This is a genomic window from Pustulibacterium marinum (genome assembly GCF_900116665.1).
In the GTDB taxonomy this organism is placed as follows: domain Bacteria; phylum Bacteroidota; class Bacteroidia; order Flavobacteriales; family Flavobacteriaceae; genus Pustulibacterium; species Pustulibacterium marinum.
Window position 1 is genome coordinate 757454 of sequence record NZ_FPBK01000001.1, and the last position, 56966, is coordinate 814419.

A 56966-nucleotide genomic window follows, 5' to 3' on the forward strand; every position below is an offset into this window, starting at 1 on the left:
AAGAAGCTTACAAAGCATTGCGCATAAATAATTATCAGTACGAAATTGGAAAACTTTCAGCAGTTCATGGTATAGAAGTACATACCGGAATTGAATCATTAGAAAGTTATATTTCAAATTATAAAAACACCGATAGTTACCCTCTGGAATGGGCGTATTTACGACTAGCGCAACTGAACAGATTTCAAAATCATAAGCAAGAAGCATTAGATTGGATTGATAAATCAATTGCCATGAATAATGACTTCCAACTTGCAAAAAAAGAACGATCTAAGATTTTAAAATTATAACCATGCAAATTCATTTTATAGCCATTGGCGGTGCCGCCATGCACAATTTGGCTTTGGCATTACATCATAAAGGATACATTATAAGCGGTAGCGATGATGCTATTTTTGAACCATCAAAATCGCGTTTACAAAAGGCAGGTCTACTACCCGAAGCATTTGGTTGGTTTCCAGAAAAAATAACGACTGACTTGGATGCTGTTATTTTAGGAATGCATGCAAAACCTGATAATCCTGAGTTGTTAAAAGCACAAGAATTAGGTGTGAAGATTTATTCATATCCTGAATTTTTATATGAGCAATCTAAGGATAAAACACGTGTTGTTATTGGTGGAAGTCATGGGAAAACTACTATCACTTCTATGATTTTACACGTGTTGAATTATCACGAAAAAGAGGTTGATTATATGGTTGGTGCGCAATTGGAAGGTTTTGATACCATGGTGCATTTAACGGATGAAAATGATTTTATTGTTTTAGAGGGAGATGAATATTTGAGTTCGCCTATAGATCGTCGTCCAAAATTTCATTTGTACCAACCAAATATAGCGTTGTTAAGTGGAATTGCTTGGGATCACATCAATGTATTTCCAACCTATGAAAATTATGTAGAACAGTTTAAGATTTTTGTAGATTCCATCGTGAATGGAGGCATTTTGGTGTACAATGAAGAAGATACTGAACTTAAAAAAGTAGTAGAAGCTTCAGAAAATCCTATTAGAAAAAATCCATATACTACACCAGTGTATGAAGTTGAAGATGGAGAAACGTTACTAGAAACACCCGAAGGACCAATGCCTATTGAAATCTTTGGAAAACACAATCTAAGTAATTTGGCGGGTGCAAAATGGGTTTGTCAACATATGGGAATTGATGAAGAAGATTTCTACGAAGCAATTAGTACATTTTCCGGAGCTAGTAAACGATTAGAGAAAATTGCTGAAAATAATGATAGCGTTGCTTATAAAGATTTTGCGCATTCACCCAGTAAAGTGAAAGCAACCACCCAAGCAGTAAAAGAGCAGTATAGTGATAAGCATTTGTTAGCATGTTTAGAATTACACACCTATAGTAGCTTGAATGCAGAATTTTTAAAAGAATATGAAGGAGCTTTGGATGCTGCAGACGAAGCGGTGGTTTTCTATTCGCCAGATGCGGTGAAGATAAAACAGTTAGATGAAGTAACTGAAAGTCAGATTGCAGAAGCTTTTAAAAGAAAAGATTTGAAAATTTTTACAAATCCAGAAGCGTTTAGAGGTTTCTTGTTTACAAAGGAAATTAAAAATACAGCTTTACTGCTGATGAGCAGCGGTAATTATGGAGGGCTTAATTTTGAAGGAGTACAAGAACTCTTTTAAAAAATAGATGCGAATACATAGAAAGCGTCACTTGAATGTGACGCTTTTTTTTATGTTTTTAAACTCCAAATTGAGTAAGGTGATGATCTAAATGCTTGTAGGATGCTTTGCCCCATTGTTCATGCGTGAATTTCCCAAAATAGGGGTGAACAGGAAAAGTTTCAGAGCTGTCTTTTCGTTCATGCATTTGCTTAATTAAAGAAACTAATTTTTCTTTTTCCGATAGAAAATCTTTTACATCAACAATCACAAATTCTTTTGCTGTAGGTAAGCCTTGTTTCCATGGTTTGTCATTATACAAAGAACTGCTCATTTGTTTCAACATAAATCCCATTAAAAAGTTGGGTTTTTTAAGTTGAATTTTTCCCAGAGCTAATTCCAAAGGTTTTTGGCAATGCACTATCATTTGCGAAACATTCATTTTGCCCCACTGTGCTACACTTTCGGGAGTTAGTTTTTCAAGTCTATCCAGTATTTCTTGGTAGCTTTCGTTTTCAAATATTGATTTCATGTTAGTTAGGTTTTTCTTTTCTGGAAAAATACAATTTTTTATCTTTAAAAGATGCAAGAAAAATCTACCTCATTTTCTATAAAAAATTGGTCCGAAGATGACAGACCAAGAGAGAAGCTTTTACAAAAAGGTAAAAGTGCCTTGACCGATGCCGAACTTATAGCAATACTCATTGGGAGTGGAAGTAGAAATGAAAGCGCGGTAGATCTATCAAAAAGAATACTTCATTCTGTGGATAATTCCTTGAATAAATTAGGGAAATTGACAGTTCAAGAACTTATGAAGTTTAAGGGAATAGGAGAAGCCAAGGCTATTACCATAGTAGCTGCAGCAGAATTGGGTAGAAGAAGAAAGAGTGAAGAACAGCCGCAACAAGTTAAAATTACCAGTAGCCGAATTGCCTATGGAATTTTTCAACCCATCATTGGAGAATTACCACATGAAGAATTTTGGATTGCTTATTTGAATAATTCGAACAAGGTAATCAGTACTTTTCAATTGAGTAAAGGAGGTATAACAGGTACGCTGGTAGATGTACGTTTGGTATTTAAGCAAGCGCTTTCTTTGGGAGCTACAGCTCTAATTTTAGCGCACAATCATCCTTCAGGAACTCTACAACCAAGCGAAGCCGATAAACAAATTACAAGAAAACTCAAAACGGGAGCAGAGAGCTTAGATATTAAAGTTCTAGATCATCTTATTGTGACTGAAAAAACGTATTTTAGCTTTGCAGATGAGGGAGTTTTATAATTTATGTTTTTAGTTTATACCCACAAAATAACACCACGTTTTACCTATGTCATGAAGCATGTTTTTGTGCAAATGCTTCAGGTTGAGGTGAAGTTTAGTACCAAAGTGGAAGATTTTATAGCGCACAATGGTCCTAAAATAACGTACTGCAAACAACCGTTGCAGAATGAGTTCCACATAAGAAGTAATGATTTGCTCTTTGAGCAAGGTTTTGATGATATCGAAATAAAAATACATGATTGGGAAGAAACTCCTTGTTTTTTTCCGGCAGGAGAAAAAAGTGCTTTGCCATTTGATGTTTTTGCGGCAGCATTTTATTTGATGAGTAGATATGAAGAGTACGTGCCACACGTAAAAGATGAACACGGGCGTTTTCCTGCAACAGAAAGTTTAGCATATAAGCATCATTTTTTAGATGTTCCGGTTGTGGATATTTGGATTAAAAGATTGAAACAAGCTTTGCTAAGACGATTTCCAGATACCGTTTTTCCAGATAGGAAACCTCAGGTTTTGTCTATAATTGATGTGGCGTGTGCATATACCTTTAAGAAAAAGGGTTTTGTGCGCAGTTTAGGCGGTAGTCTTACAGATCTTTTCAATTTGAAAGTGGGGAGAGTTATAGAACGGTATAAAGTACTTTTAGGATTAACTCCAGATCCTTCCGATAATTTTGATAAGCTTACTTGGTTCAAAAATAAATATGGAATCAATACAATATTTTTCTTCATGGTGGGCGAATATGGTACTTATGACAAGAATATTTCTTTAAATAATAAGTCGTTCAGAGAGTTGATGAAATCTGTAGCCGATTACCATATCGTTTCGTTAATGGCTTCCTATCAGTCTTTTAAAAACATTCCGAAATTAAGAGAGGAACGAAAAAAACTTACAGAAATCATTAATCGCCCTATAAAACGGGTTCGCTTGCGTTTGGATAGATTAGATCTTCCTGATACATATAAAGATCTCATTGAAGCTGAATTTACCGAAGATTACACCATGGGGTATCCTAAAAATGTTGGTTTTAGAGCTGGAACCTGTACTCCTTTTAAATTTTATGATCTGAGTTTAGAAATGCAAACTATTTTAAAAGTACATCCGGTTTGCTTACAGGATTTGGCTCTTAAAAAAATGAATCCGTCCAAGGCAGAAGAAACTTTCTTTGAACTTTATCAGCAAGTTAAAGATGTGAATGGCTGTTTTGCTGCAGTTTTTTCCAATGAAAGCATGGGAAACTACGGGAATGAAAAAGGATTTCGAAAATTTTATCAAAAAGTATACAAGAAAATATGTTCAGAGAACAGATAACCGATGTTTTTTTTGATTTGGATCACACTTTGTGGGACTTTGAAAAGAACTCAGCACTTACTTACCAGAAAATATTTAAAGAAAACCAGTTAGAAGTAGATATACAGCAATTTTTAAAATTGTATGTGCCTATTAATGCAGCGCATTGGAAACTGTTTAGAGAGGAAAAAATAGGAAAGGAAGAGCTTCGTTTTTCCAGATTGAACACAACATTTACGCAAATGAATGTTACGGTTGCTGATGATATGATTTATCAATTGGCAGATGACTATATAACACATCTTTCCACTTTCAATCATTTGTTTGATGGTGTTCATGAAGTATTGACTTATTTGAAACCGAATTATAAATTACATATCATTACCAATGGTTTTCAAGAGGTTCAGAATTATAAATTAAAAAATTCAAGAATTGCAGATTATTTTGACTGCGTTATAGATTCTGAAATGGTTGGCGTAAAGAAACCAAATCCATTAATTTTCGAGTATTCCTTGAAAAAAGCGTCGGTAGAAGCAACAAAATCTTTAATGATAGGAGACAATGCAGAAGCAGATATTTTAGGGGCAAAAAATGTAGGAATGCATACCATTCATTTCAATTCGAATGAAGAAGACGAGTTGGATGAGGGAATCACTATTTATAAATTAGAAGAATTAAAAAAATACTTGTAGAATGAAGAAGTTAATAATTGTATCATTTTTTTTATTAGGAATGATCACCGTGAGCGCTCAAAAGAGTGTAAATAATTTTAAATATGTTATAGTTCCAAATCAGTTTGAATTTCAGGATGAACCCGGGCAATATCAAATCAATGGACTTACCAAGTTTTTATTTGAAAAGTATGGGTTTGAAGCGTATCTGGAAGGAGAAGTTCCAGAAGAATTGCTAAATAGACCTTGCGATGGATTAAAAACTAATATTTTAAATGAATCTGGAATGCTTACCACAAAGGTGAAAGTAACTTTGGTTGACTGCAGAAATAATGTTGTTTTTGAATCTGAAGAGGGGAAAAGCAAGGAGAAAGAATATAGCAAATCATTCAACTTAGCAACAAGAGATGCTTTTAAGGATATTGAAGCATTGCATTATAGTTACGAGCCTTTAGAATCTGATGTAGCGGCAGTAGAATCAACAACAAAAATGAAGAAACCAAAGGTTGAAAAGGAAGTTGTTGAACTTCAAAAGAAGTCGGAAGAAGTTGTTGTAAAGGATGAAAAATCAGCGAAGATAGAGGAAGGTGTTTTATTAGCTAAGAGCTTTGGAGGTGTAAATTATAAAATATACAATGCTAAAGAAGAATTAGTAATGACATTATTATTTACTCCGTCCAAAGATGTGTATATAGTGAAAGATGAAGATGCTATCGTTTACAAAAATGAAGAAGGTGTTTGGATACACTTCGTCTCCGACGGAACCAGCATGACGGCAAAAGCGTTGACCATAAAATGGTAAACATAAAAGAAAAACGGAATCAAATTGATTCCGTTTTTTGTTATTCATAATTGTATCGATCTTTCCATCGGTTTTTCAGAAATTCTCGAATACTCTTTTCTCTATTATTATCACCGGGTTCAAAAAATTTGGTACCCGTTAATTCATCCGGTAGGAAATTCTGATCTACAAAACTATTTTGGTAGTCATGAGCATATTTATAATCTTCTCCGTAGCCTAGATCCTTCATTAATTTTGTAGGCGCATTGCGCAAATGCATTGGAACAGATAAATCACCTGTAGCTTTTACTGCTTGTTGGGCTTTTCCAATAGCCATATAGGAAGCATTACTTTTTGGTGACGTTGCTAAATAAACAGCGCATTGACTGAGGATAATTCTACTTTCTGGATAACCAATGGTTGTTACAGCTTGGAAAGTGTTGTTTGCCATAATCAGAGCTGTTGGGTTTGCATTTCCTATGTCTTCACTTGCCGAAATAAGCATTCTACGCGCAATGAATTTTACATCTTCACCACCTTCAATCATGCGAGCTAACCAATAAACAGCTCCGTTGGGATCGCTTCCTCTTATAGATTTTATAAATGCTGAAATAATGTCATAGTGTTGCTCTCCGGTTTTGTCATACCGTACCGTGTTCTTTTGTATTTTCTGAGTAACAAGATCATTTGTAATGATAATAGAATCATCACTTTCGGAATTAATGATAAGCTCAAAAATATTTAGTAGTTTTCTACCGTCGCCACCTGAAATTTTGAGTAAAGCCTCTGTTTCTTTTAAATCAATTTTTTTCTTTTGAAGCAGGTTGTCGGTCTTAATTGCTCTTTCCAGTAAGGCTTCTAAATCTTCTTTTCCAAAGGCCTCCAAAACATAGACTTGACAGCGGGAAAGTAGTGCAGGGATAACTTCAAAACTTGGGTTTTCTGTAGTAGCGCCAACAAGCGTAACCCATCCTTTTTCCACAGCTGCCAATAATGAATCTTGCTGAGATTTGCTAAAACGGTGAATCTCATCAATAAATAAAATGGGATTCTTTGCTGTAAATAATCCTCCGCTTTGTTTCGCTTTGTCTATTACTTCTCTTACATCTTTCACGCCACTGTTTATGGCGCTTAAAGTGTAAAATGGTCTGTTGCTTTCGTTGGCTATGATGTTTGCCAGGGTAGTTTTTCCGGTCCCCGGAGGTCCCCATAAAATCAAAGATGGAATTAGTCCTTTTTTTATTTGAGTGGTTAAAGATCCGTTTGGGCCAACTAAATGTAGTTGACTTACATAATCTTCTAATTTTTTAGGACGAATTCTTTCTGCTAATGGTTCATTCATAACACAAAGGTATTAGATTTATATGACAATTTATCGGATGCTTTTGAATGGTTCTTTTTTTGATATCAATCAATTATGAAAAATAATTCCTCAGAAGATTTCAAATTTTATAATGGCGTGATTATTTACCCATTTTTAATGATATTGATTATTTGGTCAGTATTTTATGCTGAGGTGAATTTTCATTGGGATGCCGTTGTTTTTGGTGTGTATCCCAGAACTTTTCCCGGACTTATAGGTGTTATTACGAGTCCTTTTGTTCATGGTTCGCTTTCGCATTTGTATAACAATACATTACCGTTATTAATATTGGGATCGGCTTTATTTTATTTCTATCCAAAATTGAGTTGGAAAGTAGTAGTTCTTGGATGGATTGGAACCGGATTTCTTACATGGCTTATTGGAAGAAGTTCATATCATATTGGAGCTAGTGGACTTATTTATTTATTGACGAGCTTTTTATTTTTTAAAGGAATTCTAACCAAATATTTTAGGTTAGTAGCGGTGTCACTTATTGTTGTTTTTGTATATGGAAGTACTATTTGGTATTTGTTTCCAATAGAAGATACCGTTTCTTGGGAAGGCCATTTAGCCGGATTCATTACTGGATTAATTTTGGCATTTATACTGAAAGCAAATCGATTTAAAAATATAAAAAGATTTGATTGGGAACATCCGGAATACAATGAGGAAGATGATGTGTTTATGAGGCATTTTGATAGTGAAGGTAACTTTGTTCCTGAAAGCGAGTGGAACCGTAGAGCAGAGGAGGAGGAAGTGGAGGAAATAGATTATATCTACATATATAAAAAATCGTCTGAAAACCATGATAAGTCTTCAGACGATGATTAATATTTATATGGGATTAATAGCTTTGTCTAACTGCTTCATACAGGAAAACAGCACAAGCTACCGATACATTTAAAGAACCAATACTTCCAAACATTGGGAGTTTCGCCTTTTTATCAACAGCTTTTAAAATTGATGGAGAAATACCCACATCTTCCGCTCCCATAATGATAGCAGATGGAATTGTAAAATCTACATCATAAATGGTGTCTTCTGTTTTTTCTGTGGCAGCTACTACTTGAATCCCGCTCCCTTGTAAATAGAACACTGCGTCTTTTAGATGGTCTACTTTACATATAGGAACATTGAAAACCGCTCCAGCCGAAGTTTTTACAGTGTCTGCATTAATAGGGGCAGCACCAGATTTCTGAATAATGATAGCTGTAACTCCTGTACATTCGGCTGTTCTGATAATAGCTCCAAAGTTTCTAACATCCGAAACTTGGTCTAGAAGTAAGAATTTAGGAGTGTTGCCACTTTCCGTTGCTTGCATAACAATTTCTTCAAAATCTTGAAATTCTACAGGAGAAATATTGGCAATAACACCTTGGTGATTTTTTTTAGAAAGACGGTTAAGTTTTTCAATAGGAACAAAGGATTTACTTATTTGTTGTTCACGTAAAAGTTGGTCTAACTCTTTGAAAAGTTCACCTTGCAATCCTTTCTGGATAAAAACTTTGTCTATACTTTTTCCTGCGTTAATAGCTTCAATAACAGCACGAATTCCAAAAATTTGATAATCGTTTTTCATTTGGCAAATGTAAAGAAAAAAAGGTTGCCAAATTTGGCAACCTTTTTTCAAATAATTCTATTAAAAATGATTTTATTGATTCCACCACACGGAGGAACTGTTTAAATCAGTAGCAGGACTAAGTCCGCTTACGCCAACATCATAATTAGCTGTATTAACAGAAGAAGATTCTGTTGGGTAAACTAATCTTTCTGGAATAGTACCATTGTTAAAGGGAGCGGAAGAAGGAGTTAATTCTGGATATCCTGTTCTTCTTTGTTCCGCCCAAGCATCGAATCCTGATAAGAAAAGTGAAATCCATTTTTCTTCTCCAATTACTTGTTCAATTCCTACGGTAGTGGCATCAACTATACGTGCAGCAATATAATCATCAGCATTTAACTCGATAACATCTTCACTAGAGAAGGTGTCATCATTATCCACGGCCACTTGCTGGTAATCTTCCCAATAATCAAAAGATGCTTGAATTCCTGCAGATAGCATCGCCTCTGCATCCTCAGATGTCCATCCTAAAGCGGCAGCTTCTGCTCTGTTTAAGTAGGTGTATGATGATGTGTAAATAGGAGCGGGTGAGTAACCAAGTCTTATCCAATTTTGAATATGGCTTGCATCTGTATAGCTAGAATAAGTAGCGTAGCCATAAGGAAGTCCGTCACCAGATGGAGTGTCTGAGAAGATATACAATCTTTCATCTAATGTTCTGTTACTTGTAGGGTTTAATGAAGAATCATCATTTCCCTTTAGTGCATCTGTCAATTCTTGAGATAATCTGTAATCTGCAACTCTTAATTGACTATAAGGATTAACAACACCTCCTGATACATCTGGTGTAAATACAGCGTCTTCGGATGTAGATTCCAAAACACCATATGGGTTATTCAGTGCTGCTGAAAATTCAGTAGCAGCATAGCCACCAGCTGACGGATATTGATTTGATAATTGAATAGTTAATCCAAGAATTAAAGAGTTTGCAAATTTTCTCCACATATCGATGTCTCCGTCATAGATAATATCGGTACTTGGATCAAGTGTAAAAGAAGTGCTACTTTCCGTAAACATATCACGTGCAGCTTTTGCTCTTTCAATTAGATCTGTGTAAATCTCTTCTTGTGGGGTGAATGCAGGATTTAAAATTGCGGGTGTTTGTAAAGCTTCGAAGTATGGGATATCTCCAAAGGTGTCTGTAACTCTTTTCCAAACTAGTACCGACAGGATTTCTGCTGTAGCATTCATGTTTTCTGTAGTTCCTCTAAGGTCCTCAGTCGTGTTAGCTACCTGTTTTAAAGATTCTAGCGTAAGGGTGTAATAGCTTGACCAATCAGCTGGAGCTTCGTTATATCTTTGTTCATCTGTGTATTGTGTTTGTGATAAATACTGAACGTATAACGTAGGTCTTGTTAAATAATCTCTACCTGTTGCGTCAAAATAATTGACAATAGCTCCTCGTAGTAACGCGTCTGGTTCACCAGTTTGAGCTGCGTATGGGTTGACGTTAGTATCTCCATAATCTACATCGCTACAAGCAGAAGTAGCAAGAATAAGAGATAAAAATAACGTTACTTTTAATTTTATATTTTTCATTTTATATTCTTGTTTTTGTTAGAATGTAAATTTAACGTTGAAACCATAAGATCTTGTTCCTGGTAATTGTCCGTTTTCTCCATATACCTGAGAAAGTTCAGAAGGATCCCAGTTGTGTACATTGTCTTTAGATAGTGCTAATAGTGCTACATTTCTAGCAACAAAACCAATTGATGCACTTTCCATGAATTCACCAATTAAATTTTTTGGTAATGTGTATGATAGGCTTAGTTCATTCAGTTTTAAATAACTAGCATCATGGACAAATGGTTCTGCTAATCTATTACTGTAATATTGACCAAACCAATTGTATGCAGGGTAATATTGATCAACAGTATTGCCATCAACATCAACACCTACAGAATGCACACCACCACCTGAGGCTACATCATCACGAACATTGTTTCCTAAATCATTTGTTGCGGCAGTTTCTTCAAGTAAGCCCGAATAAGCACCCCAAGATTCTGATAAAGAGAAGAATTTACCACCTTTCTGGAATGTTAGTGTTCCTGCTAGTGTTAATCCTTTGTAAGAAAAACTATTGAAAATACCACCATTGAAATCGGGTAATATACTACCATAATTATGGCCTGCTTCAGATACATAAGTACCGTTGGAGTTTAAAATTGGTGTTCCATTTTCATCTCGTGCAATAGCCGCGCCAACAAGTTGTCCCCATTCTTCGCCAACAACATTTGTTAATGTAACATAGCTGTATGTGCTAGAGGCGATAGCGTAGGCATCTAGTCCTTCAAGTTCCTTTACCATGGTCTTATTGGTTGAGAAATTGATGTTCATATCCCAAGTGAAATCTGTAGTTTTCACTGGAGTTAATCCCAATGTTATTTCTAGACCTTCTCTATTGATCAAACCTCCATTTGTTACAATGGAACTGTATCCTGTAGAGGTAGGTAGGTCTAGATTAAGAATTTCTCTTTCTCTGTCTTCATTATAGTAAGTAGCATTTAATCTAACTCTATTCTGAAAGAAAGCAGTATTGATACCAACCTCTAATGAACCTGAAGTAGCTGGCTCAATTCCTGAACCAATTGCAGAACTAGGAGCGTACATTAATGGATTGCTGCCGTATGTGTTACTAGATAATCTATATGGAGGATTTACTTGGTAAGCATCAATCTCCTTACCTACTTCGGCATAACTTACAAATAGTTTACCGAAATCAAAGAAATCTGCATTGTCAATCAATTCTGAAAATACAAAACTAGCTCCTATGGATCCAAATGTAAATCTATTGGAATCATTTTGACGATCTCCTGAGTTGAATACATCATATCTAGAATCATAATCAGACCTTAAATCTCCACTCAAAGTCAAGAAATTTTTATAAGAGAAGTTTACACGTCCAAACATAGAGTTAACTCTATATTTTTGCATTTCATATGTTGGATTTACACGTTCTCTTGAATTGGTGAATTGGTATAGATCTGGGATTACCAATCCAACAAAATCACCGCCTCCTGGATAACCATTTTGGGTCATTTGCGAAGAGGTATTGGTGTATTTGTTTACTCGAAAAAGTCCACCGACAACACCATCCAATGAAAAATCTTCGCTTAAGTCAAAATCAAAATCAATAGTAGGTTTGATGATATTTTCTTCCGAAGTATATTTTCTTGTTCCAAATGAGTTTACGTAATCATTGTAAGCAGCAGGTGCACTAGAATATTCAACTTCGTAAGGGATTTTCCATACTCGGTCATAATTTCTTGACGTTCTTGAAGCTAATAGGTTAACGTTAATGTTGTCTGTTAACTTGTAGCTTGCGTGTATGTCTCCAACTAATCGAGTATTTCTATCTTCTGGTTTGTATTGCTCTGCCCAGTAGTAGGGATTAAACCAGAATACAGCCTTTTTGTAGGCGTTGTCTCCACTGGTTCCAGGAAAGTAATCAGGCCCCCACCAGTTCCATGAAGTTGCATAGCCAGTTCCGTCTTGACCACTTCGTAACCAAGAAAGTTCTTTAAGCTTATCCATTTCTAAATCTCTGGCAAACCATGAATTAAACGATCCTGAGAAATTGTTACTATAGCCATCAGCAAAATCACCTACTACTTTGTCATTAGAATAGTTTAGGTTCATTCCAATAGTTAGTCTATCATTAAGATCAACATCAAAGCTAGCGTTAATTAAGTTTTTTGCATATGTGGAGTTTGGGATTATACCGTTTTGATCTTGACGGGTGTAATTTAATCTACCTGTGAAATTTTCACCACCACCGCTAAGGGTGAACCCATTTTTTAACGTAACGCCAGTGTCATAAAAGTCTTTAACATTGTCTTCCTGGCTTACCCAAGGTTGTGCTTGTCCGAAATACGGAGAATCTGGAAACCAAGTATACCATGGATAATAATCTTGACCATCAAATCTTGGTCCCCATGACTCATCTGCGTTACTTTCAGTATTGAAACGTCCGCCATCAAAGGAAGCCCAGTAATCTGGATGAAACCCCGCTTCGTACTGAAAGGTTCCGAAAGAGTCCTGACCATTGTATCCTTGACCATATTGATTTTGATATTCAGGTAAATAAGCTACTTTGTCAAAAGTAGTAGAATTAAAAACTTCAATTTTTAAACTGTTTGTGGTCCCTTTTTTAGTAGTAATTACCAGTACTCCCGAGTTCCCACGTAGACCATATAGTGCGGTTGCGTTAGGGCCTTTTAAAACATTGATGGAAGCAATGTTCTCAGGATCTATCTGTTCTGGTGATGTAACAACACCATCAACTACGTACAAAGGATTTTCTGTTCCTGTTGCGGAGATAGCTCCTCTTAACCGAATAGCTCCAGATTGTCCAAGTTTAGAACCGGCCTGTGAGGCCACTGTAACACCAGCAATTTTACCTGCAATAGCGGCATTTACGTTGTTGTTCTGTGTAACGTTTAATTCTTCTTCTTTCACGTCTTGGGCGGCATACGTAAGTTTTCTTACTTCTTGCTTAATACCTAGTGCTGTCACTACTACGTCGTCCAGTTCCGTGGCGTTGACTTTCATAGTTACATCAATTGTTGAACTTTCCCCTACAGTTTTTTCCACTGTTGTCATACCAACATAGGAATAAACTAGAACAGATCCTTCGGGGGCGGTTATGGAATAATTACCATCAAAATCTGTTTGAGTACCGGTAGTTGCAACTTTGATTTGGATGGTTACTCCGGGAAGGGGGACGCCATCACTATCTTTTACAGTACCAGTGATTGTTTTGTCTTGTGCATACGTAATATGCACGACCAACACTAAGAGTAGTGTTAGTAGTCCACTAAACTTTGTTTTCATCTTTTAAATTATTTGAATTAGCTAAAAACAAATTTTAAAAAATGAAAGTACTTTAGCAAAAAATCGTTATTAATTTTTAATATTATCTTAATGTTTTATTTTTATTGAAGTGTTAGGGGTTTTAATTTGTTATTTATTTAATTTATTGTGAAAATAATGTGATTTTTTGATAATTTATAATGTTTAGAAATAAAAAAAGAGCCTTTAAAGGCTCTTTTTTTATATGAAAAGTATGATTTGTCTATTTTTTGACAATTTTGGTAGTGTAATTATAAGAGTTTGTAGAAACTTTTACTAAATACATTCCACGGCTAAGTGATGTAAGTGGAATATGATACTCCTGAATGGAATTTTGGATTCCTGATGTAAATACTCTTTTGCCATAAATGTCATAAAGTTCAAATTGAACATCGTCAAAAGTTTCATTTAAAGATACCGTAACAAAGTCTGAAGCTGGGTTAGGATATACATTGATATTTTTAAATGAAAGAGAATTATCGGTATTCATTGTTAAATTAGATCCTGTGATGATTAAGGCATAATCTTGAGCGTCGTTTGCTAGGGTGTCTTTATGGGAAACGGTGATTTCAAAAGTAGTAGATGTACTTTCTATATTTTCTACTTTTTCTACGTTGTCCACTAAGTTATCACCCGTAGTAGCTAAAGCTGAAGGGTTAGTAGCATCTAATTTCCAAGGGTAAAATGTATTGTTTTCATCAGAAATTCTTAAATCAAGGTCATTTACTAATGCGGGTACGGAACTGTTTAATTCACCAGATTGGTCTTCGCCTGCGGGATCTGTCCAGCAAATTGTTGCTTTTAGTGATGAAGGATCATCCGTGGTTACAGTAATTGTAAATGATTCTCCTTCGTTTAGCGTGTTTTCACTTATCATCGCCTCGTTGATTGAAGATTCAGTGATAGTTTCAGCTGCCGTTTTGGTGTCTAATAATCCCCATCCGAACATAGGATCTGGACCAGCTTTTTGCTCATCATCATTTGCTGTATGACATACAAGTGCTTTTAATGTTGATGATTTCATATAGGAGCTATAAGTGTTGTTGTAGTATTCTTGTAGTAAGAGGAGACTACCTGCCACGTTTGGAGAAGCCATTGATGTACCGGTAGAAGGATCATAAGAGCTATTTGATTCATTTGATGTAGAATAAACTTGTGTTCCTTCACCAGCTATATCGGGTTTAATTCTACCATCATCTGAGGGTCCTTGGCTGCTAGAACTATTTATAACAAAAGATTGTAACCCAAATAATGGATGTACTGTTGCATTGGCATTTGCAATTACTAGATTGTTTTTGGAGTTTTTGTTACCGTTTAGCTTGTCGAATGGAGCAAATAATTGACCTTCGTAACTCTCACTTCCATCGTTTCCAGCGGAGACAACCATTAAGTAGTAAGGAGTATTATAAGCTAGTTGATCCCATTGTTGTGCTGCGGTGTTATAACATCCCATGTACCACGTAGGAACATTCATTTCACCATTTGAATAGATAGGAGCTCCATAAGAGTGGTTTGATATTAGTAAACCAGAGGAGGCTTCGTTGGTTACTTCTAAAATATCATTAGTCCAGTTATATGAATATAAATTTGCATGAGTGGCCATTCCGCGTGCAGATTGTGTAATTCCTTGAGCTCCAATTGTGCCAGTTACGTGAGTTGCGTGGAATGCACTTGTAGGATTAGCAGATCCTGTATCTGGAAATGTTACTCTAGATGTCTGAGTCCCGTTATTGGTAAATTCATTATGGGTTGCAAGTGCATAACCTTGATCCCATATACCAATGTTCATGTTTTCGCCAGTAAGATCTAGGTTTAGAGACCCATTAACTTGTAGTGCGTCTGTTTGTGTAGCTCGTGCACTACTGTAGTTATCTGTGCATATGTATATTGGTTTATCCTCTATGATGTTAACAAGGCGGTATCCAATTCCATTTTGGGTATACTCAAGTTGAAAGCTTGGATGAGATTCTAAAAAGCTATTTATCTTTTTCGAGATGCTCTTATTTACTTGGTTGAATTGCTTTTCAAGAGTTGATAGTTTGCTAATATTATAGTTTTTGGTAATTTGTTTTTGTTCATCTTTAGTTTGAGCGCTTATTAGGCCTATTGAAAGAAGTGCAAAGGTAAGTATTGTTCTTTTCATGTTAATTGTTGAATGTATTTTCAGGTTCCAAATATATTCATTTATAATGGTTTGGAATAATATTTGCTTATTTTTTGAAATAAAAAAACCGATGCTTTAGCATCGGTTTTTCTTATTGTTTATAATTTAATTATGGTAAATCAAAATAAACTAGGTTGTAATCAGAAAACGAACCATTGTTTGGGTCATTTTCTATATCTTCAACTGTATTGCCATCGGTATCTACAAGTGTAAGAGTGAAATAGCCTTCACCGTAACCAGCGTTCATACCATCTTGGTAAGCGTCATAAATAACGAAAATATAGCTTCCGTCTTCCATACAAAGAGTTGTAGATTCTTGTAAATATTCTCCTGCTCCATCTTGATCTTCATAAGGCCCTCCAGTATACAGTGGAGTAGAAGTGTCGTCCTGACTGTAGATTTCCCATGTAGTTTCAGACCCATATGCATCGGTATAAATCTCAACTAAAAGAGGGTTCGCAGAACAAATTTGTTCTGCTGTAATAATCAAACGCTCACTTACAACTTCATATCCATCTTCCCCGTAGTTACCATAGTATTCTTTGGTAACATCAATTTCTGGAGTATCTACTAATTCAATTACAATATCAGAACCTGAACCTAAATCCATACCGGTAATGCTTACTTCAAAAGTAGCCATTTTTGAACCTGCTGGGATTGTTACGGATGCTGGTACTGTGAAATATTCTGGGTTTGCAGTAGTTACAGGGATTGTAGTATCTTCATTTTCTGTGTTGTATGGCGAAGCATAGACAACATTTAAACCAATAACGCGGTCAGCGCTTGAGGTTGAAGATGCGTATACAGTTCCTTCTACTGATACCGTTTCACCTTCAGGTATTGAGATGGTTTCTGTAAATAGCCCAAAAGAAACATGATCTGCAATAACTGCATTTTCTGTAGCCACATCATCTTCACAACTTACAAAGGTACCTGAAAAAACCATTGCAGCCATACATAGATAAGGAGCTAATTTATTTTTAATTTTCATGATATTAACTTTAAATAAAGGGTTTTAGTTTTGAGTACTTATTAATGAATTATTATTTATTTCAGATTGAGGAATCTGGAATGATAATTCATCAGAGTTATAATTGAAAGATTCTCCTGCACGGAATACGTGATTTGTACCTCTTGTTACAGTGGCTTCATTTCTTTTCATTGCCAAATATGATTTACCTTCACCCCAAAGCTCAATTTTTGTTTGAAGATAAATAGCATCAATTAGACTTTGACCAGAAAGTGGAGTGATATAATCACTAGCAGCATCGGCACCTAAGCGATCTGTTAGAAGTTCTATCATGGTAGCTTTTGCACTAGATTCATTTCCAGTTTTAGCATCGCACTCAGCGCTTAACAAATAAAACTCATCAGAACGCATAAAGATTAAATCTGTAGTAATGGCTTGTTGACCTGCAATAGATCTTGCTGGTGCGTAGAATTTATTTACAGGCATTAAATAATAATCAGTAGAGAATTGAGTTTTTCTAATGTCATTATCATCAATTGAAGCATAAAGGCTATTGTCAATAGATTTTCTGTCTCCAGCCCAAGCATAACTATAGGTGAACAGGTCTATTTGTCCCCACCAGTCGACTAATTGGTGCCCCATATCCTCAGTTAAATCATAACCCCAAATCCAAGATGCTGTGTCTAAATTGTTAAATCCAGATCCAGTACCTGGATATGCAAGTTCAGCTTCTGAAGTAAGTGGGTATCCTGCATTGATTACGTCGTCTGCATACTGACCAGCAGAGGTGTAATCTCCCATAGCTGCATATGTGTAAGCTAAAATCCCAGAAGCTACTGTGGCATCAATTTGATGCTTATATGTTCTAGAATAGTCGCTCATTAAATCAATGGCATTTAAAAGATCAGATTCGATTAGAGCGTATATCTGGGAAGCTGGAACTTTTGCCTGGTTGTCATTTTCCCCGTCATAGTAAGGTAGAATTTCCTGAGATGGATCATAAGACCTTTGGAATATTTGGGTTAAATAGAAATAGGCGTAAGCTCTATAAGCTTTTGCTTGTCCTACGATTCTACGTTCATCAGGATCTTCAGGGATTACATCATTTCCTCCGTAATTCCCAATTACTAAGTTAGCTTGATTTATTATTCTGTAGTAGAATGCCCAGATAGTGTAGTTTTCACCATAAGTAAAATCTACAGTTGATACCAAGTTAGCTGTATTTTGGTACCATCCATAAGAGTTTGCAGATAGTGCCATATCTCCTGAAACGATATCTAACCAGATATCTACACCTTTTTGACCAAAGTCATTGTGTTGATTTGCGTCAGTGCCATTTACGCCCATAGGTTCAATAGTGAAACTACCAACACCGTCTAATACCCCGAGTATTAATTCAGGATTTACTTGGGAATAATCTGAAATTTCGTCACTGGTTATTACGCCTGTATTACGCTCGTCAGGATTTATAAAATCTTCACTACATCCAACGAAAAGTGTGGAGGCTAGAGCGATTGAATAGATTAAATTTCTTTTTTTCATCATTATTGCTTTTTTTAAAATTGAACTTTCGCACCAAAACTAAATGTAGTCATAGGCATATAGATACCTGAATTAGAAGCGCTAAACATAGTTTGTGGGTTAAAACCATCTCTTCTACTTAGCATCATTAGGTTGTCACCAGAAACGTAAAGATTTAATTTAGAAAGTTTTAATTTATCAGTTATTTCTTTAGAAAATGTATATCCTAAATTTACATTATTCAAGGCTAAATAATCGGCTTTTGTTAAGAAGCGGGTGGATCTAGAGCTGTATTGAACATCTGTATCCAATCCTGAAGTAAGTCTTGGAACGTTAGTAACATCTCCTGGCTCTTTCCAAGCATTTGAAATATCTTTATGCCAGTTGTTTGAGCCAATAAGATCTCCATTGTCCATTAACTGAGCATATCCGTTGTCGTACATGTATCCTCCTAAACTATAGTTGAATTGAGCAGTTAGGTTGAAGTTTTTGTAACCAGCATTTAAACGGAAACCTCCTCTTACTGTTGGTATAGCTGATTTACCTACATATTTAGTAGTTGCGTCAGAATAAGTAGTAGTAGTAGTTTTTTGAACGTTTGCTCCTGGGTTTTCATTTTGATAAAGTGTCATACTTTGGATAGCCTCGTCACTACTGTCAAAAACACCATTACCATTCATGTCATTATAGTACATGTTCCACATACCAGCACCAGTTGCAGGATCTACACCAGCCCACTCACGCATGTAGAAATCGTATAATGAATGTCCTTCTGAATATTGTCCATCAAGTACTTTTGTTTCTCCGGTGTAATAATCACCAGGCATTTCTGTGATTTCGTTACTTAAAAATTCACCGTTAATACCTAGGCCTAAGGTGAAGTTTTGTTCTTGAATTACTTTAGCATAAATATCAAATTCTAAACCACTATTTCTTAACTGCCCATCGTTGAATTGCATCGATGAGTATCCTGTTGATACCGGTAGAGTTTGAACGAAAAATAGATTGTCAGTATTTTTGATGTAATAATCAATGTTAACATCTAAAATGTTCTTAAATAATGTGCTTTCTACACCTACTTGTGCGATTTTTGAAGTTTCCCAAGTTAAATCTGGGTTGGCAAATGTAGAACTAACAGAAAAAGAATAGTCTCCAGTAGATGTTTGGTTGATGCTCCAAAGCTGCCATCCGTACTGTAAGCTAGTTCCTTGATCTCCAATGATACCATAACTAGCTTTCAATTTTAGATAATCTAAGAAGCTAGCATTGCTTAAGAAGTCTTCTTTAGACATAACCCAACCAAGTCCTACAGATCCAAAAGTACCCCATTTGTCATTCTTGAAACGAGAAGATCCATCGCGTCTTACAGAACCTGTTAAGAAGTATTTTTGTTGGTAATCATAATTTAATTGACCAAAGTAACTGTCAATAGACCATGTTTGCGTATATGAACTAGCTCTACCGTAAGCGGTTGTATATTGAGCTAAATCCGTACTTAATGGAGTGATAGCCTTAGTGGCTGATGCACTCATTAATTTGTATTTATTTTCTGTAGATTCATGAGCTACAAAAGCTTCAATACTGTGTTCTCCAAATGATTTATTGAAACGCAACATTTGAAGAAAGTTTTGATTGATATTTTTACTGCTAGATCTGTAAAGATATCCACCAGCTTCAGCCCATCCTCCGTAGAATTGGTTTGCTGCACTAGCATATTCTGAAGTTTGTAACTGTCCGCTATATCTTACGCTAGCAGTTAACCAGTCTGTAATATCTGCGCTAATGTTGAAGTTACCTAGTACTGTAGCAACATCTGTTCTTGCAAGGTCATAGTTAGAGTCTGCAATACCGTTGGTACTTGTCCATGCTCTACGACCAGTTTCAGCACCATAATCAAATTGATTTCCTCCGAAGATTGGGTCTTCTACCAAGTTTCCATCAGCATCTCTCAAGTATACATCGTAAATTGCTGGAGTAGTGTTTGTCAATGCAAAAATGTTGGCAGATGATCCTGAAGAACCTTCTGAATCGGAAGAGTTAATGTATTTAGAACCTGTGAAAGCCATGTTACCTCCAACGGTTAACCAATCTTTAGGTTTGTGCTCTAAGTTTAATCTTGTTGTGTAACGTGTATAGTTAGAGTTAATTGCGTAACCGTCATCGTTAAGATATCCAAATGATGTTGCATATTTAGTTTTGTCTGATGCTCCACTAAATTGAATGTTAGCTTCAGATCTGTATCCAGTTCCAAAGGCAGCGTCAGACCAGCTAGTTGGAGTGTATTTTCTTTGAACACCATTAGCAACTTTACCTGTTGTAGGGTCAATTAGCTGAGATCCTTCAACATTCCAAATGTTGTAGAAAGAATTGATTCCTTCTCCAGTACCATCACCATACAAATTGGCGCTAGCCCATGCTGCTGGGTCAGATTGACCTGTTACAAGTGCTTTAGTTTTTAAAGAACTCCATGCAGTTTCAATGTATTGTTCAGGAGAAGTGATTACATCATATTGTGGTAACATTAACGTGTTAACACTAGTTTTGTAATCTACAGAAATTACAGATTTACCTTTTTTACCTTGCTTTGTTGTGATTACGATTACCCCATTCGCACCTCTAGATCCATAGATAGAAGTAGCTGCTGCGTCTTTTAGTACAGTCATGCTTGCGATGTCAGCAGGGTTAATAGATGAAATATCACTAGCGTAAGGAGCGCCATCTACTACGTAAAGAGGAGCTCTGTTACCATTAACAGAACCAAAACCACGAATACGGATAGTTGCGTCAGAACCTGGAGCACCAGAACCAGTAACTACGTTAACACCTGCAACTTCACCTCTAAGTGCCTGAGAAACGTTAGAAACAGTTTTTGCTTCAATATTTTCAGTTTCAATTTTAGTTGCTGTACCTGTGTATGCTTCTTTTGTTGTAGTACCATACCCAACTACAATCACTTCGTCTATTGCCTGAACATCTGATTCAAGAGTCAAACTTAAAGTTGATTGATTTCCAACAGATACTTCTGTTGTTTTAAATCCTAGGAAGGAGATTACTAGAACATCTCCAGTTGCTGCTTGGATAGAATAATTTCCATCGAAGTCAGTTTGAGTTCCAGTACTTGTCCCTTTAATCTGTACGGTAGCTCCCGGTAACGGAAGGCCGTCAGAATCGGTAATAGTACCGGTGATAGTTTTTTGTTGAGCAAATGTAATTTGCACAATAAACACTAGTACTAGTGTTAAAAGTCCACTAAACTTTGTTCTCATTTTTAAAATTATTTGAATTAGCTAGCGCCAAAAATCTTAATTCTATGTTAATAATCCAATATTTTATTCTTAATTTTTTTGATTCTTATGTAATTCTTGGAAAAAACGAGAATTTTTTTAGAAAAATGTAGTGTAACTTATGTGTATTTTAGAATTAATTAAATTTTGAGCAGTTTGGCTAGTAAATCCCACAGCGTAATTAAGCTTAAATAGGTTGTTGTCACCGACCAAGCCTATTCCAAAACCTAGGCTGTATAGTTTGTTGATTTCGTTTGTGTTATAGGTGTTGTGGTATCCGAAATCTGTGATGCTATTTAAGTATAGTTTTTTCGTTAAAATCTTTTGATATTCTAAGTTGAATATGCTGTAGTTATTTGTGGAAATACTGTTTTCATTAAAGCCTCTTATTGAGTTTATTCCTCCGATGAAAAATAATTCATTGAATAAGTAATTTTTTGAAAATAAAATTTCGGTGGTGTTGTGTAAAAATATCTTATCTGTAGGTTTTATCTTAAAAATGTATGTTCCTTGGAATGATAAAAGATTCTGGTTTGTCTCTTGAGAATAGGATTTTCTTTTCCCTGTAGATATTGCTATTGTAAAACATGATTCGGGGTTTAAAAGGTTTGTTTGGTTGTAGTTAAATTGATAATTTATTCCAAAGAGATTTTTTGAAAATTCTATTGAATTATCGGAAGTGTTTAGAGTGGTTGAAGTTAGGTTTGAGTAAGTGATTCCTAAATTGTGTTTTGGGGCTAATTGATAATAGGTATTGGTGAAAATAGAAGTATTGTTATAGGTGCTATCTTGTTTTAGAATATTAATTCCAGCTTCGGTTGTGATTGGGGTGTTGGCTAAATAGGGTATAGTTGCTTTTGATTGAAAAGTACTTTGATTGTCTCCGTTGTTTTTCCAGTATATTTTTAAAGATTCACCTTTGTTTAAATTATTCATTAGGTTTATATCAACCGTGCCGTTTAATTTAAAATTGTTTGTTTCTTCGTTATTTCCAAAACCTATATATCCATCCAAATAATTGTTGTTTGTCTTTTTTAAATACAAAAATAGGGTTGTAGAATCTCTAGTGAACAATGTCTCTGGTTGTTTTGACTGAGAAATAAAATTTAGGTTACTAAGTTTTTTTGCTTTTGTTTTAATGTTGGAAATGTTGAATAATTGTCCTTTTTGAATTTTTGCGTAATGCTTTAGAAATTTTTGAGGAAAATTAGGGTATCCTTTTATTTCTATTGAATCAAGAATTCTAGTTTCGCTTTTGTGGAATATAATTTGAGTCAATAGTTTATTTCCTATTATTTCTTGATTTATCAGTTTTACTTGTTCAAATGGTTTTCCAATTGCTTTGAGTGAATCAGATTTAAATAAAATGTATTGATTGAATTCTTCTATATTAATTTTTTTGACTGAATGGTTTTCTGATATGTATACGGAATCAATTTTATGGCCAATTGAAATTTTGGAGATAATTTTTTTTTGTTGAATTTCCGTTTTTGGTGTGCTATGGTTGAAATATCCAAGAGTTTCAAGTTGGGATATGAATTGTGTTAATTCTGTTTGGGCGGATGAGAAGTCCTGATGATTTTTTTTATAAGCAATTCCTGATTTTAAATTGACGCTGTCGTTTATATGTATAGAAAGTTCAATGTCTTGTCCATATATATAATTATTAAAAGCTGTGCAGGTTATAAAAAGTAAAAAGAATCTAAATTGATTCATTGGGTTGCTTTCTCTTTTAGTTGATGTCAAAATAACGTAAAAAATATGGCTTGTGGTATTTTGTTCTTTTGACTTGTTTTTATTGTTCGAAATCCAGATTTAATAAATTAGTGAAAATTAATCAATTAAGATTTGAATTATTGATTTTTATTTCTACCTTTGCCACCCTCTAAAAAGAGAGATTATATTATATTTTATTATTATAGAGTAAATTATGCCAACAATTTCACAATTAGTACGAAAAGGAAGAGCTAGTATTACTAAGAAGAGTAAATCGGCTGCTTTGGATTCGTGTCCTCAAAGAAGAGGTGTGTGTACGCGTGTGTATACTACTACTCCTAAGAAACCGAACTCAGCGATGCGTAAAGTAGCGCGTGTTCGTTTAACTAACGGAAATGAAGTAAACGCTTACATCCCTGGAGAAGGTCACAACTTGCAAGAGCACTCGATAGTATTAGTAAGAGGCGGAAGGGTAAAAGATTTACCAGGTGTACGTTACCACATCGTTCGTGGTGCATTAGATACAGCTGGTGTTCAAGGTAGAACGCAACGTAGATCAAAATACGGAGCAAAACGCCCGAAAGACAAAAAGTAATCATAACTTTTAATTAGAAGAAATGAGAAAAAGACAGGCGAAAAAGAGACCTCTTTTACCGGATCCAAGATTTAATGATCAATTAGTAACACGTTTTGTGAATAACCTAATGTGGGATGGTAAAAAGTCAGTAGCTTTTAAAGTATTTTATGATGCAATTGATATCGTAGAAGAAAAGAAAAACGACGACGAAAAGACTGCTTTAGAAATTTGGAAAGATGCGTTATCAAACGTGATGCCACACGTAGAAGTAAGAAGCCGTAGAGTGGGTGGTGCTACTTTTCAAATTCCAATGCAGATTAGACCAGATAGAAAGATCTCTATGGCTATGAAATGGTTGATCGGATATGCTCGTAAGCGTAACGAAAAATCTATGGCTCAGAGATTGGCTTCAGAAATTTTAGCAGCAGCTAAAGAAGAAGGTGCAGCTGTTAAGAAAAGAGTTGATACTCACAAAATGGCTGAAGCGAATAAAGCATTCTCTCACTTTAGATTTTAATCATTAAGAGCATTATAAAATGGCACAAAGAGATTTAAAATATACTAGAAACATAGGTATTGCTGCGCACATTGATGCTGGTAAAACAACAACTACAGAACGTATTTTGTTTTACGCAGGTGTAAGTCACAAAATTGGTGAAGTACACGATGGTGCTGCAACTATGGACTGGATGGAACAAGAGCAAGAGCGTGGTATTACCATTACATCTGCTGCAACTACTTGTGAGTGGCAGTTTCCTAGAGAAGATGGTGTACCAACTCCTGATGCTAAAGGCTACCAGTTTAATATTATTGATACTCCTGGTCACGTTGACTTTACTGTAGAAGTAAACCGTTCATTAAGAGTTCTTGATGGGTTAGTTTTCTTGTTTAGTGCAGTTGATGGTGTTGAACCTCAGTCTGAGACTAACTGGAGATTAGCAGATAACTATAAGGTGCCTCGTATGGGGTTTGTAAATAAAATGGACCGTCAAGGGTCTAACTTCTTAAACGTGTGTAAGCAGGTGAAAGAAATGTTGGGTTCTAATGCGGTGCCTATCGTTTTACCTATTGGTGATGAAGCTGACTTTAAAGGGGTTGTAGATTTAGTTAAGAACAGAGCAATTGTGTGGCACGAAGATAATTTCGGATCTACTTTTGATGTAGTTGATATTCCTGCTGAAATGCAAGATGAAGTTTCTGAATACAGAGCTCACTTGATTGAAGCTGTTGCTGAATATGATGAAGAGTTGATGGAGAAATTCTTCGAAGATGAAAACTCTATCACTGAAGATGAAATTCATGCTGCATTAAGAGCTGCTGTTATGGATATGGCTATCATTCCTATGACATGTGGATCTTCTTTCAAAAATAAAGGAGTTCAGTTCATGTTAGATGCGGTTTGTAGATACTTACCTTCTCCTTTAGATAAGGAAGCGATTGTAGGTACTAATCCTGATACAGGAGAAGAGGAAACTCGTAAACCAGATGTTACTGCGCCATTTGCTGCTTTAGCTTTTAAAATTGCTACCGATCCTTTTGTAGGTCGTTTGGCATTCTTCCGTGCGTATTCTGGTAGATTAGATGCTGGTTCTTACGTATTGAACAATCGTTCTGGTAAGAGAGAGCGTATTTCTCGTATCTATCAAATGCACTCTAATAAGCAAAACGCTATCGATTTTATTGAAGCTGGAGATATTGGGGCTGCAGTAGGTTTTAAAGATATTAAAACTGGAGATACATTATCTGATGAAAAGCATCCTATTGTTTTAGAAAGTATGGTATTCCCAGATCCAGTAATTGGTATCGCGGTGGAGCCAAAAACTAAAGCAGATGTTGATAAATTAGGTATGGCTTTAGCAAAATTAGCTGAAGAAGATCCAACTTTCCAGGTTAAAACCGATGAGGCTTCTGGTCAAACAATTATTTCTGGAATGGGTGAGCTTCACCTTGACATTATTGTAGACCGTCTTAGACGTGAGTTTAAAGTAGAGGTGACTCAAGGTCAACCACAGGTTGAGTACAAAGAGGCGCTTACAGCTACTGCAGATCACAGAGAGGTGTATAAGAAGCAATCTGGTGGACGTGGTAAATTTGCTGATATCGTATTTACTATTGAACCTGCTGAAGAAGGGAAAACTGGTCTTGAGTTTGTTAACGAAGTAAAAGGTGGTAATGTGCCTAAAGAATATATTCCTAACATCGAAAAAGGATTTAAAGAGGCTATGAAAAATGGTCCTTTGGCTGGATTCGAAATGGACGCTATGAAAGTTACCTTGAAAGATGGATCTTTCCACCCTGTGGATTCTGATGGTCTTTCTTTTGAATTGGCGGCTAAATTGGGTTATAAGGCATCAGCAAGAGCTGCTAAGTCTGTGATCATGGAGCCAATCATGAAGCTTGAGGTGATTACTCCTGAAGAAAACATGGGTGATATCGTAGGTGACCTTAACCGTCGTCGTGGACAGGTTAACAACATGGATGATAGAAATGGAGCTAAGGTTGTTAAGGCTAATGTTCCTTTATCAGAAATGTTCGGTTATGTTACTTCATTAAGAACATTATCTTCTGGTAGAGCAACTTCTACAATGGAATTTTCTCACTATGCTGAAACTCCTTCAAATATTTCTGAAGAGGTGATTAAAGCTGCTAAAGGCGTTGATGCTTAAATTAAAAGGAAATGAGTCAAAAAATTAGAATAAAATTAAAGTCATACGATCATAATTTAGTGGACAAGTCTGCTGAGAAGATCGTTAAAACAGTAAAAACTACTGGTGCTGTTGTAACTGGGCCAATTCCATTACCAACTCACAAAAAAATATTTACTGTACTACGTTCTCCACACGTAAACAAAAAATCTCGTGAGCAATTTCAATTGAGTTCTTACAAGAGATTATTGGATATCTACAGTTCTTCCTCAAAAACGATTGACGCGTTAATGAAGTTAGAATTGCCAAGTGGTGTAGAAGTAGAAATCAAAGTTTGATAAACTTTTAGGAAAAACGGAAGTTTTTTCAACATGTCCTGAGCTAGTATGCAAGGGAAAAACGGAATAAAAAATACATTCAGGGTTGAAGGTGTTTTTTGACCCTGAATTTTTTTAATAACAATGTTTAATTAATTATAACTATGTCTGGGTTAATTGGTAAAAAAATCGGAATGACCAGCATTTTTGATGAAAATGGGAAAAATATCCCATGTACAGTGATTCAAGCTGGTCCATGCGTAGTTACCCAAGTCAGAACCGTAGAGGTTGACGGGTATGAAGCTCTTCAACTTGGTTTCGATGACAAATCTGAAAACCGTGCTAACAAAGCTGAATTAGGTCACGCTAAAAAAGCTGGTACGGCTCCAAAGAAGAAAGTTGTTGAATTCCAAGATTTCGAAGGTGATTACAAACTAGGTGATACAGTAACTGTTGAGCAGTTTGTAGAAGGAGAATTTGTTGATGTATCAGGTACATCAAAAGGTAAAGGATTCCAAGGTGTTGTGAAAAGACACGGTTTTGGTGGTGTGGGTCAAGCTACTCACGGTCAGCACAACCGTCTTAGAGCACCGGGTTCTGTTGGTGCTTCATCTTATCCGTCACGTGTATTCAAAGGAATGCGTATGGCTGGTAGAATGGGTACGGATAAAGTAACAGTTCAAAACTTAAAAGTATTGAAAGTGGTTGCGGATAAAAATCTTTTAGTTGTTAAAGGATGTGTTCCAGGTCACAAAAATGCTTATGTAATCGTTCAGAAGTAATGGAAGTAGCAGTATTAAATATCAACGGAAAAGAAACGGGTAGAAAGATTAATCTTTCTGATGCTGTTTTTGGTGTAGAGCCAAATAATCATGCTGTTTATTTAGATGTTAAGCAATACTTGGCTAATCAACGTCAAGGTACTCACAAGGCTAAAGAAAGAGCTGAGATTGCTGGTAGTACACGTAAGATTAAAAAACAAAAAGGAACTGGTACAGCGAGAGCTGGTAGTATCAAGTCTCCTGTTTTTGTAGGTGGTGGTAGAGTTTTTGGTCCTAGACCAAAAGATTATACACAGAAGCTTACAAAAAGCTTAAAGAAGGTTGCTAGAAGATCTGCTTTAAGTTTGAAAGCTAAAGAGCAATCAATTATCGTGTTAGAAGATTTTAATTTCGATGCTCCAAGTACAAAAGAATTCTCTAATGTTTTGAAAGCTTTAGGGTTAGATAGTAAAAAATCACTGTTTGTGTTGGGAGATTCAAATAAAAACGTATATTTGTCGTCACGTAATTTGAAAAGCTCTGAAGTTGTAAATAGCTCTGAATTAAGTACTTATAAGATTGTTAACGCAAATAATATAGTGCTTTTAGAAGGGTCTTTAGAAGGAATTGAGTCGAATTTAAGTAAATAAGTAACAAAATGAGTGTGTTAATTAAGCCGATTATTACGGAAAAAGTGACTGCTGATAGCGAATTAAACAACCGTTATGGTTTTGTTGTTGCTACTACTGCAAATAAAGTAGAGATTAAAAAAGCGGTTGAAGCTACTTATGGAGTTACAGTTGAAAAGGTTCGTACCATGAATTACGGACCTGAACGTAAAACTCGTTTTACTAAAACTGGTATTCAGCATGGTAAAACAAACGCAATTAAAAAAGCGATTGTTCAGGTAGCAGAAGGAGATACTATCGATTTTTATAGTAATTTATAAGTAAAGACGAAAGATGTCAGTTAGAAAATTAAAACCAATTACTCCTGGTCAGCGATTTAGAGTAGTAAACGAATTTGACGCGATTACTGCTGACAAGCCGGAGAAAAGCTTGCTTGCTCCGTTAAAAAAGTCGGGAGGTAGAAACAGTCAAGGAAAAATGACCATGCGCTATTTAGGTGGTGGTCATAAGAGAAAGTATCGTTTGATCGATTTTAAAAGAACTAAAACTGGGGTTGATGCAACAGTTGTTTCTATTCAATACGATCCAAACAGAACGGCTTTTATCGCCTTAATTCAGTATACTGATGGTGAGAAAAGTTATGTAATAGCACAAAATGGTTTACAGGTAGGGCAAACTGTAGTTTCAGGTAGCGGATCTGCTCCAGAAATTGGGAATGCAATGCCTTTAAGTGACATTCCACTTGGTACAATTATTTCTTGTATCGAGCTACGTCCTGGTCAAGGTGCTGTAATGGCTCGTTCAGCTGGAGCTTTCGCTCAGTTGATGGCTAGAGAAGGTAAATATGCAACCATTAAATTGCCATCTGGTGAAACGCGTTTGGTATTAGCTGATTGTATGGCTACTATCGGGGCGGTTTCAAATTCAGATCATCAGTTGGTTGTTTCTGGTAAAGCAGGTAGAAGTAGATGGTTGGGTAGAAGACCTAGAACAAGACCAGTTGTTATGAACCCTGTTGATCACCCAATGGGTGGTGGTGAAGGTAGATCTTCTGGAGGTCACCCAAGATCAAGAAAAGGATTACCAGCTAAAGGATTTAGAACAAGAGCTAAAGCCAAAGCTAGTAATAAGTATATCGTAGAACGTAGAAAGAAATAAAAGAGTAAAAGATGGCACGTTCACTTAAAAAAGGACCTTTCGTACACTATAGTTTAGAGAAGAAAGTTCAGGCTAATATAGAGTCAGGTAAAAAAACAGTTATTAAAACTTGGTCTAGAGCATCTATGATTACTCCAGATTTCGTTGGTCAAACAATAGCTGTTCATAATGGAAAACAATTTGTTCCTGTTTACGTTACAGAAAACATGGTTGGTCATAAGTTAGGTGAGTTTTCACCAACAAGATCTTTCCGTGGTCACGCTGGAGCAAAGAATAAAGGAAAAAAATAAAGTAAGCTATGGGAGTTCGTAAAAAAGAAAGAGCAGAGCAAATCAAAGAAGCTAAAAAGAGTTTAGCGTTTGCAAAGTTAAATAACTGCCCTACTTCTCCTCGTAAAATGAGAATCGTTGCAGATCTTGTTAGAGGTAAGAAAGTAGAACATGCGCTTGCTATATTGAAATTCAATTCTAAAGATGCTTCACGTAGTTTAGAAAAACTTGTTTTGTCTGCAATTGCAAACTGGCAAGCTAAGAATGAAGATGCAAGTTTAGAGGATGCAGATTTATTTATCAAAGAGATAAGAGTAGATGGTGGTGCTATGTTGAAAAGATTACGTCCTGCACCACAGGGTCGTGCTCACAGAATTAGAAAACGTTCCAATCACGTTACAGTAGTGCTTGGATCTAATAATAACACTCAAAGCTAAGATAGAGAATGGGACAAAAAACAAATCCAATCGGAAATCGCCTTGGAATTATCAGAGGATGGGAGTCTAACTGGTATGGAGGAAATGACTACGGTGATAAATTAGCCGAAGACGATAAGATCAGAAAATATGTTCACGCTCGTCTATCTAAAGCTAGTGTTTCTAGAGTAATTATCGAAAGAACTTTAAAGCTTGTAACCGTTACTATCACTACGGCTCGTCCAGGTATCATTATTGGTAAAGGAGGGCAAGAGGTAGACAAGTTAAAAGAAGAGCTTAAGAAGATTACGAATAAAGAGGTTCAGATTAACATTTTTGAAATTAAAAGACCTGAGTTAGATGCTAACTTGGTAGCTGCAAGTATTGCTCGTCAAATCGAAAATAGAATTTCGTACAGAAGAGCTGTAAAAATGGCTATTGCTGCTGCTATGCGTATGAATGCAGAGGGAATTAAAGTTCAAATTTCAGGACGTTTAAACGGAGCTGAAATGGCGCGTTCTGAATCTTATAAGGAAGGTAGAATTCCTTTATCTACATTTAGAGCTGACATTGATTATGCGCTTGATGAGGCTCATACTACTTATGGTAGATTGGGAATCAAGGTGTGGATTATGAAAGGTGAGGTTTACGGGAAAAGAGAGCTTTCTCCTCTTGTTGGAATGTCTAAGAAACAAGGTGGTAAAGGTTCTGGTCCTAGAAAATCTCGTCGTAGAAAGTAATTTTTAAAGAAAAGTAAAAGATGTTACAGCCAAAAAGAACCAAATTTAGAAAACAGCAGAAAGGCCGTATGAAGGGTGTATCTCAAAGAGGTCACGAGCTTTCAAACGGTATGTTTGGTATAAAATCATTGGATTCTTCTTTCATTACTTCTCGTCAAATCGAAGCGGCTCGTGTGGCTGCTACTCGTTACATGAAAAGAGAAGGTCAGTTATGGATCAAGATATTTCCAGATAAGCCTATCACTAAAAAACCTCTAGAGGTACGTATGGGTAAAGGTAAAGGTGCTCCAGAATATTGGGCAGCTGTTGTAAAACCAGGTAGAATCATGTTCGAAGTAGGTGGTGTGCCTATGGATGTAGCTAAAGAAGCATTGCGTTTAGCGGCTCAAAAGTTACCTGTTAGAACTAAATTTATTGTAGCAAGAGATTACTCAGCTTAATTTTAAGTAATTATGAAACAATCAGAGATCAAAGAATTATCTGTTGCTGAGCTACAAGAAAAGCTTGGTGAGTACAAAAAAACGTATGCAGATTTAAAAATGGCTCATGCAATTACGCCATTAGATAACCCGCTTCAAATTAGAAGTGTTAGAAGAACAGTGGCAAGATTGTCTACAGAGCTAACTAAAAGAGAATTACAATAATTCTATTCTGCTTTATGATGGAAAATAGAAATTTAAGAAAAGAAAGAGTAGGGGTTGTTACTAGTAATAAAATGGAGAAATCAATCGTGGTTTCAGAAGTTAAACGTGTAAAGCACCCTATGTACGGTAAGTTCGTGTTAAAAACAAAAAAATACGTTGCACACGACGAAAAGAACGATTGCAACATTGGAGATACTGTGAAAATTATGGAGACTCGTCCATTAAGTAAAACCAAATGTTGGAGATTAGTTGAAATCATTGAAAGAGCGAAGTAATTATGGTACAACAAGAATCTAGATTAAGAGTAGCCGATAATACTGGTGCTAAAGAAGTTTTAGCTATCCGTATTTTAGGTGGTACGAAAAGAAGATACGCTTCTGTAGGAGATAAGATTGTAGTAACTGTAAAAGAAGCTACACCAAACGGAAGTGTTAAGAAAGGTCAAGTATCTACTGCAGTAGTTGTACGTACTAAGAAAGAGGTAAGAAGACCAGATGGTTCTTATATCCGTTTCGATGACAATGCATGTGTTTTATTAAACGCTGCAGGGGAAATGAGAGGTACTCGTGTTTTCGGACCTGTTGCCAGAGAACTTCGTGAGAAACAATTTATGAAGATTGTATCATTAGCGCCAGAGGTGCTTTAATACATTGTAAAAGAAATGATAAAGCTTAAAATAAAATCAGGAGATACTGTAAAAGTTATTGCTGGAGATCATAAAGGATCTGAAGGTAAGGTGCTTAAAGTAGATCGTGAAAAAAATAGAGCCACAGTGGAAGGTGTGAATATGGTTAAGAAACATACTAAACCTAGCGCAACTAACCCACAAGGTGGAATCGTAGAGAAAGAAGCTCCTATCCATATTTCTAATTTGTCTTTATTAGATCCTAAGACTAATGAAACAACTAGAGTTGGTTACGAAGAGCGTGACGGTAAGAAAGTGAGATTTTCAAAAAAATCTAAAGAAGTACTATAATTATGGCTTACATTCCAAGACTAAAACAAGAGTATAAAGACAGAGTAATGTCTTCTCTTACAGAAGAATTCGGATATAAGAACGTTATGCAAGTTCCTGTTCTAGAGAAAATCGTAGTAAGCCGTGGTGTGGGTGCAGCTGTTGCTGATAAGAAATTGATTGACTATGCAGTTGATGAATTAACTAAAATCACTGGTCAACAAGCTGTTTCAACTATCTCTAAAAAAGACGTTGCATCTTTCAAATTACGTAAGGGAATGCCAATTGGTGCTAAAGTTACTTTACGTGGAGAAAGAATGTATGAGTTTTTAGATAGATTGATTACTTCTGCTTTACCGAGGGTAAGAGATTTTCAAGGAATTAAAGCTGACGGATTTGACGGAAGAGGTAATTATAACCTTGGGGTTACAGAACAAATCATTTTTCCAGAAATTAATATTGATAAAGTAAATAAAATTTCTGGAATGGATATTACCTTTGTAACTTCGGCCGAAACCGATAAAGAAGCTAAATCACTATTAACCGAATTAGGATTACCTTTTAAAAAGAATTAAGCATGGCTAAAGAATCAATGAAAGCCCGTGAGGTTAAAAGACAAAAATTGGTAGATAAGTACGCTGAAAAACGTAAAGCTTTAAAAGAAGCTGGAGATTATGAGGCACTACAGAAGTTACCAAAGAACTCTTCACCTGTACGTTTACATAATCGTTGTAAATTAACAGGAAGACCTAAAGGATATATGCGTACTTTTGGCGTTTCTCGTGTTATGTTTAGAGAAATGGCTAACAAAGGTTTAATCCCAGGGGTTAAAAAAGCAAGTTGGTAATAAATTTTAACTGGTAACAAGTTCTATTTAATTTAAGAAAACTGTTACCGCAATTTCATACAGATGTATACAGATCCTATCGCAGATTACTTAACAAGAATTAGAAACGCGAACAGTGCAGGGCACAGAGTGGTAGAAATACCAGCTTCTAACTTAAAAAAAGAAATGACTAAGATTTTATTTGATCAAGGTTATATTTTAAGTTACAAGTTTGATGACGCTTCAGTTCAAGGCACTATCAAAATTGCTTTGAAATATGATAAGGCAACTAAAGAGCCTGTTATCAAGAAAATTGTTCGTGTTAGTAAACCAGGTTTACGTAAATACGCTGGTAAATCAGAATTACCAAGAGTATTAAATGGTTTAGGTATTGCAATTATGTCTACTTCTCACGGAGTAATGACTAGTAAGCAAGCTAAACTAGAGAACGTTGGTGGTGAAGTTTTGTGTTTCGTTTACTAAAATTTAAAGACAAGAAGAAATGTCAAGAATAGGAAAAAGTCCAATTACAGTACCTTCAGGTGTTACAGTTACCGTTAATGGAGATGTAGTAACGGTTAAAGGGAAGTTAGGCGAATTAACTCAAGAAGTTAAAGACATTGTTGTAAAACAAGAGGATGGACAATTAGTATTAGAGCCAACTGCAAGCACTAAAGATAACAATGCAAAGCATGGTCTTTACAGAGCTTTGATTAATAACATGGTTATTGGTGTTTCAGAAGGTTTTACTAAAGAATTAGAATTAGTGGGTGTAGGTTATAGAGCAAGTAACCAAGGCCAGAAGCTTGATTTGGCTTTAGGTTTTTCTCATAATATTGTTTTAGAGTTAGCTCCAGAAGTTAAAGTAGAAACAGTATCGGAGAAAGGTAAAAACCCAATCGTTAAATTGTCTTCACATGACAAGCAATTAGTAGGTCAGGTAGCGGCTAAAATCCGTGCTTTCCGTAAGCCAGAGCCATATAAAGGTAAAGGTATTAAGTTTGTAGGTGAAGTAATTAGAAGAAAAGCAGGTAAATCAGCTTAATAACTAGCAATATGGCATTATCAAAGACTGAAAGAAGAAATCGTATTAAAAGCAGAATCAGAAAAGTTGTTTCTGGTGTACCTTCTAGACCAAGGTTAGCTGTTTTTAGAAGTAATAATGAGATCTATGCTCAATTAATAGATGATGTAAACAGCAAAACTATTGCTGCATCATCATCTAGAGACAAAGAGATCAGTTCTGCAACAGGCACTAAATCTGAAAAGGCGGCTTTAGTAGGTAAGTCTATTGCTGAAAAGGCTTTAAAGGCTGGTATTGATACTATCTCATTTGATAGAGGTGGTTATTTATACCATGGTAGAGTAAAATCATTAGCTGAAGGAGCTAGAGAAGCAGGACTTAAATTCTAAGAAAGTATGTATCAGAATTATAAAAACGTAGAATTAGTTAAGCCTAGCGGACTTGATTTAAAAGATCGCTTAGTAGGAGTACAAAGAGTTACCAAAGTAACCAAGGGTGGTAGAGCATTTGGTTTTTCTGCAATTGTTGTTGTAGGAGATGAAAATGGTGTTGTAGGTCATGGTTTAGGTAAATCTAAAGAAGTTGCTGATGCAATTTCTAAAGCGGTTGAAGACGCTAAGAAAAACTTAGTAAGAATTCCTTTAAATAAAGGTACACTTCCTCACGAGCAAAAAGGTAAATATGGTGGAGCAAGAGTTTATATTCAACCTGCCTCTCATGGTACCGGAGTAATTGCTGGTGGTGCTTTACGTGCAGTTTTAGAGGCAGTTGGGGTTCATGATGTATTATCAAAATCTCAAGGATCTTCTAATCCTCACAACGTAGTAAAAGCTACATTTGATGCTCTTTTACAATTAAGAGACGCAAAAACTGTTGCTGCTCAGCGTGGAGTATCTTTAGAAAAAGTTTTTAAAGGATAAAACAAGGATAAAATGGCAAAGATTAAAGTTACACAAGTTAAGAGTAAGATCAAGCGTCCTGAAGATCAAAAAAGAACGCTTGCTGCACTTGGTCTTAAAGGAATTGGTCAGGTAGTGGAACATGAAACTACACCAAACATCCTTGGTATGGTAAATAAAGTTAAACACTTAGTTTCTGTAGAGGAAGCTTAATAATAATAGTGTATTATGAGTTTAAGTAACTTACAACCAGCAAACGGTTCAGTTCATAAAGACGGAAAAAGAGTTGGTAGAGGTCAAGGATCCGGAAAAGGAGGCACTGCTACTAGAGGTCATAAAGGAGCTAAATCTCGTTCTGGTTATTCTAAAAAGATTGGTTTTGAAGGTGGTCAAATGCCACTTCAAAGACGTGTTCCTAAGTTTGGTTTCAAGAACATTAACCGTAAAGAATACGTTGGTATCAATTTAGGTAAATTACAAGAAATGGTTGATAACGGTGTTATCACAGACACTGTTGATTTAGATATTATTGTAGCTAATGGGTTGGCAAAGAAAACTGAGTTAGTGAAAATCCTTGGAGGAGGAGAATTGAAATCTAAATTAAAAGTAACTGTACATAAATTTACGGCTAGTGCTAAATCTGCTATTGAAGCTGCAGGTGGTGAAGCTGTAAATTTATAACATAAAATTAACCATGAAAAAAGTTATAGAGACATTAACCAATATCTGGAAGATTGAAGAACTACGTAATAGAGTAGTTTTAACGTTAGGTTTGTTATTAGTATATCGATTAGGATCTCATGTTGCTCTTCCGGGTATTGATACTGGACAATTAAATGAACTTACCCAAAAAGCATCGGGTGGTGGTTTATTAGATATTCTTAATGCATTTACGGGTGGAGCTTTTGCAAAGGCTTCTGTATTTGCTTTGGGAATTATGCCATATATCTCTGCTTCTATTGTAGTTCAGTTGATGGGATTAGCAATACCATACTTGCAAAAATTGCAGAACGAAGGAGAAAGTGGTCGTAAAAAAATCAATCAAATTACTAGATGGTTAACTATCGGTATTTGTGTGGTTCAAGCTCCTGCATATTTGTGGGGATTAGGCCAACTTGGAGTTCCTGACTCAGCTTTCGTTTTTGGTAAAGGATTAGACTTTATCATTCCTTCTGTAATCATCTTAGTTACAGGGACAATTTTCGCAATGTGGCTTGGAGAAAGAATAACAGATAAAGGTATTGGTAATGGAATCTCATTATTGATCATGGTAGGTATCATTGCGAGACTTCCACAAGCTTTTATGCAAGAATTAATATCGCGTACAGAGCAAAATAGTGGTGGTTTAATGATGATTTTAATTGAAGTTATATTATGGTTTGTTGTAATTCTTCTAAGTATTATGCTTGTAATGGCCGTACGTCAAATTCAAGTTCAGTATGCTAGAAGAACTGCTACTGGTGGATATGAAGAGGGAGCTAGACAATTTATACCATTAAAATTAAATGCATCAGGAGTTATGCCAATCATTTTCGCGCAAGCGATTATGTTTGTGCCTGCTGCTGTGGCTGGATTATCTGATTCTGATACTGCTCAAAGTGTTAAGGCTCAGTTCAGTGATGTGTTTGGTTTTTGGTATAATTTTGTGTTTGCGTTATTAATCATAATTTTTACTTACTTTTACACCGCAATTACAGTTCCTACAAATAAAATGGCTGATGATCTTAAAAGAAGTGGAGGTTTTATTCCTGGTGTTAAGCCGGGAACAGAAACTGCAGATTTCTTAGATAAAGTAATGTCTTTAATTACTTTTCCTGGATCGTTGTTCTTAGTAGGTATTGCTGTGCTTCCTGCAATTGCTTATAAGCTTGTTGGTATACAACAAGGTTGGGCATTGTTCTATGGAGGTACTTCATTACTAATTATGGTAGGAGTTGCTATTGATACGGTTCAACAAATCAATTCATACTTGTTGAATAGACATTATGATGGTTTAATGAAAACAGGTAAAAACAGAAAAGTAACGGCATAATTATGGCAAAGCAGTCTGCAATTGAACAAGACGGAACCATTATTGAAGCATTGTCAAATGCAATGTTTCGTGTAGAGTTAGAAAATGGTCATGTGGTTACAGCTCACATTTCAGGTAAAATGCGTATGCATTATATTAAATTACTACCTGGTGATAAAGTGAAGTTGGAAATGAGTCCATATGATCTTACAAAAGCAAGAATTACTTATAGATATTAAATAGTAGTTAGATGAAAGTAAGAGCATCACTAAAAAAGAGAAGTCCCGAGTGCAAAATTGTGCGTCGTAAGGGTAGATTGTACGTAATTAATAAAAAGAATCCTAGATTCAAACAAAGACAAGGATAATTATGGCTAGAATCGCAGGTGTTGATATCCCAAATTACAAAAGAGGAGTTATTGCATTAACTTATATTTTTGGTATTGGTAAAAGCAGATCGCAAGAAGTTTTAGCGGCTGCTGGAGTAGATGAAAGCAAGAAAGTATCAGATTGGAATGATGACGAAATTGGTCGTATTCGTGATGCTGTTGGTGCTTACACTATTGAAGGAGAATTACGTTCAGAAATCCAATTGAATATTAAACGTTTAATGGATATTGGATGTCAAAGAGGTATTCGTCATAGAGCTGGTTTACCATTAAGAGGTCAGCGTACAAAGAATAACTCAAGAACAAGAAAAGGTAAAAGAAAAACTGTTGCTAATAAGAAAAAAGCAACTAAATAAAAGTAGTTAACAATGGCAAAGTCAAATAAAACTGCAAAAACTTCTAAGAAGCGTAAAGTTATAGTAGAATCAGTTGGAGAGGCACACATTTCTGCTACTTTCAATAACATCATCATTTCTTTGACTAACAAAAAAGGTGATGTAGTTTCTTGGTCTTCTGCTGGTAAAATGGGTTTCAGAGGTTCTAAAAAGAATACTCCTTATGCTGCTCAAATGGCTGCTGAAGATTGTGCTAAAGTTGCACAAGAAGCTGGTTTGAGAAAAGTGAAGGTATATGTTAAAGGACCTGGAAATGGTAGAGAATCTGCTATTAGATCTATCCATAATGCTGGTATCGAAGTAACAGAAATTATCGATGTTACTCCATTACCACATAATGGATGTCGTCCTCCAAAAAGAAGAAGAGTTTAATTTATAGTATTCATAACGTTTAAGAGCGCGAAAACGATTATCGAAGGATAGCCTTAATTCATAATTGCTCTTAAAAAATTATTTAAAATGGCAAGATATACTGGTCCAAAAACTAAAATCGCTCGTAAGTTTGGTGAAGCGATTTTCGGAGATGATAAGTCTTTTGAAAAAAGAAATTATCCTCCAGGTCAACACGGTAATAACCGTAGAAGAGGAAAAAAATCTGAATATGCAATCCAGTTAATGGAAAAGCAAAAAGCTAAATATACTTATGGTATTTTAGAGCGTCAGTTCAGAAACCTTTTCGAAAAAGCTAATAGTAGTAAAGGTGTAACTGGTGAAGTTTTACTTCAATTATGTGAATCTCGTTTAGATAACGTAGTTTATAGAATGGGAGTTTCTCCTTCTAGAAGGGGTGCACGTCAATTGGTTTCTCACCGTCACATTACTGTTAATGGTGAAATCGTAAATATTCCTTCATACAGACTTAAAGCTGGTGATGTTGTAGGAGTAAGAGAAAAATCAAAATCATTAGAGGTTATAACAAACTCTTTGGCTGCTAATAGTACTGTATACGAATGGATTACTTGGAATACAGAGAAGAAAGAGGGTACTTTTGTAGCTATTCCGGAAAGACTTCAAATCCCGGAAAACATCAAAGAACAACTAATAGTCGAGTTATACTCTAAATAATAAATAAAAAGACAGCAGTCGTATTATGGCATTATTCAATTTTCAAAAGCCCGATAAGGTTATCATGATCGATTCGTCTGAGTTCGAAGGAAAGTTTGAATTTCGTCCTTTGGAACCAGGTTACGGATTGACCGTTGGTAACGCTTTACGAAGAGTTCTATTATCTTCGCTTGAAGGGTTTGCTATCAGTTCTGTTAGAATTGATAAAGTAGAGCATGAGTTCTCTACCATTCCTGGAGTAGTAGAAGACGTTACAGAAATTATTTTGAACTTAAAACAAGTACGTTTTAAAAGACAAATAGAGGATATAGATAATGAAACTGTATCAATTTCTGTTAGCGGAAAAGAACAATTAACTGCTGGCGATTTCCAAAAATTTATTTCTGGTTTCCAAGTGCTAAACCCAGATTTAGTAATTTGTAATATGGAATCAGATATTACAATTAACATGGAAATCTCTATCGAAAAGGGTAGAGGGTATGTTCCTGCTGAAGAGAACAAGAAGCCAAATGCTCCACTTGGAGTTATAGCTACTGACTCTATCTTTACACCGGTAAAAAATGTTAAGTATAGCATTGAAAACTATCGTGTAGAACAAAAAACTGATTACGAAAAATTAGTTTTCGAAATTATTACTGATGGTTCGATACACCCTAAAGATGCATTAACAGAAGCAGCTAAAACATTGATTCATCATTTTATGTTATTCTCTGATGAGAGAATAACTTTAGAAGCAGATGAAATAGCGCAAACAGAAACTTACGATGAGGAATCATTACACATGCGTCAGTTATTAAAAACTAAGCTTGTTGATATGGATCTTTCTGTAAGAGCATTAAACTGTTTGAAAGCTGCTGAAGTAGATACATTGGGAGATTTAGTTTCTTTCAATAAAAATGATTTGATGAAGTTCCGAAACTTTGGTAAAAAGTCTTTAACTGAGTTAGAGGAGTTGGTTCATAATAAGAACTTACATTTCGGAATGGATCTTTCAAAATACAAGTTAGATAAAGATTAATTCTTTCATAGTTTGCTCCTCAAAATGAGTTGTAGCAAGATGAAAGTTAAACACAAATGTCATGAGACACGGAAAAAAAATCAATCACTTAAGTAGAAAGACTGCTCATAGAAAAGCAATGTTAGCTAATATGGCATGTTCTTTAATAGAACACAAGCGTATTAATACAACAGTTGCTAAAGCAAAAGCTTTAAAGCAGTTTGTAGAACCATTGATTACGAAAGCGAAAACTGAAAACAATCAGGAATTAGCAACTAGTACTCACAACAAAAGAGTTGTTTTTAGTCAACTTAGAGATAAGTATGCTGTTGCAACACTTTTTGCTGAAGTTGCCGAGAAAATTGGTGATAGACCAGGTGGTTATACAAGAATCATTAAGTTAGGTAACCGTTTAGGAGATAACGCAGACATGGCAATGATAGAGCTTGTTGATTTCAACGAACTTTACAATGCTGATAAGACAGCTAAGAAGAAATCTACTCGTCGAGGTAGATCTAAAAAAGCTTCTGATGCTGCTCAAACAACTCCTGAAACTGAGGCTACTCAAGAAGACGATACAAAAGCAACAAATGAGTAACATTTTTGCAAAATATTATTGATTATTTAAAAGGATAAACTTTTTAGTTTATCCTTTTTTTATGTTATTTTGTATAATATTTCAAACCCTATTTTACACAACTATAAATGAAATATAAAGCACGTAAAAAAGCAGTTCTTTTATTAGCAGATGGTACAATTTTTCATGGGAAAGCAGTAGGAAAAGAAGGTACGGCTTTTGGAGAAGTTTGTTTTAATACCGGAATGACCGGTTATCAAGAAATCTTCACAGATCCATCGTATTTTGGACAAATTATGGTAACTACCAATGCCCATATTGGAAACTACGGTACCAATTCTGAAGAAGTGGAATCAGAAAGTATTAAAATTGCTGGTTTGGTTTGTAAAAACTTCAGCTATGATTATTCACGACCAGCAGCTGATGATTCTCTAGAAGGATTTTTAGATAAGAATGGTTTATTCGCTATTTCTGATGTAGATACCAGAGCATTGGTTTCGTATATTAGAGATAACGGTGCGCAAAACGCAGTTATATCAACAGAGGTTGATCAAATAGAAGCTCTAAAAGAAAAATTGGCTCAGGTTCCAGATATGAATGGTTTAGAGTTGGCTTCTAAAGTATCAACCAAAGAACCATATTTTATAGGAGAAGAAGGTGCTACCTTCAAAGTTGCAGCTTTAGATTTAGGTATTAAAAAGAATATTCTTAGAAATTTAGCTTCTCGTGATTGCTATATTAAAGTTTTTCCTTTTGATACAACTTTTGAAGAAATGCAAGGTTGGGAGCCAGACGGCTACTTCCTTTCAAACGGTCCTGGTGACCCTGAACCTTTGAACGGTGCTATTGAAGTTGCCAAACAAATTATAGCAAAGGATTTACCTTTATTTGGAATTTGTTTAGGACATCAAGTTATTGCGTTAGCAAATGGCATTTCTACCTATAAAATGCATCATGGACATAGAGGAATTAACCACCCGGTTAAGAACCTTATAACGGGTAAAGGTGAAATTACATCACAAAATCATGGTTTTGCTGTTAGTAGAGAAGAAACAGAAAACCATCCTGATGTTGAAGTAACTCACACGCATTTGAATGACAATACAATTGCAGGTTTAAGAATGAAATCTAAAAAAGTATTCTCGGTTCAATATCACCCAGAGGCGAGTCCAGGGCCTCATGACGCTTCGTATTTATTTGATCAATTTTTGAATAACATAAAACTAACAAAATCAGCAACAGTATGAGTATTATAGTAAACGTACACGCTCGTCAGATTTTAGATTCAAGAGGTAACCCTACAGTAGAAGTAGATGTAGTTACCGAAAACGGTATTCTTGGTAGAGCTGCGGTTCCTTCGGGAGCTTCAACCGGAGAACATGAAGCTGTAGAATTGCGTGACGGAGGCGATAATTACATGGGTAAAGGTGTTTTAAACGCCGTTAAAAATGTAAACGATGTTATCGCTCAAGAAATAGTAGGTATGTCAGTATTTGAACAAAATTTGATAGACCAAACTATGATTGATTTAGATGGAACTCCTAACAAAGGAAAATTAGGTGCAAATGCTATCCTTGGAGTTTCTTTAGCAGTGGCAAAAGCTGCGGCAAATGAATTAGGAATGCCATTATATCGTTACGTTGGTGGAGTAAGTGCAAACACTCTTCCAGTTCCAATGATGAATATTATCAATGGTGGTTCTCACTCAGATGCTCCTATCGCATTCCAAGAATTTATGGTAATGCCTGTGAAAGCTAAAAACTTTACACATGCAATGCAAATGGGAACAGAAATTTTCCACAACCTTAAAAAAGTACTTCACGATAGAGGTTTAAGCACTGCAGTAGGTGACGAAGGTGGATTTGCTCCAACTTTAGACGGTACAGAAGATGCTATCGAATCTATCCAAAAAGCAGTTGAAAAAGCGGGTTATAAATTCGGTGACGAGGTAATGATTGCTTTAGACTGTGCTTCTGCAGAATTTTATGTAGACGGTAAGTATGACTACACAAAATTTGAAGGAGATAAAGGAGTGGTAAGAACTTCAGAAGAACAAGCAGAATATTTGGCTGAATTGGTTGCTAAATATCCAATTATCTCTATTGAAGATGGTATGGATGAAAACGATTGGGACGGTTGGAAAGCTTTAACTGAGAAAATCGGTGATAAAGTTCAATTAGTTGGTGATGATTTATTTGTTACTAATGTAGAGCGTTTATCAACTGGTATTGAAAAAGGTATTGCTAACTCTATCTTGATCAAAGTAAACCAAATTGGTTCTTTAACAGAAACCATTGCAGCTGTAAACATGGCTAAAAATGCTGGGTATACTTCTGTAATGTCTCACCGTTCTGGTGAAACAGAAGATAATACAATTGCAGATTTAGCGGTTGCATTAAATTGTGGACAAATCAAAACAGGTTCAGCTTCTCGTTCAGATCGTATGGCAAAATACAATCAGTTATTGAGAATTGAAGAAGAACTAGGTTCTGTAGCTTATTATCCTCAAAAGAAAGCTTTTAAGGTTCAGTAAGTAAAATACTAAAATTTGTTAAAAAATTTTAAACCCCTTTTTATAAGGGGTTTTTTTATTTGAATTTGGTAAAAATGAAGTATTAATATTTTTTTAATAGCAAAGGCCTTTTTTATTTGTTTTAGAATCAATAAATTAACAGTACTGTTAAACCACATCTAATACCAACAATTTTGCAAAGAGCCTTTTTATTTATTTCTGCTGAAAATGACGCCATTGCCGGTTGTAAAGCCGGAGGGATGGGGGACGTAGTTAGAGACATTCCACGACAGATTGCCGAAACAGGTGATCTCGTACACGTAGTTACGCCTGCATATGGTAGGTTACACCGAAAAGGAAAATTGGTAGAAAAACTAGTTTTTCCATATCGAGGAGAATTAACATCAGCTGATCTTTATGAGGTTCCCGGGAAAAAGGAAGTTGAAAATATTAAACATTATGTGATAGATCATCCAGACATTAAATCTGGTAATATTGCAGATATTTATATGAATGACTTTACCGAGCCATTTTTTACAGATGCTTGCACCTTTTCACTTTTCTGTACAGCTGTGGCTGCGGCTATTAAAGATGATGCGTTTTCACATCTTCAAATAGTGCACTTACATGATTGGCATACAAGTTTGATGTTGTTTTTAAAAGAGTTTCATCAAGAGTTTGCTTGTTTGAAGGATTATAGATTTGTGTACTCAATTCATAATTTGGCTATTCAAGGAATTCGTCCTTTTGATGGAAATCATTCTTCTTTAAAAGCTTTTTATCCAGATGTAGATTTTAACTATGATACGTTAAGAGATCCAAGGTATTGGGACTGTATGAATTTGATGGCTCTTGGAATTCGGTTAGCAGACGCAGTTCATACTGTTTCGCATTCATATAAGGAAAACATACAACAACCAAGTAATTTTCCTCATTTTGTTGGAGGTGAAGGTCTAGAGGAAGATTTGCGAGTAGCACAAAATGAAGGTCGTTTATTTGGGATATTAAATGGTTGTAATTATAAGAACTACACCGTTGTAAAACGTGGTAAGTTATATACACACGCATTGAGAGCTATATTTTCAATGCTAGAAGATGAGGAAAGAGCCTATAAACACAGCTTTTTGCGACATACAGCAGATAAGGTTCTTAATTTTATGGAGAATAAACCTTCTTTTGTTTGTGGTAGTGTAGCAAGGCTTACAGAGCAAAAATTCTATTTTTTCAAGGAAGATCCAGAACTTTTAGAGAATATGCTGAAAAGACTTCAGAACGTTGGAGGAGTTTATATTCTGTTAGGAACTGGAGCGCCAGATTACGAGGAGCTTTTCAAAAGTGTGAGTTATGCTTATGATAATTTCATATTTATAAATTTACAGTCCGAGGAGGTTATAGATTCATTATACCTAGAATCCAACTTGTATTTAATGCCAAGTCTTTTTGAACCTTGTGGAATTAGTCAAATGTTGGCGATGCGTAATGGTCAACCTTGCTTAGTTCATAACACTGGTGGTTTAAGGGATACCGTTATAAATGATACAACAGGATTTGTTTTTGAAGGAGATAATCTGGAGTCTAAGAAAGAAGATTTTATTAAAGTTTTTGAGCATATTCTAGATATGTTCTTTAATAATAAAAAACAATATACCCAGATAGCAAGAGCTGCCAAAAGACAAAAGTTTACATGGCAAAATTCCATTAAGTTATACTATTCACATTTGTATCAAATTGCCTATACGCCGCCCAAAGTAACCAGAGCAAGAAAGGTGGTCAATAAAAAAACTGTTAATAATAAATCGAAGTCAGAAAATTTTGTGAGTGAATAAAATATTTCATCAATTATTGTATGGTAAATTAGCAAATAACAAATTTTTAGGGTTATAAATACACTTAAATTTTGTAAATTCGCAAGCAGTAAATTTTATTTCACTTATAAAATTAAAAATATACAATGTCAGATAAAGCAACGTTAGAGTTCAATGGCGAAAAATTTGAGTTTCCCGTAATTAAAGGTACAGAAGACGAATTAGCTATTGACATCAAAAAACTACGTGCAGGTTCAGGTATAATCACAATAGATCCAGGATTTAAAAATACAGGCTCTTGCGAAAGCGCCATTACTTATTTAGACGGTGAAAAAGGTATCTTACGATACCGTGGTTACGCTATAGAGGATTTAGCTGAGAAATCTACTTTCTTAGAAGTTATTTACCTGCTTATTTTTGGAGAACTTCCAACACAAGAACAACTTAAAAAATTCAAAGCGGATATTGATGATGAGGCAATCGTTGATCAGGATATGAAAAAGATCATCGATGGATTCCCTAAATACGCTCATCCAATGGGTGTGTTGTCATCATTAACAAGCGCTCTTATAGCATTCAATCCTTCTTCTGTAGAAGTAAATTCAGAAGAGGCTATGTATAAGGCAATTGTTAAGTTGCTAGCAAAATTCCCTGTTTTAGTAGCTTGGACATATCACAAGAGAACAGGATTACCAATGGATTATGGTGATGCAAATCTTGGTTATGTAGAAAACATCGCTAAAATGATGTTTAGTAAGCCAAACAGAGAGTACAAGCCAAATCCGGTTGTAATTGCGGCTCTTGAAAAATTATTAATTCTTCACGCAGATCATGAACAAAACTGTTCTACATCTACAGTAAGAATCGTTGGTTCTTCTCATGCAGGTTTATACGCATCTATTTCTGCAGGTATTTCTGCACTTTGGGGTCCACTTCATGGTGGAGCTAACCAAGCTGTTTTAGAAATGCTAGAAGCTATTAAAGCTGATGGTGGAGATACTAAAAAGTATATGGCAAAAGCTAAGGACAAAGATGATCCTTTCCGTTTAATGGGCTTTGGTCACCGTGTATACAAAAACTTCGATCCACGTGCTAAAATTATTAAAGTAGCTGCTGATGAAGTTTTAGGGGAACTAGGTGTTCAAGATCCAATTTTAGACATTGCAAAAGGTTTGGAAAAAGAAGCTTTAGAAGATCCATACTTTGTAGATAGAAAACTATATCCAAACGTAGATTTCTACTCTGGAATTATTTACAGAGCTTTAGGAATTCCTGTTGAAATGTTTACTGTAATGTTTGCTTTAGGTAGATTACCAGGTTGGATTGCTCAATGGAGAGAAATGAGACTTCGTAATGAACCTATTGGTAGACCAAGACAAGTTTACATTGGCGAAAACCATAGAGATTACAAAGATTTAGAAAGTAGATAATTACATTCTTTAGATAACATCAAAAGCCTTGCTATCATCAGCAAGGCTTTTTTTATATTTGCCATTCAAGCTAAAACAGAAAGATGTTAAACTTAAATGTAAAGAATGAAACGGGACGTTTAAAAGCTGTAGTTCTTGGAACCGCAGAAAGTAACGGACCAACCCCTTCTTTGGAAGAAGCGTATGATCCAAAATCTTTAGAGCATATAAAAGCTGGTACATATCCTGTAGAAGCAGATATGATGAAGGAAATGAATGCGCTAAGCAATGTTTTTAAAAAATATGATGTAGAAGTATTTCGACCAAAATTAATAGAAAACTACAACCAGATTTTTGCACGTGATATTGCTTTTGTTATAGACGATTTATTTATCAAAGCAAATATACTTCCAGATCGTGAACAGGAATTGGAGGCTATTCAATATGTAATAGATCAAATAGAAGCTTCTAAAGTAATTACACCACCAGAGGAAGTTCATATAGAAGGTGGAGATGTTATGGTACATAACGATCATATTTTTGTGGGAACTTATAAAGGAAGCGATTACAAAAATTATATCACAGCAAGAACCAATACACATGGAGTGAATTTTATCAAAGAATTGTTTCCAAATAAAACCGTAAAAGAGTTCGATCTGGTAAAATCTAAAATAGAGCCGCGTGATAATGCTTTGCATTTAGATTGCTGTTTTCAACCAGTAGGAAACAACAAAGGAATCATTTATAAAAGTGGTTTTCGCGAAGAAGCAGATTATATGTATTTAGTAGACCTTTTTGGTAAAGAAAATCTATTTCATATCCAAAGAGAAGAAATGTATCACATGTATAGCAATGTATTTTCAATAGCTCCTGATGTTGTTGTATCTGAAAGAAATTTTACTAGATTAAATAATTGGCTGCGTGATAATGAATTTACCGTTGAAGAAATTCCATATGCTGAAATTTCTAAGCAAGAAGGTTTATTACGTTGTTCCACCATGCCCTTAATTAGAGAATAATGTCACAAATAACCAATACCGTTGTAATGATTCGTCCGGCGACATTCAGAATGAATGAGCAAACAGCCGTAAACAATTATTTTCAGGAAGATCTTGAACTTCAAAATCAGGAAATCAACAAAAAGGCTCAAGAGGAATTTGACACATTTGTTCAGAAACTTAAAATGGTCGGCGTGAATGTCGTTGTCATTCAAGATACCGAAGAGCCAGACACACCCGATGCTATTTTTCCAAATAACTGGATTTCTTTTCACGCCAACGGAGATGTTGCATTGTACCCTATGTTCGCAGAAAACCGAAGATTGGAGCGCAATGAAACTGTTTTAGAGACTTTGGAAAGTCAAGGTTTTATCATCAATAATGTGGTTGATTATACTGAAGCAGAGGAAGAAAGTTTATTTTTAGAAGGTACAGGAAGTATCATTTTAGATCGCGAAAATCGCAAAGCCTATTGTGCACTTTCTCCACGTGCAGATGAAGATTTATTCATTGAGTTTTGTGAAGATTTTGAATATACTCCAGTGATTTTTACGGCTAATCAAACTGTAGATGGTGAGAGAAAACCTATTTATCATACCAATGTAATGATGGCCATTGCAGAAACTTTTGCAGTTGTTTGCTTGGCAACCATAGACGATAAGAAAGAACGTAAATTGGTGGTCAATCAATTAAAGGAGAATGGGAAAGAGGTAATTGCTATTACCGAAGGCCAAATGCAGCAATTTGCAGGGAATATGTTGCAAGTAAAAGGTTCAGATGAGCGTAAGTTTTTGGTAATGAGTCAAACTGCTTATAAGAGTTTAACTCAAGATCAAATTCAAAAAATAGAAAATCATTGTACCATTTTGTACAGTGATCTAAACACTATAGAAACGTGTGGTGGCGGTAGTGCACGCTGCATGCTGGCAGAAGTATTTTTGCCTAAACAATAATAAATTATAAGAGGGCGTTCCCACAGTGAATACTGTGGGCGGGCTTTCGGCAGTCGCTTTTTTTGATACAAAATCAAAAAAGAGCTCCAACAAATGCCTCAATCCCTAACGCAAAAAATAGTATATTTACCCAAATGCTATCAAAGAAAACAAAATACGGACTCAAGGCTCTTGCCAATCTTGCTAAGAAAGGAAAAGGAACTCCTGTACTTATTTCTAAAATTGCCGAAGAGGAAAATATCTCCAAAAAATTTTTAGAGGCTATTTTATTGCAACTTAAAAATAATGGTTTTTTAGGTTCCAAAATGGGAAAAGGCGGTGGTTACTATTTACTCAAAGAACCTCGTGAAGTTAAGTTGGCTTCTATGTACAGAATTTTAGAAGGTCCTATTGCGCTTCTTCCTTGCGTGAGTCTCAATTATTATGAAAAGTGTGAAGATTGCAAAAGTGAAGAAACTTGTCAGCTTAACCGGGTAATGATAGAAGTACGTGATAAAACCTTAAGCGTCTTAGAAAATAAAACCTTAGAAGATCTTATCAAGTAAAATTAATTTTCTCTAAAATTTGTAGTATTTTTAAGTCGATTTTAAAACCGAATCCGTATGTTTTATTTAAGACTTAACAAATTAAAAATACTTAATAATCGCGAATTTATTGGGAAAGCTGAAGTAAAGCTTATCAGTTTTGTTACTCTAGGAGATTCCGATTTTCCTGAAATAACAGATTACCTGGCAACAAACGACGTTGATGAGAAAAAGGAAATTTTGAAATCTTCCGTTTCAAAAATTGTTAGTTCCCGTGTGATGCCCGAAATTCAAAAAGTGAAAGATAATCAGGTTATTTATTTTGGTGATACCGGATATAATTTGTTTGTTTCAGAAACTATTCCGCAGGATTTAAACTGGATGTTATTGGCTATTGAATCTGATGGTAAAACTAGAGAAACAACTCAAATTATAGATTCAATTTTGACCGATGAGAAAATCACGGATATAGTGGAGAAATTTAATGATATTACCAAAGTTTCCGGAGCCACAGCATCAATGGTTACGGCTTTAACTTCCATTGTAGCGGATACGTTGATTGCACTTTTTAAAGAAGATAAAGATGATCAAATAGGTTTGTTATTAACTTCTTTTATCAAACAGCAACATTATCCAAACGGCAAGCGTGACAAAGAAAATATTCCAGATGCCACAGGAAATATGTTCACTGATTATACGATTTTTGGATTTGAGTAAACTTTATTTCTTAGCGGCGATATTACGTATCATCCCTCCAAAAATAAAGTAGTGGAATGGTAAAACACTGTACCAATACAGTCTTCCCCAAATTCCTTTGGGTCTAAATGTTGCTGTTTGGTGCAGTACATTGTTTTTATCAATTTTAAATTCTAACCATGCTTCTCCGGGAAGTCTCATTTCGGCCAAGAGTAGTAGTCTTTTTTCTTTTTTGTCAGCTAATAGAACGCGCCAAAAGTCAAGAGAATCTCCGGCGTAGATTTTATTCATATGAGTTCTTCCTCTTCGTAGCCCAACACCGCCAACCATTTTATCCATAACACCACGAATTTTCCATAGAAAATTACCATAGTACCAACCGGTAGTGCCACCAATACTCCAAATATTCTTCAAAGTTTGCTCAGGATTATCAATCTTTAATTCTTTTTTATCCGTAAGTACACCGTGTTTGGGAACTTGAATATATTTATTCAGACTTTTCTTGACACGTCCGCTCGCCATAGAATCTTTCCAACTACTGATCACTTCATTCTGATCTATTTTTTTGAATGCAGATTGAATAGCTTCTTCGTAGGAGAGTGGTTTCCAATTGAAATAATCTTGCAAACGAGAATCACTAGCTACAACTTCCATTTTCATGCTATCTACTAAATTAACTGCTAGCTTATAAGAAGTAGATGTTACAAAATACAACCAATAACTCGAAAGTTTTGGCGTCATCACGGGAACTACGCCAATGTGTATCTGCAAGCCACGTACTTTAGCATAGCCTTTCAACATTTTCTTATAATTCAACACATCGGGTCCGCCAACATCGTAAGAATCATCATAACAATTTTCATCGCCCAGAACATGTGAAAGGTAAAAAATGATATCTCGTATAGCAATAGGATGCGTTTTGGTCAGCACCCATTTTGGAGTAATCATCACCGGTAGTTTTTCACATAAATCTCTAATAATTTCAAAGGAAGAACTTCCCGAACCTACAATAATTCCGGCTCGTATGGTGGTGAGATGAAAATCTCCTTTTTGTAAAATCTCTTCAGTATTCTTGCGTGAAGAAAGATGTTTTGACAGTTTTTCCTCGTTTACAATTCCACTTAAAAAAATGACTTGTTCAATAGAGGTTTCGGAAACAAGTTTGTTGAAATTTTCTGCAGCTTTTGCCTCTTTCTTGTCAAAATCCTTTGTGGAAGAAGTCATACTATGAATCAAATAGTAAGCCGCGTCTATATCTGCCGGGATAGGATCTGAATTTTCAATATTCAAGAAATCAACTTCAATTACCGAAACTTCAGCACGTGTTTCTTCATCTAGCGCTAACCGATTTGCATCGCGAACGGCACAAACAATTTCGTGTCCCATTTCCAACAATTTGGGTAACAAACGCATTCCAATGTATCCATTGGCTCCGGTGAGTAAAATTTTCATTTTCAGCAGTTTTTCCTAAGATACTGAAAATAGCAGAATTTTTTCTGAACACTTTTCCAAAAACCTCTTAGCATTCTCTTAAAAAAGAGTTGGGTTTTCTGGAGTTTGTAAGGCTTTCTCTCCAAGAACTTTTTCTATGAAAGGGTGAACGTTGGTAGTGGCTTTCACCTTTACAAAATTTTGATCTTTATAAATAGTATAACTGTGAGATTCTCCTTTGTAAATATTCAGTTTGTAATACGGAATAACAAAAGCAAATGTTTCCAACAGTGACCGAAATCTAATAATAATACCTTTTGGACGCATTTCTATATTGCAGGTATTGGTGTTTTGGTCTAGCGCTAATAGTGTATTGATTTCCGTACTTGCATTGATAATAGTGAGTTTTGGCGAGCCATTTCCTTTCAGTTTCCATCGTGCTTTGAAACCAAACTGTTTTCCAACTTCAGTATCAATTTTCTCATTGATTTCTGGGAGATTATAGGAATCGTTTACCAGCATTTTTTCTTTTGAAGATACTAAAATTTACTTCAAACTAGAAAGTATTGAAATTACAGAAGTACTTATGTATTCAATCCCAATGGCAATTACTATAAAACCAATGATTCTGGAAATAGCGTTGATCCCAGACGCTCCTAAGAATTTCACGATAAAATGAGCAAATTTCAGCATCACATAGACTACAATACAAACCGCTGTAACCGCTAAAATGGCTGTGACAATTTCTATGGATTTGGTGTAAGTCTGATTTAAAGTGATTAATAATGAAATAGAACCAGGGCCAGCAAGCATGGGAATAGCAAGCGGAGTTAATGCAATGTCGTTTCGTTCTTGAATATCTTCTTTGACTCTGGATTTTTCCATCCCTTTATGTTTCGAAAATGTTCCTGTAAGCAAGGCAAAACCTGAAGTTACTATAATCAAACCTCCAGCAATTCTTAAAGAATCAATCGTAATACCGAAAAACCCTAAAATGTATTTCCCACTAAAAAAGGAAATGAGTAAAATAATGAAAGTGTTAATGGCGGTCCAAAGTGAAATTCTAGCTTGTTCTTTTGCGCTGTCGTCTTGCGTTAACCCTACAAAAACCGGAACGGTTCCAAGTGGATTGATCACTGAAAAAAGCGCTGCAAAAATGTAAACGAATAATTCCATAGTTTTTTGCGGCAAAAGTCATCTAAAAGCCAACATTAGTGTTTACCGAAAGTTTAAGAAATGGTTGTGAAAACTGCTTTAGCGAACTGTGTCAATCTAGCTTTAAGAATAACAACATAAAATGTATCTTTGCACCTCTTAAAAGAAAAAGAACTCATGAATATGCAAAACTTGTTAACTCAAAAAGTACAAGAAGCTGTTAAAGCTATTTTTGATGCGGAACTTCCATCGGTAGAATTTCAGGCAACCCGTAAAGAATTTGCCGGCGATATCACCGTTGTTGTATTCCCAATGTTACGCGTGGTAAAAGGAAATCCGCAAGTGATTGGAGAGCAAATTGGAACGTATTTGAAAGAGCAAGTTGCAGAAGTGAGCGATTTTAATGTGGTAAAAGGATTTTTGAATTTAGTAATTGATCCTTCGTTCTACATGAACTTTTTCAACGGAATGAAAACCGATGCCAATTTTGGTTTGGTAACTTCGGAAGCAGACGCAAAAGCGGTGATGGTAGAATATTCTTCGCCAAACACCAACAAGCCATTGCATTTGGGGCACATCCGAAACAACTTATTAGGCTATTCAGTTGCTGAAATTTTAAAAGCAGCCGGAAACAAAGTGTACAAAACACAGATCATCAACGATCGTGGAATTCATATTTGTAAGTCGATGTTGGCTTGGCAAAAGTTTGGAAATGGTGAAACACCAGCGTCTACCGGATTAAAAGGAGACAAGTTAGTTGGGAATTATTATGTGGCTTTTGATAAGGCTTACAAAGAAGAAATCAATCAATTAGTTGAGCAGGGAGTTGATAAAAAAGAGGCTGAAAAGCAAGCTCCGTTATTGTTAGAAGCTCAGGAAATGTTGCGTAAATGGGAAGCTGGTGATGAAGAAGTGGTAACACTTTGGAAAACCATGAACCAATGGGTGTACGATGGTTTTGAAGTAACCTACAAAAACCTAGGCGTCGATTTTGACGATTATTATTACGAAAGCAATACCTATTTATTGGGAAAAGAATTTGTAGCAGAAGGTCTTTCTAAAGGTGTTTTTTATAAGAAAGAAGATGGTTCGGTTTGGTGTGATTTAACCGAAGACGGACTAGATGAAAAGATAGTATTGCGTGCCGATGGTACAGCAGTGTACATGACACAAGATATTGGGACGGCTATTCAGCGTGTGAAAGATCATCCAGATGTTGGCGGAATGGTGTACACAGTAGGTAACGAGCAAGATTATCATTTTAAAGTATTGTTCTTGATCTTGAAAAAACTTGGATTTGACTGGGCTGAAAAATTATTCCATTTAAGTTATGGAATGGTTGATCTACCAAGTGGAAAAATGAAGAGTAGAGAAGGTACGGTTGTAGATGCTGATGACTTGGTAGCTGAAATGGCAACCACTGCCGGAGAAATCTCAGAAGAGCTTGGAAAGTTAGATGGTTTTTCTGAAGAAGAAAAGCAAGAGTTGTATAAAACTATTGGTTTAGGAGCCTTGAAATATTACATTTTAAAAGTAGATCCTAAAAAACGAATCTTGTTCGACCCGAAAGAATCTATCGATTTTCAAGGTAATACAGGGCCGTTTATACAATATACTCATGCGCGTATTCAATCCATTTTGCGCAAAGCAGATTTCAACTTAGATGTTGAGGTTTCAACTGTAGAATTGCACGAGAAAGAGAAAGAATTGTTGAAACAATTACAATTATTCCCGGAAGTGGTTCAAAGTGCAGCGGCAAATTATAGTCCGGCTTTAGTTGCAAATTATGTGTACGATTTGGTAAAAGAATTCAATTCATTCTATCAAAATGTATCTATTTTAGGAGAAGAAGACGAACAGAAAAAAGTCTTCAGAGTACAATTGGCAAAAGCCGTTGGGACAACGATTAAAAACGGTTTTGCATTGTTAGGAATTCAAGTTCCGGATAGAATGTAATTCAAATAATATATTGAAAAATTAAAGCGAAATCATCCACGATTTCGCTTTTTTTATGATGTTTATGGATAGAAAGAAACTAAAAATCCAATTTTTAATCGAATGGATATTTGGCTAATTTGCATTCAAAATAGATAGAGATGTATATAGAAGATGAGACTTTTACTGGTGTTAATCAGCTTGAAAGAGCCGAATATGAATACTGCACATTCGTAAATTGCGATTTGTCAAATGCTTTTCTAAATGGTTTCAAGTTTTTGGAATGTGAGTTTGAAGATTGTAATTTGAGTAATGCGAATTTGGTGGCAACGGCTTTCAAAAACGTTACGTTTACCAATTGTAAATTGATGGGACTCGATTTTAGTAAAAGTGATTCTTTTGGTTTTGAAGTTACGTTCAATACGTGTCAATTAATGCATGCCAATTTCTATCAAGTTCAGTTGAAGAAAACTTATTTCAATAGTTGTAAAATAGTGGAAGTTGATTTTTCGGAAGCGGATTTGTCACAGGCAGTGTTTTCAGAATGTGATTTAAGCGGAGCAATTTTTGAACAAACCAATTTAGAAGGAACCGATTTTAGAACTTCGGAATATTTTCAAATTCATCCGGAATTTAATAGAATGAAAGGCGCTAAGTTTTCCAAAGAAAATATTGCCGGACTTGTACAACATCTCAAAATTAAAATTGAATGATGGAGGTGAAAATAGTTTATGTAAAAGAAAGAGTGCTTATTGGTAAATGTATGAGCATGTCTTTTGCAAACAATAAATCAAGAGAACTTTGGCAATCTTTCAGGAGTGATTTAGCAAAGAAATCTATAAGTGTTGAAACTCCTTTTGTCAATTTACATAACTATCCAGCTGATTTTAGTTTTTCAGCATTCAATCCGAATAAAGAATTTGATAAGTGGGCGTTGGTAGAAGTTCCAGAAAGTACCGAAGTTCCTGATTGTTTTGAGAAATTTGTATTGGAAGCGGGGTATTATGCAACTTTTGAATATCAAGGTTTAGCACAAGATTGTCAAGTAGAAGTTCAAAAGTTGTTTACGGAATGGTTGCCAAAATCGGGTTATCAATTAGACACAAGACCGCATTTTGAAGAATTGGGTGAAGGGTATCATCCTTTAGATCCAAATAGTAAAGAGCAAATTTTTGTTCCCGTAAAGAAATAAAAAACCACCCGTTGGTTGGGTGGTTTTTACTTCAAACAAAATAAAAAATCAAATATGGATTATTTCACAAAGCTGTCAATAATCTTGTCAGTTGTTTTCTTTTTTGCATCTGGTTCTAGTGCAAATAAGAATTTGTAAAGTGGTTTTCCTTCTACAACTTTTTCTAATGCTAGATCTTGGTTTTTAGCATATATTTTCTCCCATCTTGCACGTACATTTTTCCAAAGCGATCCGTACTCTGCCCAATACTTTTGAGCATCTTTACATTTGCTGTCATCAACTTTAGTATACACGTCAAATCCTTTTTCTTCTGCTAAAAGAACATCTTCGGCATCATCACTCCTTACTATTTTTTTGTTGTCTTGTTCATGTGTCCAACCAAAATCTGTAATAGCATGAATATTTCTTCTATTTAGAACATTGTAGTCGTGTCTTTTTGTATATTCTCTTCTTGGTAAAGGTGCATCTGTTGTGTTTACCCAATAGTGTTTTCCATCAACATGAACCCAAGAACCTGTACCTTCATATCTTGGACTATCATCAACTTGATAAACTTTTTGAGTCCATTGTCCTTCTACTTCTTCAGGAGAAAGTTGTGTGAATTTCCAAGTATTATCTTTGTGAAATTCATATAAATTAGTGTTTTCAAAAAGCCAATCTTGTCTCCAGTGTTTTACAATCATTCCACCACCAACTAGCAATAAATGTTGCATAGAAATTTTGTCTTCACTGTCTTCAACTAATTGAACCCATTCTAAGCCAGCGTCATGTTTTGTTTCTGAGGGATAGTAAGTAGAATCTTTTGAATAACTAAAAGTCTCTGTGAAGTTAAATTTTACTTCATAACAGCCACACATATCTTTTATAGATTTTTTGTCTTGCTCTTTTTTAGTTTGAGCAGATGTAAAATTAAATAATGACGCTGCTAATAAACAGGTTATTAAAGTTGATTTCATAATTGTTTAATACGTTACGGTTAATAAATCTAGGGGCAAAAATAGTAAATTTATTTAGATTGGTTAAAAATAATAAATATATTTGCACCGCCTTATCGAGAGTAAGTCTAAATAAAATTTAAATCAAAACCAACTAATGAATTCTTGCAAAAGAAACAAATTTATCCTACTTTTTTTGTTGTTTGGTATTCAGTTAAATGCTCAACAAAATGATTCAATACCTAAAGAGAAACACGAAGATTTAGAGGAAGTTGTAGTTACAGGGCAGTACAATGCACAGTCTGTTGATAAATCTGTTTTTGAAGTTAGAGTTATAAATAGACGAGAAATAGATCAACTTGCTGGTAATAACTTGGCCGATATTCTTAATCAAACATTAAATATTAATATTATTCCGAATGCTTCTACAGGTAAATCTGGTGTTCAATTATTTGGATTAGATGCACAGTATTTTAAAATATTAGTAGATAATATTCCTTTAATTAATGATGAAGGACTAGGGAATAATACCGATTTAACTCAGATAAATCTGGATGATATAGAACGAATTGAAATCGTAGAAGGTTCTATGGGAGTTCAATATGGTGCCAATGCTGTTTCAGGAATCATCAATATTATCACCAAGAAATCGTCTGTGCATAAATGGCAGGTATCTCCTTATGTGCAAGAAGAAACTATTGGTGATGAATATAACTGGGTAGATAAAGGAAGGCATATTCAATCCATTAAGCTGGGGCATAATTTTAATGAATCACTGTACGGGAATGCCATTTTTACAAGAAATAATTTTAATGGATTTTGGGGAGACAAAGAAGGTAAAAGTTATTTGTACAATGATGGCCTTCGAGGTTATGAATGGTTGCCAAAAGAACAATACACAGTAAAATCTTTGTGGAGCTACAAAAAGAAAAATTTCAATCTTTTCTATAAGTTCGAATTTTTTGATGAGCAAACAGAACGCTATGCAGAGGA

The 56966-nt window shown here is 35.4% G+C and carries 65 protein-coding genes (2 of these 65 running past the window's edge); 51 read left to right on the forward strand and 14 right to left on the reverse strand.

Annotation, left to right across the window (positions count from 1 at the left end):
* Both BM383_RS03285 and BM383_RS03290 read left to right on the forward strand, forming a co-directional pair.
* Window positions 1-290, forward strand: the final stretch of a protein-coding gene (locus BM383_RS03285) for a tetratricopeptide repeat protein (RefSeq protein WP_093022925.1). It extends 667 nt beyond the left edge of the window; only the last 290 of its 957 coding nucleotides appear in the window; its start codon lies off the left edge, out of view; the stop codon is at window positions 288-290.
* Window positions 291-292: 2 nt separating this feature from the next.
* Complete coding sequence (locus BM383_RS03290) at window positions 293-1645, forward strand: UDP-N-acetylmuramate--L-alanine ligase (RefSeq protein WP_093022927.1); 1353 nt, start codon at window positions 293-295, stop codon at window positions 1643-1645.
* A 58-nt stretch (window positions 1646-1703) separates the two neighbouring features.
* Here BM383_RS03290 and BM383_RS03295 read toward each other — a convergent pair whose 3' ends face one another.
* Window positions 1704-2156: a DUF1569 domain-containing protein gene (locus BM383_RS03295; protein WP_093022929.1), complete on the reverse strand. Its 453-nt coding sequence runs from the start codon at window positions 2154-2156 to the stop codon at window positions 1704-1706.
* Between the two features lie 51 nt (window positions 2157-2207).
* Here BM383_RS03295 and radC point away from each other — a divergent pair, with 51 nt between their 5' ends.
* The 4 genes from radC to BM383_RS03315 are packed head-to-tail and all read left to right on the forward strand — an operon-like array spanning window position 2208 to window position 5666.
* Window positions 2208-2906, forward strand: a complete 699-nt coding sequence (gene radC, locus BM383_RS03300; RefSeq protein WP_093022931.1) for a RadC family protein — start codon at window positions 2208-2210, stop codon at window positions 2904-2906.
* A 3-nt stretch (window positions 2907-2909) separates the two neighbouring features.
* The gene (locus BM383_RS03305) at window positions 2910-4214 is read left to right on the forward strand and encodes a polysaccharide deacetylase family protein (RefSeq protein ID WP_093022933.1); all 1305 of its coding nucleotides are present in this window, start codon (window positions 2910-2912) and stop codon (window positions 4212-4214) included.
* Window positions 4196-4885 (forward strand): YjjG family noncanonical pyrimidine nucleotidase, encoded by a 690-nt coding sequence (locus tag BM383_RS03310; RefSeq protein WP_093022935.1) that lies wholly within the window; start codon window positions 4196-4198, stop codon window positions 4883-4885. The genes BM383_RS03305 and BM383_RS03310 overlap by 19 nt, the downstream gene beginning before the upstream one ends.
* A 1-nt stretch (window position 4886) precedes the next feature.
* The gene (locus BM383_RS03315) at window positions 4887-5666 is read left to right on the forward strand and encodes a hypothetical protein (protein ID WP_093022937.1); all 780 of its coding nucleotides are present in this window, start codon (window positions 4887-4889) and stop codon (window positions 5664-5666) included.
* 40 nt (window positions 5667-5706) lie between these two features.
* On the opposite strand, the gene BM383_RS03320 is transcribed toward BM383_RS03315, so the two are convergent.
* Window positions 5707-6987 carry a replication-associated recombination protein A gene (locus tag BM383_RS03320; RefSeq protein ID WP_093022939.1) on the reverse strand — a complete coding sequence of 427 codons (1281 nt, stop codon included), beginning with the start codon at window positions 6985-6987 and terminating at the stop codon, window positions 5707-5709.
* A 75-nt stretch (window positions 6988-7062) separates the two neighbouring features.
* Between BM383_RS03320 and BM383_RS03325 the strand changes: the two genes are divergently transcribed.
* On the forward strand, window positions 7063-7839 hold the full coding sequence (locus BM383_RS03325) for a rhomboid family intramembrane serine protease (protein WP_093022941.1): 777 nt from the start codon (window positions 7063-7065) through the stop codon (window positions 7837-7839).
* Between the two features lie 13 nt (window positions 7840-7852).
* On the opposite strand, the gene rlmB is transcribed toward BM383_RS03325, so the two are convergent.
* The 8 genes from rlmB to BM383_RS03365 form a co-directional block, all read right to left on the reverse strand.
* Window positions 7853-8587, reverse strand: coding sequence for a 23S rRNA (guanosine(2251)-2'-O)-methyltransferase RlmB (gene rlmB / locus BM383_RS03330; RefSeq protein WP_093022943.1), 735 nt, complete (start codon window positions 8585-8587; stop codon window positions 7853-7855).
* Window positions 8588-8659: 72 nt separating this feature from the next.
* A complete protein-coding gene (locus BM383_RS03335; RefSeq protein ID WP_093022945.1) occupies window positions 8660-10168 on the reverse strand; it encodes a SusD/RagB family nutrient-binding outer membrane lipoprotein in 1509 nt (502 codons plus the stop codon).
* A gap of 18 nt (window positions 10169-10186) precedes the next feature.
* Complete coding sequence (locus tag BM383_RS03340; protein ID WP_093022947.1) at window positions 10187-13462, reverse strand: SusC/RagA family TonB-linked outer membrane protein; 3276 nt, start codon at window positions 13460-13462, stop codon at window positions 10187-10189.
* Window positions 13463-13703: 241 nt separating this feature from the next.
* Window positions 13704-15623 (reverse strand): S8 family serine peptidase, encoded by a 1920-nt coding sequence (locus BM383_RS03345; protein ID WP_093022949.1) that lies wholly within the window; start codon window positions 15621-15623, stop codon window positions 13704-13706.
* A 130-nt stretch (window positions 15624-15753) separates the two neighbouring features.
* Window positions 15754-16635, reverse strand: coding sequence for a hypothetical protein (locus BM383_RS03350; RefSeq protein ID WP_093022951.1), 882 nt, complete (start codon window positions 16633-16635; stop codon window positions 15754-15756).
* A gap of 24 nt (window positions 16636-16659) precedes the next feature.
* Entirely contained in the window at window positions 16660-18156 is a 1497-nt protein-coding gene (locus BM383_RS03355; RefSeq protein ID WP_093023444.1) for a RagB/SusD family nutrient uptake outer membrane protein, read from the reverse strand.
* Between the two features lie 14 nt (window positions 18157-18170).
* The gene (locus BM383_RS03360; protein ID WP_093022953.1) at window positions 18171-21401 is read right to left on the reverse strand and encodes a SusC/RagA family TonB-linked outer membrane protein; all 3231 of its coding nucleotides are present in this window, start codon (window positions 21399-21401) and stop codon (window positions 18171-18173) included.
* Window positions 21402-21518: 117 nt separating this feature from the next.
* Entirely contained in the window at window positions 21519-23135 is a 1617-nt protein-coding gene (locus tag BM383_RS03365) for a BamA/TamA family outer membrane protein (protein WP_093022955.1), read from the reverse strand.
* Between the two features lie 214 nt (window positions 23136-23349).
* On the opposite strand from BM383_RS03365, the gene rpsL reads away from it, so the two are divergent.
* From rpsL to BM383_RS03565, 40 genes are all read left to right on the forward strand, one after another.
* Window positions 23350-23730 carry a 30S ribosomal protein S12 gene (rpsL, locus tag BM383_RS03370; protein ID WP_093022957.1) on the forward strand — a complete coding sequence of 127 codons (381 nt, stop codon included), beginning with the start codon at window positions 23350-23352 and terminating at the stop codon, window positions 23728-23730.
* A gap of 22 nt (window positions 23731-23752) precedes the next feature.
* On the forward strand, window positions 23753-24229 hold the full coding sequence (gene rpsG / locus BM383_RS03375) for a 30S ribosomal protein S7 (RefSeq protein ID WP_093022959.1): 477 nt from the start codon (window positions 23753-23755) through the stop codon (window positions 24227-24229).
* A 19-nt stretch (window positions 24230-24248) separates the two neighbouring features.
* Window positions 24249-26378 carry an elongation factor G gene (fusA, locus tag BM383_RS03380; protein WP_093022961.1) on the forward strand — a complete coding sequence of 710 codons (2130 nt, stop codon included), beginning with the start codon at window positions 24249-24251 and terminating at the stop codon, window positions 26376-26378.
* A gap of 11 nt (window positions 26379-26389) precedes the next feature.
* Window positions 26390-26695: a 30S ribosomal protein S10 gene (gene rpsJ, locus BM383_RS03385; RefSeq protein WP_007094989.1), complete on the forward strand. Its 306-nt coding sequence runs from the start codon at window positions 26390-26392 to the stop codon at window positions 26693-26695.
* A gap of 143 nt (window positions 26696-26838) precedes the next feature.
* Entirely contained in the window at window positions 26839-27456 is a 618-nt protein-coding gene (rplC, locus tag BM383_RS03390) for a 50S ribosomal protein L3 (protein WP_093022963.1), read from the forward strand.
* Window positions 27456-28085: a 50S ribosomal protein L4 gene (rplD, locus tag BM383_RS03395; RefSeq protein WP_093022965.1), complete on the forward strand. Its 630-nt coding sequence runs from the start codon at window positions 27456-27458 to the stop codon at window positions 28083-28085. The genes rplC and rplD overlap by 1 nt, the downstream gene beginning before the upstream one ends.
* Window positions 28086-28093: 8 nt before the next feature.
* Window positions 28094-28384 carry a 50S ribosomal protein L23 gene (rplW, locus tag BM383_RS03400; RefSeq protein ID WP_093022967.1) on the forward strand — a complete coding sequence of 97 codons (291 nt, stop codon included), beginning with the start codon at window positions 28094-28096 and terminating at the stop codon, window positions 28382-28384.
* A gap of 13 nt (window positions 28385-28397) precedes the next feature.
* Window positions 28398-29222 carry a 50S ribosomal protein L2 gene (gene rplB, locus BM383_RS03405; RefSeq protein ID WP_093022970.1) on the forward strand — a complete coding sequence of 275 codons (825 nt, stop codon included), beginning with the start codon at window positions 28398-28400 and terminating at the stop codon, window positions 29220-29222.
* Between the two features lie 11 nt (window positions 29223-29233).
* Window positions 29234-29512, forward strand: coding sequence for a 30S ribosomal protein S19 (gene rpsS, locus BM383_RS03410; protein ID WP_093022972.1), 279 nt, complete (start codon window positions 29234-29236; stop codon window positions 29510-29512).
* An 8-nt stretch (window positions 29513-29520) separates the two neighbouring features.
* Window positions 29521-29928 (forward strand): 50S ribosomal protein L22, encoded by a 408-nt coding sequence (gene rplV, locus BM383_RS03415; protein WP_093022974.1) that lies wholly within the window; start codon window positions 29521-29523, stop codon window positions 29926-29928.
* Between the two features lie 8 nt (window positions 29929-29936).
* Window positions 29937-30647 (forward strand): 30S ribosomal protein S3, encoded by a 711-nt coding sequence (gene rpsC, locus BM383_RS03420; protein WP_093022975.1) that lies wholly within the window; start codon window positions 29937-29939, stop codon window positions 30645-30647.
* 20 nt (window positions 30648-30667) lie between these two features.
* Window positions 30668-31087, forward strand: a complete 420-nt coding sequence (gene rplP / locus BM383_RS03425; protein WP_093022977.1) for a 50S ribosomal protein L16 — start codon at window positions 30668-30670, stop codon at window positions 31085-31087.
* 12 nt (window positions 31088-31099) lie between these two features.
* The gene (gene rpmC, locus BM383_RS03430; protein ID WP_093022979.1) at window positions 31100-31291 is read left to right on the forward strand and encodes a 50S ribosomal protein L29; all 192 of its coding nucleotides are present in this window, start codon (window positions 31100-31102) and stop codon (window positions 31289-31291) included.
* Between the two features lie 17 nt (window positions 31292-31308).
* Window positions 31309-31566, forward strand: coding sequence for a 30S ribosomal protein S17 (gene rpsQ / locus BM383_RS03435; protein WP_093022981.1), 258 nt, complete (start codon window positions 31309-31311; stop codon window positions 31564-31566).
* A 2-nt stretch (window positions 31567-31568) separates the two neighbouring features.
* Window positions 31569-31937: a 50S ribosomal protein L14 gene (gene rplN / locus BM383_RS03440; protein ID WP_093022982.1), complete on the forward strand. Its 369-nt coding sequence runs from the start codon at window positions 31569-31571 to the stop codon at window positions 31935-31937.
* A gap of 15 nt (window positions 31938-31952) precedes the next feature.
* The gene (gene rplX / locus BM383_RS03445) at window positions 31953-32267 is read left to right on the forward strand and encodes a 50S ribosomal protein L24 (protein ID WP_093022984.1); all 315 of its coding nucleotides are present in this window, start codon (window positions 31953-31955) and stop codon (window positions 32265-32267) included.
* Between the two features lie 2 nt (window positions 32268-32269).
* Entirely contained in the window at window positions 32270-32821 is a 552-nt protein-coding gene (gene rplE / locus BM383_RS03450) for a 50S ribosomal protein L5 (RefSeq protein ID WP_093022986.1), read from the forward strand.
* 2 nt (window positions 32822-32823) lie between these two features.
* Window positions 32824-33093, forward strand: coding sequence for a 30S ribosomal protein S14 (rpsN, locus tag BM383_RS03455; protein ID WP_093022988.1), 270 nt, complete (start codon window positions 32824-32826; stop codon window positions 33091-33093).
* A 63-nt stretch (window positions 33094-33156) separates the two neighbouring features.
* Window positions 33157-33555: a 30S ribosomal protein S8 gene (gene rpsH / locus BM383_RS03460; protein WP_093022990.1), complete on the forward strand. Its 399-nt coding sequence runs from the start codon at window positions 33157-33159 to the stop codon at window positions 33553-33555.
* A gap of 19 nt (window positions 33556-33574) precedes the next feature.
* Window positions 33575-34117 (forward strand): 50S ribosomal protein L6, encoded by a 543-nt coding sequence (rplF, locus tag BM383_RS03465; RefSeq protein WP_093022992.1) that lies wholly within the window; start codon window positions 33575-33577, stop codon window positions 34115-34117.
* Window positions 34118-34128: 11 nt separating this feature from the next.
* Window positions 34129-34485 (forward strand): 50S ribosomal protein L18, encoded by a 357-nt coding sequence (gene rplR, locus BM383_RS03470; protein ID WP_093022994.1) that lies wholly within the window; start codon window positions 34129-34131, stop codon window positions 34483-34485.
* 6 nt (window positions 34486-34491) lie between these two features.
* Window positions 34492-35016: a 30S ribosomal protein S5 gene (gene rpsE / locus BM383_RS03475; protein WP_093022996.1), complete on the forward strand. Its 525-nt coding sequence runs from the start codon at window positions 34492-34494 to the stop codon at window positions 35014-35016.
* A gap of 12 nt (window positions 35017-35028) precedes the next feature.
* Window positions 35029-35208, forward strand: coding sequence for a 50S ribosomal protein L30 (rpmD, locus tag BM383_RS03480; RefSeq protein ID WP_093022998.1), 180 nt, complete (start codon window positions 35029-35031; stop codon window positions 35206-35208).
* Window positions 35209-35223: 15 nt separating this feature from the next.
* Complete coding sequence (gene rplO, locus BM383_RS03485) at window positions 35224-35676, forward strand: 50S ribosomal protein L15 (protein ID WP_093023000.1); 453 nt, start codon at window positions 35224-35226, stop codon at window positions 35674-35676.
* 13 nt (window positions 35677-35689) lie between these two features.
* Window positions 35690-37027: a preprotein translocase subunit SecY gene (secY, locus tag BM383_RS03490; protein WP_093023002.1), complete on the forward strand. Its 1338-nt coding sequence runs from the start codon at window positions 35690-35692 to the stop codon at window positions 37025-37027.
* 2 nt (window positions 37028-37029) lie between these two features.
* Entirely contained in the window at window positions 37030-37245 is a 216-nt protein-coding gene (infA, locus tag BM383_RS03495) for a translation initiation factor IF-1 (protein ID WP_008239515.1), read from the forward strand.
* An 11-nt stretch (window positions 37246-37256) separates the two neighbouring features.
* On the forward strand, window positions 37257-37373 hold the full coding sequence (ykgO, locus tag BM383_RS03500; protein ID WP_074978891.1) for a type B 50S ribosomal protein L36: 117 nt from the start codon (window positions 37257-37259) through the stop codon (window positions 37371-37373).
* Window positions 37374-37375: 2 nt separating this feature from the next.
* Entirely contained in the window at window positions 37376-37750 is a 375-nt protein-coding gene (rpsM, locus tag BM383_RS03505; RefSeq protein WP_093023004.1) for a 30S ribosomal protein S13, read from the forward strand.
* 12 nt (window positions 37751-37762) lie between these two features.
* Window positions 37763-38161 (forward strand): 30S ribosomal protein S11, encoded by a 399-nt coding sequence (gene rpsK, locus BM383_RS03510; RefSeq protein ID WP_093023006.1) that lies wholly within the window; start codon window positions 37763-37765, stop codon window positions 38159-38161.
* Between the two features lie 87 nt (window positions 38162-38248).
* Window positions 38249-38854, forward strand: a complete 606-nt coding sequence (gene rpsD / locus BM383_RS03515; RefSeq protein WP_093023008.1) for a 30S ribosomal protein S4 — start codon at window positions 38249-38251, stop codon at window positions 38852-38854.
* 25 nt (window positions 38855-38879) lie between these two features.
* Window positions 38880-39872: a DNA-directed RNA polymerase subunit alpha gene (locus BM383_RS03520; protein ID WP_093023010.1), complete on the forward strand. Its 993-nt coding sequence runs from the start codon at window positions 38880-38882 to the stop codon at window positions 39870-39872.
* 61 nt (window positions 39873-39933) lie between these two features.
* A complete protein-coding gene (gene rplQ / locus BM383_RS03525) occupies window positions 39934-40449 on the forward strand; it encodes a 50S ribosomal protein L17 (RefSeq protein WP_093023012.1) in 516 nt (171 codons plus the stop codon).
* Window positions 40450-40556: 107 nt separating this feature from the next.
* Complete coding sequence (gene carA, locus BM383_RS03530; protein WP_093023014.1) at window positions 40557-41675, forward strand: glutamine-hydrolyzing carbamoyl-phosphate synthase small subunit; 1119 nt, start codon at window positions 40557-40559, stop codon at window positions 41673-41675.
* Window positions 41672-42961: a phosphopyruvate hydratase gene (gene eno, locus BM383_RS03535; protein ID WP_093023016.1), complete on the forward strand. Its 1290-nt coding sequence runs from the start codon at window positions 41672-41674 to the stop codon at window positions 42959-42961. The genes carA and eno overlap by 4 nt, the downstream gene beginning before the upstream one ends.
* A 173-nt stretch (window positions 42962-43134) precedes the next feature.
* Window positions 43135-44766: a glycogen synthase gene (locus BM383_RS03540; protein ID WP_093023018.1), complete on the forward strand. Its 1632-nt coding sequence runs from the start codon at window positions 43135-43137 to the stop codon at window positions 44764-44766.
* A gap of 125 nt (window positions 44767-44891) precedes the next feature.
* Window positions 44892-46175 carry a citrate synthase gene (locus tag BM383_RS03545; RefSeq protein ID WP_093023020.1) on the forward strand — a complete coding sequence of 428 codons (1284 nt, stop codon included), beginning with the start codon at window positions 44892-44894 and terminating at the stop codon, window positions 46173-46175.
* An 83-nt stretch (window positions 46176-46258) separates the two neighbouring features.
* Window positions 46259-47173 (forward strand): dimethylarginine dimethylaminohydrolase family protein, encoded by a 915-nt coding sequence (locus BM383_RS03550; RefSeq protein ID WP_093023022.1) that lies wholly within the window; start codon window positions 46259-46261, stop codon window positions 47171-47173.
* Window positions 47173-48105 (forward strand): citrulline utilization hydrolase CtlX, encoded by a 933-nt coding sequence (ctlX, locus tag BM383_RS03555; RefSeq protein ID WP_093023024.1) that lies wholly within the window; start codon window positions 47173-47175, stop codon window positions 48103-48105. The genes BM383_RS03550 and ctlX overlap by 1 nt, the downstream gene beginning before the upstream one ends.
* Window positions 48106-48239: 134 nt before the next feature.
* On the forward strand, window positions 48240-48650 hold the full coding sequence (locus tag BM383_RS03560) for an RrF2 family transcriptional regulator (protein ID WP_093023446.1): 411 nt from the start codon (window positions 48240-48242) through the stop codon (window positions 48648-48650).
* 57 nt (window positions 48651-48707) lie between these two features.
* Entirely contained in the window at window positions 48708-49346 is a 639-nt protein-coding gene (locus tag BM383_RS03565) for a hypothetical protein (RefSeq protein ID WP_093023026.1), read from the forward strand.
* 3 nt (window positions 49347-49349) lie between these two features.
* Here BM383_RS03565 and BM383_RS03570 read toward each other — a convergent pair whose 3' ends face one another.
* The 3 genes from BM383_RS03570 to BM383_RS03580 all read right to left on the reverse strand — a co-directional run bounded on the left by BM383_RS03570 (window position 49350) and on the right by BM383_RS03580 (window position 51932).
* On the reverse strand, window positions 49350-50777 hold the full coding sequence (locus BM383_RS03570; protein ID WP_093023028.1) for an SDR family oxidoreductase: 1428 nt from the start codon (window positions 50775-50777) through the stop codon (window positions 49350-49352).
* Window positions 50778-50855: 78 nt separating this feature from the next.
* Entirely contained in the window at window positions 50856-51278 is a 423-nt protein-coding gene (locus BM383_RS03575) for a hypothetical protein (protein WP_093023030.1), read from the reverse strand.
* A 24-nt stretch (window positions 51279-51302) separates the two neighbouring features.
* Entirely contained in the window at window positions 51303-51932 is a 630-nt protein-coding gene (locus BM383_RS03580) for a MarC family protein (RefSeq protein ID WP_093023032.1), read from the reverse strand.
* A gap of 156 nt (window positions 51933-52088) precedes the next feature.
* Between BM383_RS03580 and argS the strand changes: the two genes are divergently transcribed.
* From argS to BM383_RS03595, 3 genes are all read left to right on the forward strand, one after another.
* The gene (gene argS / locus BM383_RS03585) at window positions 52089-53867 is read left to right on the forward strand and encodes an arginine--tRNA ligase (RefSeq protein WP_093023034.1); all 1779 of its coding nucleotides are present in this window, start codon (window positions 52089-52091) and stop codon (window positions 53865-53867) included.
* A gap of 140 nt (window positions 53868-54007) precedes the next feature.
* Window positions 54008-54559, forward strand: a complete 552-nt coding sequence (locus BM383_RS03590; RefSeq protein WP_093023036.1) for a pentapeptide repeat-containing protein — start codon at window positions 54008-54010, stop codon at window positions 54557-54559.
* The gene (locus BM383_RS03595) at window positions 54556-55038 is read left to right on the forward strand and encodes a GyrI-like domain-containing protein (RefSeq protein WP_093023038.1); all 483 of its coding nucleotides are present in this window, start codon (window positions 54556-54558) and stop codon (window positions 55036-55038) included. Before BM383_RS03590 ends, BM383_RS03595 begins: the two co-directional genes overlap by 4 nt.
* 59 nt (window positions 55039-55097) lie before the next feature.
* Here the strand turns inward: BM383_RS03595 and BM383_RS03600 are convergent, their stop codons facing one another.
* Window positions 55098-55994 (reverse strand): DUF6607 family protein, encoded by an 897-nt coding sequence (locus BM383_RS03600; RefSeq protein ID WP_093023040.1) that lies wholly within the window; start codon window positions 55992-55994, stop codon window positions 55098-55100.
* A gap of 136 nt (window positions 55995-56130) precedes the next feature.
* Here BM383_RS03600 and BM383_RS03605 point away from each other — a divergent pair, with 136 nt between their 5' ends.
* Window positions 56131-56966 carry the beginning of a TonB-dependent receptor plug domain-containing protein gene (locus BM383_RS03605; RefSeq protein ID WP_093023042.1) on the forward strand. It continues 1294 nt past the right edge of the window, so the window shows 836 of its 2130 coding nt (coding positions 1-836); it begins with the start codon at window positions 56131-56133; its stop codon lies off the right edge, out of view.

Excerpts from the sequence above, each read along its gene's own strand:
- BM383_RS03290 (WP_093022927.1), top strand. The coding sequence starts at position 293 with ATGCAAATTCATTTTATAGCCATTGGCGGTGCCGCCATGCACAATTTG.
- BM383_RS03295 (WP_093022929.1), bottom strand. The coding sequence starts at position 2,156 with ATGAAATCAATATTTGAAAACGAAAGCTACCAAGAAATACTGGATAGA.
- radC (WP_093022931.1), top strand. The coding sequence starts at position 2,208 with ATGCAAGAAAAATCTACCTCATTTTCTATAAAAAATTGGTCCGAAGAT.
- BM383_RS03305 (WP_093022933.1), top strand. The coding sequence starts at position 2,910 with ATGTTTTTAGTTTATACCCACAAAATAACACCACGTTTTACCTATGTC.
- BM383_RS03310 (WP_093022935.1), top strand. The coding sequence starts at position 4,196 with ATGTTCAGAGAACAGATAACCGATGTTTTTTTTGATTTGGATCACACT.
- BM383_RS03315 (WP_093022937.1), top strand. The coding sequence starts at position 4,887 with ATGAAGAAGTTAATAATTGTATCATTTTTTTTATTAGGAATGATCACC.
- BM383_RS03320 (WP_093022939.1), bottom strand. The coding sequence starts at position 6,987 with ATGAATGAACCATTAGCAGAAAGAATTCGTCCTAAAAAATTAGAAGAT.
- BM383_RS03325 (WP_093022941.1), top strand. The coding sequence starts at position 7,063 with ATGAAAAATAATTCCTCAGAAGATTTCAAATTTTATAATGGCGTGATT.
- rlmB (WP_093022943.1), bottom strand. The coding sequence starts at position 8,587 with ATGAAAAACGATTATCAAATTTTTGGAATTCGTGCTGTTATTGAAGCT.
- BM383_RS03335 (WP_093022945.1), bottom strand. The coding sequence starts at position 10,168 with ATGAAAAATATAAAATTAAAAGTAACGTTATTTTTATCTCTTATTCTT.
- BM383_RS03340 (WP_093022947.1), bottom strand. The coding sequence starts at position 13,462 with ATGAAAACAAAGTTTAGTGGACTACTAACACTACTCTTAGTGTTGGTC.
- BM383_RS03345 (WP_093022949.1), bottom strand. The coding sequence starts at position 15,623 with ATGAAAAGAACAATACTTACCTTTGCACTTCTTTCAATAGGCCTAATA.
- BM383_RS03350 (WP_093022951.1), bottom strand. The coding sequence starts at position 16,635 with ATGAAAATTAAAAATAAATTAGCTCCTTATCTATGTATGGCTGCAATG.
- BM383_RS03355 (WP_093023444.1), bottom strand. The coding sequence starts at position 18,156 with ATGAAAAAAAGAAATTTAATCTATTCAATCGCTCTAGCCTCCACACTT.
- BM383_RS03360 (WP_093022953.1), bottom strand. The coding sequence starts at position 21,401 with ATGAGAACAAAGTTTAGTGGACTTTTAACACTAGTACTAGTGTTTATT.
- BM383_RS03365 (WP_093022955.1), bottom strand. The coding sequence starts at position 23,135 with ATGAATCAATTTAGATTCTTTTTACTTTTTATAACCTGCACAGCTTTT.
- rpsL (WP_093022957.1), top strand. The coding sequence starts at position 23,350 with ATGCCAACAATTTCACAATTAGTACGAAAAGGAAGAGCTAGTATTACT.
- rpsG (WP_093022959.1), top strand. The coding sequence starts at position 23,753 with ATGAGAAAAAGACAGGCGAAAAAGAGACCTCTTTTACCGGATCCAAGA.
- fusA (WP_093022961.1), top strand. The coding sequence starts at position 24,249 with ATGGCACAAAGAGATTTAAAATATACTAGAAACATAGGTATTGCTGCG.
- rpsJ (WP_007094989.1), top strand. The coding sequence starts at position 26,390 with ATGAGTCAAAAAATTAGAATAAAATTAAAGTCATACGATCATAATTTA.
- rplC (WP_093022963.1), top strand. The coding sequence starts at position 26,839 with ATGTCTGGGTTAATTGGTAAAAAAATCGGAATGACCAGCATTTTTGAT.
- rplD (WP_093022965.1), top strand. The coding sequence starts at position 27,456 with ATGGAAGTAGCAGTATTAAATATCAACGGAAAAGAAACGGGTAGAAAG.
- rplW (WP_093022967.1), top strand. The coding sequence starts at position 28,094 with ATGAGTGTGTTAATTAAGCCGATTATTACGGAAAAAGTGACTGCTGAT.
- rplB (WP_093022970.1), top strand. The coding sequence starts at position 28,398 with ATGTCAGTTAGAAAATTAAAACCAATTACTCCTGGTCAGCGATTTAGA.
- rpsS (WP_093022972.1), top strand. The coding sequence starts at position 29,234 with ATGGCACGTTCACTTAAAAAAGGACCTTTCGTACACTATAGTTTAGAG.
- rplV (WP_093022974.1), top strand. The coding sequence starts at position 29,521 with ATGGGAGTTCGTAAAAAAGAAAGAGCAGAGCAAATCAAAGAAGCTAAA.
- rpsC (WP_093022975.1), top strand. The coding sequence starts at position 29,937 with ATGGGACAAAAAACAAATCCAATCGGAAATCGCCTTGGAATTATCAGA.
- rplP (WP_093022977.1), top strand. The coding sequence starts at position 30,668 with ATGTTACAGCCAAAAAGAACCAAATTTAGAAAACAGCAGAAAGGCCGT.
- rpmC (WP_093022979.1), top strand. The coding sequence starts at position 31,100 with ATGAAACAATCAGAGATCAAAGAATTATCTGTTGCTGAGCTACAAGAA.
- rpsQ (WP_093022981.1), top strand. The coding sequence starts at position 31,309 with ATGGAAAATAGAAATTTAAGAAAAGAAAGAGTAGGGGTTGTTACTAGT.
- rplN (WP_093022982.1), top strand. The coding sequence starts at position 31,569 with ATGGTACAACAAGAATCTAGATTAAGAGTAGCCGATAATACTGGTGCT.
- rplX (WP_093022984.1), top strand. The coding sequence starts at position 31,953 with ATGATAAAGCTTAAAATAAAATCAGGAGATACTGTAAAAGTTATTGCT.
- rplE (WP_093022986.1), top strand. The coding sequence starts at position 32,270 with ATGGCTTACATTCCAAGACTAAAACAAGAGTATAAAGACAGAGTAATG.
- rpsN (WP_093022988.1), top strand. The coding sequence starts at position 32,824 with ATGGCTAAAGAATCAATGAAAGCCCGTGAGGTTAAAAGACAAAAATTG.
- rpsH (WP_093022990.1), top strand. The coding sequence starts at position 33,157 with ATGTATACAGATCCTATCGCAGATTACTTAACAAGAATTAGAAACGCG.
- rplF (WP_093022992.1), top strand. The coding sequence starts at position 33,575 with ATGTCAAGAATAGGAAAAAGTCCAATTACAGTACCTTCAGGTGTTACA.
- rplR (WP_093022994.1), top strand. The coding sequence starts at position 34,129 with ATGGCATTATCAAAGACTGAAAGAAGAAATCGTATTAAAAGCAGAATC.
- rpsE (WP_093022996.1), top strand. The coding sequence starts at position 34,492 with ATGTATCAGAATTATAAAAACGTAGAATTAGTTAAGCCTAGCGGACTT.
- rpmD (WP_093022998.1), top strand. The coding sequence starts at position 35,029 with ATGGCAAAGATTAAAGTTACACAAGTTAAGAGTAAGATCAAGCGTCCT.
- rplO (WP_093023000.1), top strand. The coding sequence starts at position 35,224 with ATGAGTTTAAGTAACTTACAACCAGCAAACGGTTCAGTTCATAAAGAC.
- secY (WP_093023002.1), top strand. The coding sequence starts at position 35,690 with ATGAAAAAAGTTATAGAGACATTAACCAATATCTGGAAGATTGAAGAA.
- infA (WP_008239515.1), top strand. The coding sequence starts at position 37,030 with ATGGCAAAGCAGTCTGCAATTGAACAAGACGGAACCATTATTGAAGCA.
- ykgO (WP_074978891.1), top strand. The coding sequence starts at position 37,257 with ATGAAAGTAAGAGCATCACTAAAAAAGAGAAGTCCCGAGTGCAAAATT.
- rpsM (WP_093023004.1), top strand. The coding sequence starts at position 37,376 with ATGGCTAGAATCGCAGGTGTTGATATCCCAAATTACAAAAGAGGAGTT.
- rpsK (WP_093023006.1), top strand. The coding sequence starts at position 37,763 with ATGGCAAAGTCAAATAAAACTGCAAAAACTTCTAAGAAGCGTAAAGTT.
- rpsD (WP_093023008.1), top strand. The coding sequence starts at position 38,249 with ATGGCAAGATATACTGGTCCAAAAACTAAAATCGCTCGTAAGTTTGGT.
- BM383_RS03520 (WP_093023010.1), top strand. The coding sequence starts at position 38,880 with ATGGCATTATTCAATTTTCAAAAGCCCGATAAGGTTATCATGATCGAT.
- rplQ (WP_093023012.1), top strand. The coding sequence starts at position 39,934 with ATGAGACACGGAAAAAAAATCAATCACTTAAGTAGAAAGACTGCTCAT.
- carA (WP_093023014.1), top strand. The coding sequence starts at position 40,557 with ATGAAATATAAAGCACGTAAAAAAGCAGTTCTTTTATTAGCAGATGGT.
- eno (WP_093023016.1), top strand. The coding sequence starts at position 41,672 with ATGAGTATTATAGTAAACGTACACGCTCGTCAGATTTTAGATTCAAGA.
- BM383_RS03545 (WP_093023020.1), top strand. The coding sequence starts at position 44,892 with ATGTCAGATAAAGCAACGTTAGAGTTCAATGGCGAAAAATTTGAGTTT.
- BM383_RS03550 (WP_093023022.1), top strand. The coding sequence starts at position 46,259 with ATGTTAAACTTAAATGTAAAGAATGAAACGGGACGTTTAAAAGCTGTA.
- ctlX (WP_093023024.1), top strand. The coding sequence starts at position 47,173 with ATGTCACAAATAACCAATACCGTTGTAATGATTCGTCCGGCGACATTC.
- BM383_RS03560 (WP_093023446.1), top strand. The coding sequence starts at position 48,240 with ATGCTATCAAAGAAAACAAAATACGGACTCAAGGCTCTTGCCAATCTT.
- BM383_RS03565 (WP_093023026.1), top strand. The coding sequence starts at position 48,708 with ATGTTTTATTTAAGACTTAACAAATTAAAAATACTTAATAATCGCGAA.
- BM383_RS03570 (WP_093023028.1), bottom strand. The coding sequence starts at position 50,777 with ATGAAAATTTTACTCACCGGAGCCAATGGATACATTGGAATGCGTTTG.
- BM383_RS03575 (WP_093023030.1), bottom strand. The coding sequence starts at position 51,278 with ATGCTGGTAAACGATTCCTATAATCTCCCAGAAATCAATGAGAAAATT.
- BM383_RS03580 (WP_093023032.1), bottom strand. The coding sequence starts at position 51,932 with ATGGAATTATTCGTTTACATTTTTGCAGCGCTTTTTTCAGTGATCAAT.
- argS (WP_093023034.1), top strand. The coding sequence starts at position 52,089 with ATGAATATGCAAAACTTGTTAACTCAAAAAGTACAAGAAGCTGTTAAA.
- BM383_RS03590 (WP_093023036.1), top strand. The coding sequence starts at position 54,008 with ATGTATATAGAAGATGAGACTTTTACTGGTGTTAATCAGCTTGAAAGA.
- BM383_RS03595 (WP_093023038.1), top strand. The coding sequence starts at position 54,556 with ATGATGGAGGTGAAAATAGTTTATGTAAAAGAAAGAGTGCTTATTGGT.
- BM383_RS03600 (WP_093023040.1), bottom strand. The coding sequence starts at position 55,994 with ATGAAATCAACTTTAATAACCTGTTTATTAGCAGCGTCATTATTTAAT.